The organism is Acinetobacter sp. 22512, from assembly GCF_052044755.1.
Taxonomy (GTDB): Bacteria; Pseudomonadota; Gammaproteobacteria; order Pseudomonadales; family Moraxellaceae; genus Acinetobacter; species Acinetobacter pittii.
In genome coordinates, this window is record NZ_JBQENP010000021.1 from 1 (window position 1) to 50,853 (window position 50,853).

At 37.3% G+C, this 50,853-nt stretch carries 44 protein-coding genes and 1 pseudogene; 40 read left to right on the forward strand and 5 right to left on the reverse strand.

Translation table 11 applies throughout. The annotated features are described in order from the left end of the window. Nucleotides 1-53: 53 nt before the first annotated feature. The 16 genes and pseudogenes from tssC to ACTJJG_RS16385 form a co-directional block, all read left to right on the forward strand. Nucleotides 54-1,088: pseudogene (gene tssC / locus ACTJJG_RS16310) on the forward strand (type VI secretion system contractile sheath large subunit); the annotation flags it as partial. A gap of 49 nt (nucleotides 1,089-1,137) precedes the next feature. Next, a complete protein-coding gene (locus tag ACTJJG_RS16315) occupies nucleotides 1,138-1,641 on the forward strand; it encodes an Hcp family type VI secretion system effector (protein WP_440608978.1) in 504 nt (167 codons plus the stop codon). A 78-nt stretch (nucleotides 1,642-1,719) separates the two neighbouring features. Beyond that, nucleotides 1,720-2,196: a type VI secretion system baseplate subunit TssE gene (tssE, locus tag ACTJJG_RS16320; protein ID WP_002048404.1), complete on the forward strand. Its 477-nt coding sequence runs from the start codon at nucleotides 1,720-1,722 to the stop codon at nucleotides 2,194-2,196. A gap of 16 nt (nucleotides 2,197-2,212) precedes the next feature. Next, a complete protein-coding gene (tssF, locus tag ACTJJG_RS16325) occupies nucleotides 2,213-4,024 on the forward strand; it encodes a type VI secretion system baseplate subunit TssF (protein ID WP_032063484.1) in 1,812 nt (603 codons plus the stop codon). Then, nucleotides 3,988-4,986 (forward strand): type VI secretion system baseplate subunit TssG, encoded by a 999-nt coding sequence (gene tssG, locus ACTJJG_RS16330; RefSeq protein WP_032063485.1) that lies wholly within the window; start codon nucleotides 3,988-3,990, stop codon nucleotides 4,984-4,986. Before tssF ends, tssG begins: the two co-directional genes overlap by 37 nt. Further along, complete coding sequence (locus ACTJJG_RS16335) at nucleotides 4,983-6,392, forward strand: hypothetical protein (protein WP_032063486.1); 1,410 nt, start codon at nucleotides 4,983-4,985, stop codon at nucleotides 6,390-6,392. The genes tssG and ACTJJG_RS16335 overlap by 4 nt, the downstream gene beginning before the upstream one ends. Nucleotides 6,393-6,422: 30 nt before the next feature. Further along, nucleotides 6,423-10,244: a type VI secretion system membrane subunit TssM gene (gene tssM, locus ACTJJG_RS16340; protein ID WP_233752551.1), complete on the forward strand. Its 3,822-nt coding sequence runs from the start codon at nucleotides 6,423-6,425 to the stop codon at nucleotides 10,242-10,244. 37 nt (nucleotides 10,245-10,281) lie between these two features. After that, on the forward strand, nucleotides 10,282-11,241 hold the full coding sequence (gene tagF, locus ACTJJG_RS16345) for a type VI secretion system-associated protein TagF (protein WP_017385503.1): 960 nt from the start codon (nucleotides 10,282-10,284) through the stop codon (nucleotides 11,239-11,241). A gap of 2 nt (nucleotides 11,242-11,243) precedes the next feature. Further along, nucleotides 11,244-12,011, forward strand: coding sequence for an OmpA family protein (locus ACTJJG_RS16350; protein ID WP_078220578.1), 768 nt, complete (start codon nucleotides 11,244-11,246; stop codon nucleotides 12,009-12,011). Nucleotides 12,012-12,027: 16 nt separating this feature from the next. Further along, nucleotides 12,028-12,291, forward strand: coding sequence for a PAAR domain-containing protein (locus ACTJJG_RS16355; RefSeq protein WP_108011985.1), 264 nt, complete (start codon nucleotides 12,028-12,030; stop codon nucleotides 12,289-12,291). A 148-nt stretch (nucleotides 12,292-12,439) separates the two neighbouring features. Then, on the forward strand, nucleotides 12,440-15,121 hold the full coding sequence (tssH, locus tag ACTJJG_RS16360) for a type VI secretion system ATPase TssH (protein ID WP_233752553.1): 2,682 nt from the start codon (nucleotides 12,440-12,442) through the stop codon (nucleotides 15,119-15,121). A gap of 22 nt (nucleotides 15,122-15,143) precedes the next feature. Then, nucleotides 15,144-16,238 (forward strand): type VI secretion system protein TssA, encoded by a 1,095-nt coding sequence (gene tssA / locus ACTJJG_RS16365; protein ID WP_440608979.1) that lies wholly within the window; start codon nucleotides 15,144-15,146, stop codon nucleotides 16,236-16,238. Nucleotides 16,239-16,254: 16 nt separating this feature from the next. Next, nucleotides 16,255-17,619 carry a type VI secretion system baseplate subunit TssK gene (gene tssK, locus ACTJJG_RS16370; protein WP_233752555.1) on the forward strand — a complete coding sequence of 455 codons (1,365 nt, stop codon included), beginning with the start codon at nucleotides 16,255-16,257 and terminating at the stop codon, nucleotides 17,617-17,619. 17 nt (nucleotides 17,620-17,636) lie between these two features. Further along, nucleotides 17,637-18,443 (forward strand): type IVB secretion system protein IcmH/DotU, encoded by an 807-nt coding sequence (gene icmH, locus ACTJJG_RS16375; protein ID WP_002114531.1) that lies wholly within the window; start codon nucleotides 17,637-17,639, stop codon nucleotides 18,441-18,443. 12 nt (nucleotides 18,444-18,455) lie between these two features. After that, a complete protein-coding gene (locus ACTJJG_RS16380; RefSeq protein WP_032063491.1) occupies nucleotides 18,456-19,076 on the forward strand; it encodes a hypothetical protein in 621 nt (206 codons plus the stop codon). 7 nt (nucleotides 19,077-19,083) lie between these two features. Beyond that, nucleotides 19,084-20,037, forward strand: coding sequence for a M15 family metallopeptidase (locus ACTJJG_RS16385; protein ID WP_032063492.1), 954 nt, complete (start codon nucleotides 19,084-19,086; stop codon nucleotides 20,035-20,037). Here ACTJJG_RS16385 and ACTJJG_RS16390 read toward each other — a convergent pair. Then, on the reverse strand, nucleotides 20,034-20,891 hold the full coding sequence (locus tag ACTJJG_RS16390; protein WP_032063493.1) for a LysR family transcriptional regulator: 858 nt from the start codon (nucleotides 20,889-20,891) through the stop codon (nucleotides 20,034-20,036). The genes ACTJJG_RS16385 and ACTJJG_RS16390 overlap by 4 nt on opposite strands. Nucleotides 20,892-21,038: 147 nt before the next feature. Here ACTJJG_RS16390 and ACTJJG_RS16395 point away from each other — a divergent pair, with 147 nt between their 5' ends. From ACTJJG_RS16395 to ACTJJG_RS16410, 4 genes are all read left to right on the forward strand, one after another. Then, a complete protein-coding gene (locus ACTJJG_RS16395; protein WP_032056492.1) occupies nucleotides 21,039-21,707 on the forward strand; it encodes an ankyrin repeat domain-containing protein in 669 nt (222 codons plus the stop codon). Between the two features lie 16 nt (nucleotides 21,708-21,723). Next, nucleotides 21,724-22,206, forward strand: coding sequence for a nucleoside deaminase (locus ACTJJG_RS16400; RefSeq protein WP_032056491.1), 483 nt, complete (start codon nucleotides 21,724-21,726; stop codon nucleotides 22,204-22,206). Further along, nucleotides 22,206-23,387 (forward strand): cyanate transporter, encoded by a 1,182-nt coding sequence (locus tag ACTJJG_RS16405; RefSeq protein ID WP_032063494.1) that lies wholly within the window; start codon nucleotides 22,206-22,208, stop codon nucleotides 23,385-23,387. Before ACTJJG_RS16400 ends, ACTJJG_RS16405 begins: the two co-directional genes overlap by 1 nt. Before the next feature lie 130 nt (nucleotides 23,388-23,517). Next, a complete protein-coding gene (locus tag ACTJJG_RS16410) occupies nucleotides 23,518-24,675 on the forward strand; it encodes a winged helix-turn-helix domain-containing protein (protein ID WP_032063495.1) in 1,158 nt (385 codons plus the stop codon). A 37-nt stretch (nucleotides 24,676-24,712) separates the two neighbouring features. On the opposite strand, the gene ACTJJG_RS16415 is transcribed toward ACTJJG_RS16410, so the two are convergent. Next, nucleotides 24,713-25,168 carry a GNAT family N-acetyltransferase gene (locus ACTJJG_RS16415; protein WP_032056488.1) on the reverse strand — a complete coding sequence of 152 codons (456 nt, stop codon included), beginning with the start codon at nucleotides 25,166-25,168 and terminating at the stop codon, nucleotides 24,713-24,715. 112 nt (nucleotides 25,169-25,280) lie between these two features. On the opposite strand from ACTJJG_RS16415, the gene pdxR reads away from it, so the two are divergent. Then, nucleotides 25,281-26,756, forward strand: a complete 1,476-nt coding sequence (pdxR, locus tag ACTJJG_RS16420) for a MocR-like pyridoxine biosynthesis transcription factor PdxR (RefSeq protein WP_440608980.1) — start codon at nucleotides 25,281-25,283, stop codon at nucleotides 26,754-26,756. 274 nt (nucleotides 26,757-27,030) lie between these two features. Here the strand turns inward: pdxR and ACTJJG_RS16425 are convergent, their stop codons facing one another. Further along, entirely contained in the window at nucleotides 27,031-27,690 is a 660-nt protein-coding gene (locus tag ACTJJG_RS16425; protein WP_068972723.1) for an epoxyqueuosine reductase QueH, read from the reverse strand. Nucleotides 27,691-28,144: 454 nt separating this feature from the next. Here ACTJJG_RS16425 and ACTJJG_RS16430 point away from each other — a divergent pair, with 454 nt between their 5' ends. From ACTJJG_RS16430 to ACTJJG_RS16440, 3 genes are all read left to right on the forward strand, one after another. Beyond that, nucleotides 28,145-28,438, forward strand: coding sequence for a hypothetical protein (locus ACTJJG_RS16430; protein WP_005076724.1), 294 nt, complete (start codon nucleotides 28,145-28,147; stop codon nucleotides 28,436-28,438). 203 nt (nucleotides 28,439-28,641) lie between these two features. Further along, nucleotides 28,642-29,106 (forward strand): redox-sensitive transcriptional activator SoxR, encoded by a 465-nt coding sequence (gene soxR, locus ACTJJG_RS16435; protein ID WP_440608981.1) that lies wholly within the window; start codon nucleotides 28,642-28,644, stop codon nucleotides 29,104-29,106. 163 nt (nucleotides 29,107-29,269) lie between these two features. After that, complete coding sequence (locus tag ACTJJG_RS16440) at nucleotides 29,270-29,704, forward strand: I78 family peptidase inhibitor (protein WP_069120098.1); 435 nt, start codon at nucleotides 29,270-29,272, stop codon at nucleotides 29,702-29,704. Between the two features lie 72 nt (nucleotides 29,705-29,776). On the opposite strand, the gene ACTJJG_RS16445 is transcribed toward ACTJJG_RS16440, so the two are convergent. Further along, on the reverse strand, nucleotides 29,777-30,400 hold the full coding sequence (locus ACTJJG_RS16445) for a hypothetical protein (RefSeq protein WP_002114520.1): 624 nt from the start codon (nucleotides 30,398-30,400) through the stop codon (nucleotides 29,777-29,779). A gap of 470 nt (nucleotides 30,401-30,870) precedes the next feature. On the opposite strand from ACTJJG_RS16445, the gene ACTJJG_RS16450 reads away from it, so the two are divergent. Beyond that, nucleotides 30,871-32,250, forward strand: coding sequence for an L-serine ammonia-lyase (locus tag ACTJJG_RS16450; protein ID WP_002114276.1), 1,380 nt, complete (start codon nucleotides 30,871-30,873; stop codon nucleotides 32,248-32,250). A gap of 43 nt (nucleotides 32,251-32,293) precedes the next feature. Here ACTJJG_RS16450 and paaZ read toward each other — a convergent pair whose 3' ends face one another. Then, nucleotides 32,294-34,396, reverse strand: a complete 2,103-nt coding sequence (paaZ, locus tag ACTJJG_RS16455; protein ID WP_032063498.1) for a phenylacetic acid degradation bifunctional protein PaaZ — start codon at nucleotides 34,394-34,396, stop codon at nucleotides 32,294-32,296. A gap of 265 nt (nucleotides 34,397-34,661) precedes the next feature. Here paaZ and paaA point away from each other — a divergent pair, with 265 nt between their 5' ends. From paaA to ACTJJG_RS16530, 15 genes are all read left to right on the forward strand, one after another. Then, nucleotides 34,662-35,600: a 1,2-phenylacetyl-CoA epoxidase subunit PaaA gene (paaA, locus tag ACTJJG_RS16460; protein WP_014206395.1), complete on the forward strand. Its 939-nt coding sequence runs from the start codon at nucleotides 34,662-34,664 to the stop codon at nucleotides 35,598-35,600. Between the two features lie 32 nt (nucleotides 35,601-35,632). Then, the gene (gene paaB, locus ACTJJG_RS16465) at nucleotides 35,633-35,923 is read left to right on the forward strand and encodes a 1,2-phenylacetyl-CoA epoxidase subunit PaaB (protein ID WP_032063499.1); all 291 of its coding nucleotides are present in this window, start codon (nucleotides 35,633-35,635) and stop codon (nucleotides 35,921-35,923) included. A gap of 12 nt (nucleotides 35,924-35,935) precedes the next feature. Beyond that, a complete protein-coding gene (gene paaC / locus ACTJJG_RS16470; protein WP_001016792.1) occupies nucleotides 35,936-36,691 on the forward strand; it encodes a 1,2-phenylacetyl-CoA epoxidase subunit PaaC in 756 nt (251 codons plus the stop codon). A gap of 16 nt (nucleotides 36,692-36,707) precedes the next feature. Then, nucleotides 36,708-37,208, forward strand: coding sequence for a 1,2-phenylacetyl-CoA epoxidase subunit PaaD (gene paaD, locus ACTJJG_RS16475; RefSeq protein ID WP_001177938.1), 501 nt, complete (start codon nucleotides 36,708-36,710; stop codon nucleotides 37,206-37,208). 23 nt (nucleotides 37,209-37,231) lie between these two features. Further along, nucleotides 37,232-38,293, forward strand: a complete 1,062-nt coding sequence (gene paaE / locus ACTJJG_RS16480; protein WP_032063500.1) for a 1,2-phenylacetyl-CoA epoxidase subunit PaaE — start codon at nucleotides 37,232-37,234, stop codon at nucleotides 38,291-38,293. 8 nt (nucleotides 38,294-38,301) lie between these two features. Next, the gene (locus ACTJJG_RS16485) at nucleotides 38,302-39,075 is read left to right on the forward strand and encodes an enoyl-CoA hydratase-related protein (RefSeq protein WP_032063501.1); all 774 of its coding nucleotides are present in this window, start codon (nucleotides 38,302-38,304) and stop codon (nucleotides 39,073-39,075) included. Continuing rightward, the gene (gene paaG / locus ACTJJG_RS16490) at nucleotides 39,075-39,866 is read left to right on the forward strand and encodes a 2-(1,2-epoxy-1,2-dihydrophenyl)acetyl-CoA isomerase PaaG (protein ID WP_000386291.1); all 792 of its coding nucleotides are present in this window, start codon (nucleotides 39,075-39,077) and stop codon (nucleotides 39,864-39,866) included. Before ACTJJG_RS16485 ends, paaG begins: the two co-directional genes overlap by 1 nt. A gap of 2 nt (nucleotides 39,867-39,868) precedes the next feature. Beyond that, entirely contained in the window at nucleotides 39,869-41,407 is a 1,539-nt protein-coding gene (locus ACTJJG_RS16495) for a 3-hydroxyacyl-CoA dehydrogenase (RefSeq protein WP_440608982.1), read from the forward strand. A 12-nt stretch (nucleotides 41,408-41,419) separates the two neighbouring features. Further along, complete coding sequence (gene pcaF, locus ACTJJG_RS16500; RefSeq protein WP_005303787.1) at nucleotides 41,420-42,628, forward strand: 3-oxoadipyl-CoA thiolase; 1,209 nt, start codon at nucleotides 41,420-41,422, stop codon at nucleotides 42,626-42,628. A 40-nt stretch (nucleotides 42,629-42,668) separates the two neighbouring features. Beyond that, entirely contained in the window at nucleotides 42,669-43,958 is a 1,290-nt protein-coding gene (gene paaK / locus ACTJJG_RS16505; RefSeq protein ID WP_167563799.1) for a phenylacetate--CoA ligase PaaK, read from the forward strand. Between the two features lie 53 nt (nucleotides 43,959-44,011). Then, entirely contained in the window at nucleotides 44,012-44,977 is a 966-nt protein-coding gene (paaX, locus tag ACTJJG_RS16510) for a phenylacetic acid degradation operon negative regulatory protein PaaX (protein ID WP_000062822.1), read from the forward strand. Next, nucleotides 44,964-45,569 (forward strand): DapH/DapD/GlmU-related protein, encoded by a 606-nt coding sequence (locus ACTJJG_RS16515; protein WP_440608983.1) that lies wholly within the window; start codon nucleotides 44,964-44,966, stop codon nucleotides 45,567-45,569. Before paaX ends, ACTJJG_RS16515 begins: the two co-directional genes overlap by 14 nt. 75 nt (nucleotides 45,570-45,644) lie before the next feature. After that, on the forward strand, nucleotides 45,645-46,028 hold the full coding sequence (locus ACTJJG_RS16520) for a PaaI family thioesterase (protein WP_249498109.1): 384 nt from the start codon (nucleotides 45,645-45,647) through the stop codon (nucleotides 46,026-46,028). A gap of 420 nt (nucleotides 46,029-46,448) precedes the next feature. Further along, on the forward strand, nucleotides 46,449-48,419 hold the full coding sequence (locus ACTJJG_RS16525) for an ATP-dependent nuclease (RefSeq protein ID WP_440608984.1): 1,971 nt from the start codon (nucleotides 46,449-46,451) through the stop codon (nucleotides 48,417-48,419). Next, a complete protein-coding gene (locus ACTJJG_RS16530) occupies nucleotides 48,404-50,497 on the forward strand; it encodes a UvrD-helicase domain-containing protein (RefSeq protein ID WP_440608985.1) in 2,094 nt (697 codons plus the stop codon). The genes ACTJJG_RS16525 and ACTJJG_RS16530 overlap by 16 nt, the downstream gene beginning before the upstream one ends. Nucleotides 50,498-50,853: the final 356 nt, after the last annotated feature.

Sequence of the window (50,853 nt, forward strand, 5' to 3'; positions counted from 1 at the left end):
ATGAGTGTCTATAGTTTACCAAGTTAAAACCTCCTGTTTTCTCAGCACACATCACTTTTGGTGGTGCACCATATTCAGCGCTCATTGGTGATTTTGAATTCGACCGTACGCCTTCTGATATGTATTTGCTTGAGCAAATCTCTCATGTTGCTGCAGCTGCTCATGCGCCATTTATTTCGGCCGCTAGCCCAAGCATTCTTGGTCTAGAGTCATTTACAGATATTGATCGTCCTAGAGATGTTTCAAAAATCTTTGAAACAGCTGAATATGTACAATGGCGTTCATTCCGTGACAGTGAAGATGCTCGTTATGTTGCTTTAACCTTGCCACATGTGCTTGGTCGTCTTCCTTATCATCCAAAGGAAGGAACAGCTACTGAAGGCTTCAACTTTGCTGAAGATGTTTCAGGCGCAAACCACAATGAATATTTGTGGATGAATGCTGCTTATGCTTTCGGTACTCGTTTAACAAATGCATTTGATATGCATGGTTGGTGTGCTGCAATTCGTGGTGTTGAGGGTGGTGGTTTAGTCGAAGGCTTGCCTGTACACACTTTTAAAACACAAGATGGCGAAGTGGTATTTAAATGCCCAACCGAAATTGCAATCACTGATCGCCGTGAAAAAGAATTAAGCGATTTAGGCTTTATTCCTTTAGTGCATTGTAAAAACACTGATTACGCTGCTTTCTTTGGCGCGCAATCAACTCAAAAACCTAAAAAATATGACAATGATACAGCAAATGCTAACTCTGCTTTATCGAGTCAAATTCAGTACATCATGGCCGTTTCACGCATTGCTCATTATTTAAAAGCAATGATGAGAGATAAAGTGGGTAGCTTTGCTTCTGCTGGAAATGTTGAAGCATTCTTAAATGAGTGGTTGTCACAGTATGTATTACTTGACGATGGCGCTTCTCAAGAAGCAAAAGCTCAATACCCTCTACGTGAAGCGTCTGTAAAAGTTGTAGAAGACCCTGCTCAACCAGGTCACTACAAATCTGTGGTTTTCTTGCGACCACACTTCCAGCTGGACGAGTTGTCAGTTTCTTTACGACTTGTCACTGAGTTACCTCAGTCCTCAAATTAATAAAGGTCAGCGAAAGAATAACTTTAAATTAAAAATAGGAAAGTTCTAAATGAAAGATATATACGTTGAGTTTCGCGGTAAATACAAAGTTGATGGAGAGTCTCGTGACTCTGAGCACAAAGGCTGGTTAGAAGTTAACTCTTGGTCTCATAACATTCGTCAACCTAAATCTGCTACTTCAAGTAGTGTTGGTGGTCATACTGCTGAACGTGTTGAACATTCAGACATGGTTTTTGTTAAAGATCTAGATGCAACTAGCCCGAAATTATGGGAAGCATGTTCAGCTGGTTATACATTTGATGAAGTACAAATTGACTTCTACCGTGCAAATGGTGATAAGCGCATCAAGTACTTACAAATCAAATTGAAGCATGTTCTAGTTTCTAGTGTAACTCCAACAGTTAATGAAGAAGGTGTTCCAACAGAAGCGTTAGGTTTGAAATACGCAGCTGTTGAATGGACTTACAATCAACAAGATATTAACGGTACTGCTAAAGGTGCTGTTACTAAGAAATGGTCACTTTCTAACAATACTGCTTCTTACGCAGCGTAATTGTTTAAGTGAATATTTGGTGGAGGCTGACTTAAAGTTAGCCTCTGCTGTCTTTAAGCATGCTTGTTGTGAACTCGAATGAATTTAGATCGGCTTTATCCATATGGATTTCGTTCAACTTTGTTTGACCGCTTAATTCCTGAAAGTGAAGATTATGCAAAAGGTCTTTCTATTCAGCAATTAAGAGAATCGGTAGCAAAAGATTTAGAAGACTTACTTAACAGTCGAGTCGCTAAATTGGATCATGTAGTTGATGATTACCCGCTAGTTAAAAAATCTATACTTCAGTTCGGTATTATTGATTTTGTGGGGCTATCTACAGCCAATCCGCTAGATCGTGACAAGATTTGCCAATCTATTGAACAGTCAATTGCAGCTCATGAACCTCGGTTAAGACAAATACGGGTAGAGATGTTGTTGGATGGGCACAATATGGGGGCATTGTGTTTAAGCATTCAGGCTTATCTAAATATTCATCCACTGTATGAACCTGTCGTTTTTGATGCATTGTTAAAACCGACAACGCAGCAATATGTAATTTCAGCGAGAACCTAGGCATAGTGGGTGTGTTGTGATAGAAGAGCTTTTACCTTTTTACGAAAAACAACTACAGGAATTTGGTCAGCAATCTCGTGAATTTGCTCAAAAATATCCGAAAATTGCTCAGCGTTTATCTTTAAATCAAGAGCAGATTGATGACCCGCATATCGAACGTCTTATACAGGCATTTTCATTAATTTCTGCTCGTATTGATAAGAAACTTGCTGATAGTTATGACGTATTTACACGTTCTTTATTTGAGGTGATGTTCCCTCAATACTTACGTCATTTTCCGGCTTGTTCAGTAATAAGCTTTGAAGATATAAATAAAATAAAACAGCTCACAGAAGCGCATATTGTTCCTGCACACACAGTTTTGAAGTCTCGCAGTTTTAAAGGCGTTCAGTGTGAGTTTAATACCACGCAAGAAGTCAAATTACTCCCGATAAGCTTGCAAGCGCTAGAATTCAAAAGTACACCTAGTGCCCATATGCATTTAAGTCAAAATGCGACTTTAACTTTTAAATTTGAAATTTTTAATCATGCTCATGTATGTTTAATAAATGAAAAACTACCTATTTATTTAGATGCAATTTCTAATTTTCCACTTCAAGTACTAGACAGTATTTTTAAGAAGGGAACATCTTTTGCCATTAAAGTAGGGCAGAAAATTGTTGAACTAGATAAAAATCCATTTGAGTTAACAGGTTTTTCCGAGCAAGAAAGTTTGTTGCCACTGGATCAGCATACTCATCATGCTTATCGTTTGCTGATGGAGTATTTTTGTTTTCCTGAAAAATTTAATTATCTAAAACTTGATTTAGGTTTTTTAAAGCGCTTATCTCTAGAAGATAGTAATTTTGAGCTGCTTATACATTTTAAATTAAATTTAAATGATCAAGCTGTAGTGCGAAATTATTCTGAATTAAATGTCGCTAATTTTAAATTGTTTACTACACCAGTTATTAATTTATTTGAAAAATACGCTGAACCACAAAAAATTGTACATAAGCAATTAGAATATCCGCTAATTACAGATGCTCATCATCCTGAGTTTTATCAGGTGTATTCAATTACTGAAATGAATATGGTTCGTGAAAAAACGAGTCAAGAAGAAAGCTATGTTCCGGTGCTGCCTTTTTTTGCCATGAGTCATTATCATGCTGACACAGCACGTTTTTTCTATTCTGTAAACTATCAAAACCTGCAGCCCAATTTTGTCGAAATGGGGTATTCAATTATTTCTAAAAATTTAAATCCTTCGTCAACACGTTCGGATTTTATTAGCACAAAACTATTATGCTCAAATCGTGACTTACCACATGAAGCATTAGGGCAATCTAATAATATATTAAACCTTAATGATAGTAGTTTGGCTCGCCGCGCTATTGTTTTAAAAAGACCTACGAAACCTTATCAATTTGGCCAAAGTCAGAGTGAGCAGTGGCGTGTTATTTCACACCTTTCATTAAATAGTTTAGCTTTAATGAAAGGTGATGCGGTATCTCATATTAAAGAGTTACTTGCTTTATATAATTTACCTTTATCAAAAGAAAATTATCTAATTATTGAATCAATCAAACATCTGGAATTTTCACTTACTCACAAACTTGTTGATGGAAAGCCATTTCCAATGTTTGTAAGAGGAGTAAAGGCAGAGTTACAAATTGATTCATCGGTATTTAGAGGTCATAGCCTATACATTTTTAGTCAGTTATTGAGTCGTGTTTTTAATTTAAAGGTTCAAATTAATAGTTTTGTTGATTTGGTGGTTAAGGATTATTCATCTCAGCAGGAGTTATACCAATGCAGTCAGAACGTTGGTGGCAAGACTCTTCTGTAACAGCTGAGCTCTTTACAAAGCCAAAGTCTTTTGAGTTTATCCAAGCAACACGGCTATTAAGACATGATTCAAGTCGTACAGTTAGTTCATCTTGGAGTGATCATTTTAAGTTTGAGACATCCTTTAATTTAAATTTTCCTGCTACAGAGATTGAAAATTTAGAATTAACGGACGAGCGGATTTATATTACGAATTTAATCGTTGGTCTTACGGGCATACAAGGTGCTTTACCTTATACGTATACGAATAAGATTAAGCAAGCTCCGCGTCAGCAACGAGCTGAGACTAAAGAGTTTCTAAGCTTATTTAATCATAAGCTTACTGCTCAATATGTAGATTCTAGTATTACTTATAATCTACCGATTAGATATGAGATAGAACATAAAAATGACTATTTAGATATTCTGCATGCTTTGAATGGTTATGTGCGTTCGCAGCATCAACAAGCTGATCTTGATGAATATTTTGCAGAATTTTCAGGATTAATGCAGGGGCAAAATAATACAGTTCATGCATTAAAAACGATGCTGTCGTGTATTTTTAAACATGAAATTACGATTAAAGAATTTGTACAAGAATCCTTTAAGTTAGCGAGTGATCAGTTAACAACTTTAGGTGGAAGTCAGCCGAGTCTACTTGGTGTTAATACTTTTTGTGGGGAAACCATTCAGCAGATTGATGGAAAAATTGAAATTCAAATTGGGCCATTAAAACGTCAGCAATATCTCAGTTTCTTACCAAATCAAGAGTTAAGTTTAAAGCTTAAAAAGCTCGTGGAAACTTGGTGTAGTCCAACTTTATTAATAGATTTACGGCTTATCTTGGATGAATCAGAAATACAACCCATCTGCTTAACTCTCAATAACGAGAGTGGTTTAGGGCAGGGTTCTTTTCTCATATCACGACAACCAAAAGTACATAACCATGAAACTTGCTATAGCCTTATTGGAGAGAAAATATGATTAAAAAAATATTACTCTCATTCATTGCTATTTTTTCATTGGTTAGTGGAATTATTATTTTCTACTGGCGTGATGTTCAATATAATCCCGATAAAGGAGATTTTTTTCTTTATTTCTTGCTGCTACCTGCAGTTATTACCTTGGTGATCTTATCGCCATGGTTAATTTATAGCGCTTATACAACGTATAAAGACAAAAAAGAGCAAGCTATAAATCAAGATAAAGATGATGCTAGTCAAAAACAAAACACAGTAGCTGATCAACCATTAGAACAGCTAGACTTTAATATTTACTCTGCTTTTGCTTTACATGCATTAGGTGAGAATGAAAGCATTATTGAGCAGCTACAAAACTTTAAAAGCCCAGAGCTGGATGATCAACTGTTAAATTCTTACGGATTGCCTCTTTTATCTTACCGTATTAAAGATTTGGATGAAGAGAATCGTGAGGAGAGCGAATATGCTTCTCCACGACAAGTTCGTATGATGTCATTAATAAGACAGCAACTCGAACAAAATATAGAAAATTTATATCTTCTAGCTGAGCATTTAAAGCGTTCAACATTATTTTATGAGTCGCAACAAGCCCGTGAATATCATATGCATCCAGCATGGGTAGATCCCGACTCTGAATATGACGATGTTGAAATACCGATCGTAGAAGTTTATCGCTTAAATCGCTTAAATCTTCACATCCTTCTTTCGGAGGATTTGTTACATATCTGGAATGATGACCACAGTAATGAATTAATTTTAGAGTTTTTTACTGAAATTGGTATTTCTGCTCAAAAAATCCATATTGAATATCATTTTTTTGGAGAGCAACTGGCTTACCAAGAGTTAATGCATTTATTAAAGGGTATTCATAAAAGAGAGCATGAGATGTTCTTTTTGGTCGTGGCCGATTCGGAAATTGATCAAGATCTAATTGATGAAAAATCTTGGATGATTAAAGATTATATTCCTGCTGAATTTGCAGCAAGCTGTTTACTCGCAGATCCTTTAGTAAAAATTCAAGAATTAGAACCGACTAAAGCACTGAAAGTGGTAGTAGGTCAACAAGATACAGCGAAGCTTTTTAATAATTTTGAATTTAATGATTTACCTCAGCATGAAGGTGATGAGCCTTATGTACTGATTTTGTCAGATCAGACCGATATAAAAGTTTCGAAGAAATTGCAGCAACACTTTCTTCAAACGCCTGTAGAACCGCATCACTATATTTATGTGAAATCTTCATTAGGGCATACCCAAAATTTAGCTGATATTTATGGCTTTATGCTGAGCATGCATTTCCCTGAACATATCATTCCTATTGTCTTTGGAGAAAATACGGTGTCAGCACATACGTTTGTGCAGAGTATCACTGAAAACTCAGAAGATGATGCGATGGTGTTGAATAACTAATTTAAACTTTGGACTTAGAACGAGAATAGAATGCATACAATTTTAGGCTACTTGTGGCAGTACATCACGAATCCTAAAGCAATTATCGCCTTGTCATTGTTCGTGGCATTGATGTCTTCATATACTTCAATTCCTCGTCATATATTCTGGGCTTTAGCAACTGCCTATGCTTTGGGTCTTATTGTTTATGGTATCTATTGGCTTATTCAACGAAGAAAGCATGCTGCTCAAGGTGAAGAGTTAGCTGAGGCGATCGAAAAAGATAACCAAGCTGAATATGGCAAAAATAAAGATAAAGAAGAGCTTCAGCTAGTTAGTCAACAAATGAAAGAATCAATTCAACTGATTCGTAAATCTAAGTTGGGTGATAAAAAAGGGAATGCTGCATTATATGAGCTTCCTTGGTATATGGTTATTGGTAACCCAGCCGCAGGTAAAAGTTCAGCTATTTATAACTCTGGTTTAAAGTTTCCTTTTGAAGAAACACATCAGAAAATGGTATCTGCTGGCTTAAGTGGTACTCGAAATTGTGACTGGTTCTTCTCTACAGAAGGTATTTTGCTCGATACAGCGGGCCGTTATTCTGTTTATAGCGAAGATCATTCTGAGTGGTTAGGTTTCTTAAATATTTTAAAAAAGAACCGTTCTAAAGCACCAGTTAATGGTTTGATTCTAATTGTTAGTATTGCTGAGCTAATTAGTCAAAGTCCTGAAAACTCATTAAAGCTTGCTAAAAATTTACGTGCTCGTATTCAAGATCTAACCGAACGTCTAGAAGTGGTTGTACCTGTTTATTTAGTCTTTTCAAAAATGGATTTGATTGCAGGTTTTACTGAGTTTTTTGAGTTTTATGAAGCTCAAGAATATAACCAAGCTTGGGGAGCAACGCTTCCATATGAGCAAAATTCTTCTCATAACGCAGTAGATTTGTTCGAAAAACATTACACCATTCTTTACGATGGTCTAAAAGGGGTAAGTTCGACTCATTTAAGTCGCCGTCATTCGCAAAATATCTCACCAAGCGTAATGACTTTCCCATTAGAATTTAAAACACTAAAACCAGCTTTAAAAAGCTTTATTGGTACACTTTTTGAAGATAACCCATATCAATTTCAACCTGTTTTCCGTGGGTTTTACTTCACCAGTGCTTTGCAGGAAGGTGTAATTGAAAGTCCAATGACTGAACAAATTGCACAAGAATTCCAGTTGACTCAAATTGCTCAAAATGATTTAAAAGACCACTCAAAAATTACTCCTAACCATGGCTATTTCTTAAATGGTCTATTTTCAGATGTTATTTTAAAAGATAAAGATCTTGTTAAGCAGCATGTAAATACGGGCAGAAAACGTCAACGTTATATTGCATTTATTGGTGCTTTAGCGGGTGTTTCAATTATTTTGGGTGTATGGGTTTGGTCTTATCGTAATAACCAGCAATTAATTGGTGAAGTTCAAGCAGATTTAAATAAGGTCGTTCAATTAGAAAGAGCCTCTGGTCAGCAACTGTCTACCCAATTAGAAGCTTTGCTGATTCTTCAAAGACGTCTACAGCAGTTAGATGAGTTTGATGAAAATAGACCACTTAAGTTTAGTTTTGGTTTATATCAGGGTAATGAGCTTCGTGAAAAGTTAAAAGCCGAATATTTAAAAGGTGTTAAGCAGATTGTATTAACACCGACGCAGCAAAATATTGCTCAATATTTGCAACGCGTAAAAAATAATGAAGCAACATTAAAAGCAAACCATACGAATGTTGAGATCAAGCAAACTGCTCAATCTCAACAATATCTGGAACCTTCAGATACCAATCCTCAAGATGCTTATAATGCATTAAAAGCTTATTTAATGATGAGCAATCTGCAATATATGGATGCTAGTCATCTAAGCGATCAGGTTACGCGTTTCTGGCGTTCTTGGTTAGATGCAAATAAAGGCCAAATGCCACGTGCAGATATGATTCAAGAAGCTGAACAGATCTTGTCGTATGCAATGACCTTAGCAAATGACAAACAATTCCCAGTTTTGGAAGCAGATTCGCAAATTGTTGATCAAACACGTCAAGTATTGCTCTCTGTTGTTCGAGGGATGCCCGCGCGTGATCGCGTTTATAACGAAATAAAAATGCGTGCTGCGGTGCGTTTCCCAGCGCTGACTGTAAGTCAGATTGTGGGTGAGGCAAATAAAAATATTGTATTGGGTAGTTATGCATTACCAGGCGTATTTACCCAAAAAGCTTGGAATGACTATGTAGAAAAAGCAATTGAGGAGGCTGCAGATAAGCCAACAGACAGTAAAGACTGGGTGTTAAATAGTCGTCAATCTGATGATTTAACTTTCTCAGGTAGTCCAGAGCAAATTAGAAAGCAGCTAACAGCGCTCTATAAGCAAGAATATATTGCGGAATGGAGAAAATTCTTAAGTGGTATTCATTATGCTAAAGCTGGCCAATTTGCTCAGCAAGTAAAAAATATTGATGTTTTAGGTGAACCACAAAACTCTCCAATTAGAACATTAATTGAAAGAGTTGCAGTCGAAACAAATTGGGATAATCCGGTTGTTCAAGCTGAGCTTGCAGCTCCACAAAAAGGATTTATTGCCTGGTTTAAACGTAAAGTTTTAAATCATGATGACAAGCAAGTTGCTAATCAAGTGGCAAACAATGCCCAAGGCGCTATTTCTCAAGAATATCAAATGTTCTACCAGTTGGTTCGCAAACGTGATGATCAACAAGGTAAGTCATTGCTTGATGAATATATGACAAATTTAGCACTCGTTCGTAGTAAGTTTAATGAGCTTAAAAATGCGGGCGAAATTGGGCCTAATGCGATGACATTAGTCAAACAGACCCTAAATGAGCAAACGTCTGTATTTAACCAAACTCAAAAAATTGTAGATGAAAAAATGGCGGTTGGTTTCAATGAAATTGATCAGCGTTTACTGCAAAAATTAGTAGTTAGCCCACTTACGCAAGCTTTTGAGAGTTTAATTACACCGACACAAGACGAAATTAACAAATTGTGGATAATGCAAGCCTATCAACCATTTACAGCAAATCTTGCTAAGAAATATCCATTTAACTCATCAGCTTCTTTACAAGCAACAAGTAGTGAAATTGGTCAAATCTTGGGTGAGAACGGTAGTATTTCTCGCTTTGTAAAAGAAAGTCTTGATCCATTTGTGATTCGTCGTGGCTATACGTTAACGTCTAAAACTTGGAAAGATTTAGGCATTAGTTTAAATCCTCAATTCGTTATGAATTTCCAAAGATATGTTGCACCAGCCAATGGTATGGCAACAGGTGAGTTGAATGCACAAGCGCAAGCTGTTCCAGCGACTAACCAATCTAACTTCCAGTTCTACCCAATTCCAAATCCACAATTGCTTTCATATACCGTTGATATTGATGGTCAACGTATGACTTATGAAAACGGTGTTCAGCAGTGGGTTAACTTCATTTGGCCAAACCAAGGCAGTATTCCAGGTGCTCGTATTACCGCTGTAGATTTACAAGGTCAAACGCATACGATTTTTGATGAACCAGGTGAGTACGGTATTAACCGTTTAATTGATAGTGCTCAACGTAAGGAACAAAATGGCGGATTTGAAATGCTTTGGCGTAGTAAAACTGATCCATCATTATTTGTAAAAATGAATTTCCGTCTAATTAGCAGTAATTCAGGCAGTATTGGTTCAAGCCGTGGTTATGCAGGTATGCAACTGGTTGATAAAGTCACTGCCGACAAAGCAGCTCGTGTGGTGTCCGCTCAGCAAGCGCCAGCTCAAGCTACTCCAGCAAGAACTGAAAATCCTGTTTCAGCACTTGCTCAGCCTTCTGCGGGAGTTAAACCATGACATGGAAAATAACCTCTATGCGAAAGGAGGAGCAATAATGCAAACATTAAAAACAACTCCTTTGTATTACGGCAAAAGTCCTGCACGAGGCGACTTTTTAAAAACAAAAGGTCAGAATGCTCTAATACAGTTGCTTGATCAGTGGATTACTGAAGCATTGGAATATGCAATGCAATCAGGCAGTTTTAAAGAAGCTTATAACACGTTACCTTCACTGGATTTCTTTATTGCGAATCCGAAAGAAAATATGTTTTTAGCGGCGAATCTACTCGCAAGTGAAGATAGTTCAGGCCGAGCTTTTCCAATGGTACTGAGCCATTTATTAGAAATTGATTTACCGTATGATAATTTGTTGTATGCGCCCTATAGCTATAAACATGTATTAGTTGATTTATTTCAAAACAATCGTGCTTTAAAAGGAATTAAAGACTCCGATCTGTTACTTGGAAAATTAGGTCACTTACAAAATCAAATTCAGGTTTTAACTGAACGTGAATGTGTAGGTTTCTATGAAAATCATACGATGCACTCATTTGCTCAATTAATGAAGTTAAGTATTTATGAGTTAGCGCAAAGTATGATTGGGTTGGGGTTATTACTGCAGCCAATTTTACAAAATGGAACGAGTCGATTAAATAAAGTTTTAATTTTGCCTATTAATAATCCTGCTTACAGTTATGAAATAGCAGCATTTTGGGTCAGTATTATTTGTCGCTTTTTAAAAGAACATAATACTGAGGTGCTGATAGGTTTGCTACATCGAGAGCAACCCGTATTATTCTTCGGTTTTCAAGGGGCTGATATTTTAGCTCTGAGCGATATTTTTACTCAGAATATGGATAGTAAACACTGGGTTTCTTTAATAGAAGCACAATGGATTGATACTTATTTGGAGCAGAATGCTGGTTTAGCTACACTAGAGCAATCATTATGCCAACGCCAATTAAGTTTAAATCAAGGTTTAAAACTATTTAGACAGACTTTTTTGGGTGAATAATAATGAATCAACGATATCAAAGTAAACTTTCACAGCTCATAAAAGGCTGTTGTATCTATGCAATTGCTAACTATGCTTTAGCTCAGCCCATTGTCGTAGAAGGTGTGGTTCCTAACGAAGCGAGTAAACAGGCTATCTTATTAAAAATGCAATCTGTTTATGGTGCTGATCAGGTTGTAGATAAAATACAAGTGAGACCCGTAGCTGCTCCAAATGGATGGAGTGATTCCGTGACTCGAGTGATTACTCCTGATCTTAAAAAGGTTTCACAAGGCAAGTTGAGTGTAAACGGTACACGTTTTGAGTTGAGTGGAAAAATGCTGAACCCAGCAGATATCCAGCCTACAATTCAATCTTTTCAAGGACTAGTGCAACCGCCGTATCAACTATATTCGCAATTATCAGTCAATCAGGCTGAGCAGAAAATTATTGATGATGCACTTAAAAATCGAATTATTGAGTTTGAATCTGGTAGCGCAGTTTTAACTGATGCAGGTCAAAAAATTCTTGACGAGATGGCTATTGCTTTAAACAAAGTAGGTGGTAAAAAAGTCAAAATCGTAGGACATACAGATAGTTCTGGTGATGCGACTAAAAACTTGAAACTTAGCCAAGACCGTGCATTAGCAGTTAAAAACTATTTGATTAGTAAGAGTATTCCTGCCGACCATTTATCTACTGAAGGTTTAGGTTCATCTAAGCCAGTTGCAGATAACACTTCTCCGGAAGGAAGAAAGAAAAATCGTCGGATTGAGTTTACTGTTCTATAAATATAAGGAGAAGAACATGGCTAGCCCTTACATTACGATTGGATGCCCAACAACTGGTGGAGGGCAAGTGATTTCAGGAAACAGTACATTTTTAATTGATGGAATTGCAATTGCCTGTGTAGGGGATAAGGCTACTTGTCCTGCTCATCTAACGGTATCTACGATTGTATCGGGCGATCCGAATATGCTTGTCATGGGAAAATCCGCAGCCCGTGTAAATGATTCATTATCATGTGGCTGTAAATTATTGCCAAAACAGAGTTTAGTTAATCAAGGATAAGGGTAGAGATATTTTTATATAGATATAAATATCTACTAAAACATATTAACGCTTGAAATGATGAGTAGTTTGTCTGATAAAACTGAATTTTGTTAATATACAGGCATTATGATTTTAAGCATTAAATTATTTAAAAATATTGAGAGTAATGATGAGTAATTTAAAAATTTTAATTACAAAACTTTCTACAGTTGCACGAACTGCTTTAGAAAAATCGGCTAATGCTTGTGTTATTCAACAAAATTATGAAATTGAAATTGAGCATTTATTTTTAGAATTACTTAATCAATCTTTAGAGAATGATTTAAAAATTTTATTAAAGAAATATAAAATTTCATCTGAAGCTTTAGCTGATGATTTAAAAGAAACAATTTCTCAATTACCAAAAGGTAATACCCGAACTCCTATTTTTGCTAAATCTATTGTTCGTTTGTTTGAACAAGCTTGGTTATTAGCTTCGGCTGAACAAAATCCCGTTATTCGTAGTGGTCATTTATTAGTTGCATTATTAACTGCACCTGATTTATATCAAATTGCCACTCGAGCTTCGAGTTTATTTGACCTTTTACCAATTGACTCAATGAAACACAAGTTTCTTGAAATTTGTGAGAAGAGTGTTGAACAACAAGATGAAACAAAAACATCTTCTGATCAAGCTGAACCTACAGACACAACTGTAGCAAATACCAAAGTAGCTAAAACACCTGCACTTGATCAATATACGATTAATCTCACTGAAAAAGCGAAAAAAGGTGGTATAGATCCAGTTATTGGACGTGAATATGAAATTCGCTTAATGCTCGATATTTTAATGCGTAGACGCCAAAACAATCCGATCTTAACCGGAGAGCCAGGTGTTGGTAAAACAGCTGTAGTGGAAGGTTTAGCTTTAAAAATTGCTCAAGGTTTAGTACCAAATGCCCTAAAAAATGTCCATTTACATGTGCTGGATATGGGACTTTTACAGGCAGGTGCAAGTGTTAAAGGCGAGTTTGAAAACCGTTTAAAACAGGTTATTCAAGAAGTTCAAGCTTCTACTCATCCTATTATTTTATTTATAGATGAAGCGCATACTTTAATTGGTGCAGGTGGACAAGCAGGGCAAAATGATGCTGCAAATCTTTTAAAACCCGCACTTGCACGTGGTGAGTTGCGCACAATTGCTGCGACTACTTGGGCAGAATACAAACAATATTTTGAAAAAGATGCTGCATTGAGCCGACGTTTTCAGGTAGTAAAAGTAGAAGAGCCAACCGAAGAAGTTGCAGTAGATATGTTGCGTGCGATGATTCCTGTCATGCAGCAACATTTTAAATTGCAAATTGATGATGAGGCGATCGTTACAGCAGTTCATTCTTCACATCGATATATTAGTGGTCGCCAACTTCCGGATAAAGCAATTAGTGTGCTTGATACGGCTGCAGCACGTGTTGCTTTGACTCAAAATGCTCAACCTGTAAAACTTGATCAGTTAAAGGCCCAAGAGCATAACTTAAAGCTTGAGCAGCAAATTTTAGAAAATGAACATCGTCAGATTCCAATTCATCATGAACGCTTGGAAGCTTTAAAAGCTAATTTAGAATCTTTGCAAAAAGAGATCCATGAAACCGAAGAGCAGTGGCAAAAAGAATTAGAACTTGTTCATAAAATTCAAGAGTTAGAAGCACAGAATCATGCTAATGAGTCTGAAGCTTTCGATCAGATTAATCTACTGCGTAAAGATCTTGCTGATATTCAAGGTCAGCAACCATTAGTATTTGAAAGAGTAAACTCTCAAATTATTAATGAAATTATTTCTGACTGGACTGGTATTCCTGTTGGAAAAATGGTCAATGATGAAATTAAACAGATATTAACGCTTGAAGATAAATTGGGCGAGCGTGTAATGGGGCAAGATTATGCACTCACACAATTAGTTCAAGGCATTAAAACTTCAAAAGCAAAACTTGAAGATCCTAATAAGCCACAAGGTGTATTTCTTTTGGTCGGACCGAGTGGTGTAGGTAAAACTGAAACAGCATTAACTTTGGCAAATGAGTTATATGGTGGTGAGCAGCACTTAATCACAATTAATATGTCTGAATATCAAGAAGCCCATACTGTATCTTCGTTGAAAGGTGCGCCTCCAGGATATGTCGGATATGGTCAAGGTGGTGTTTTAACAGAAGCTGTTCGCCGCAACCCATATAGTGTTGTGTTGCTTGATGAAATTGAAAAAGCTCATAGCGATGTTCAGGAACTATTCTATCAAGTATTCGATAAAGGTACTTTAGAGGATGGTGAAGGACGAGTAATTGACTTTAAAAACACTACTATTTTGTTAACTTCAAATGCTGGTTCAAGTGCCATTATGCAGGCTTGCTTAAATAGACCTGTAGAAGAGTGGCCTACAGCTGAAGAGTTGATTGAGCACTTAAAACCAAGTTTATATAAACAATTTAAGCCTGCATTTTTAGGCCGAATGAGAGTTGTACCTTATTTCCCACTGCATGATGATCTACTTGTACGAATCATTAAGCATAAGTTAGGCAAAATCACAGCAAGAATTGAGAAACAATACGGAACACAAGTCCAGTATTCTGATGATTTGGTAGAGCTCCTCTTAAGCCGTTGTACAGAAGTCGATAGTGGTGCACGTAACGTTGATAATATTTTAAATTCTACGGTGTTACCTGCATTAGCTACAGAAATTTTGGTGGCTTTAGCAGAGCAAAAACTACCAAAAGTTATCATGATTGATGCTAAAGATGACGAAATTCAATATGTACTAGACCCAGTTGTAAAAGCTGCTAAAAAAAGGACTAGTAAAAAATTGAAGTCAGAAGTTTAAAATTGAATAGAGCTAAAATTAGATGAATATTGATATTTCTGAACTACTCGAACCCATTAGTGATAGTTTGCCTTGTGGTGATGACTTTTCGTTTTCTAATGAATTTCATGAAATTAAAAAAGCGAAGACACAAGATGATCTATTACTAGATCAAGGTGATTGGGTTGCTGAGCGCAAACAAGCCGATTGGGACTTTGTAGCAAAGAACACGAGTGTTTTGCTAAAAGATAAAACGAAAGATATTCGTCTATTAACTTGGCTCTTAGAGGCTTGGACTCATCTTTATGGTTTTGAAGGTATGGCTAAAGGTTTAACTTTAAGCCATACCATGCTGAATCAATACTGGCAGGAAATTCACCCTGTTATTGAAGATGATGACTTAGATCAACGCATTGGTTTATTACAGGGTTTAATTAATCAACTTCCGATGTTGTTAAAGAAAGTTTCTTTAACCAATACAGCCCCTTATTATAATTTGCTTGATTACGATAATTTTCTATATCACGAAAATGTTCGCCGTAAACAAACTGAAGAGTATGACAGCCAGTCGGGACCATCTGAATTAGAACAATTCGACCAAGCCATTTTTAATACTTCTAAAACTTTTCAATACTCTAATTATCAAGATTTTAGTTCAGTCTTAACCGAGTGGGATGTTTTAAAACAGACTCTTGATCATTTAATGGGATTAGATTCGCCGAGTTTTGCTGCTATTGATTCGGCATTTGAGACTATTCACAGCACATTACGTAAGATTTATAAAGCAGAAGCTTTTGGTATAGGGCTTGCGCCAATCCAAGAACAAGCTACTGTTATCACGAGTTCATCTATGGAAAATCAAGTGCCTGTACAAGTTGTTTCAGATCAGCCAGCTTTTCAGCCTCAAGCACAAACGCACTTGGCTAACCGTGAACAAGCAATGAAAGTATTGCAAGAGATCGCAGATTACTTCCAAGCAAATGAACCTCATAGTCCTGTGAGCTATATGCTTCAAAAAACGATTAAATGGAGTCAAATGCCATTACACGAGTGGTTAGCGCAAGTCATTAAAGATGAGCATCCATTACAAATGGTTCAGGAAATGTTAGGTGTGCAGCCTAAAAATGAATATGAATAAAGATTGGTAAAGACATATGTTTAAAGCTGAAAAAGTCCTGTGGGGCGAAGGTTTATTTTTAAGACCTCAACATTTCCAAATTCAAGATACGTATCATGAACAACGCCTAAATCATACGGTTCGCGCAGTTGTGCCTTTTTCGTATGGTATTCAAAAGTTAAGTTTCGATGAAGCTCAGTTGAGTACGCATATCCTTGCTCTTGAGTCTGTAGAGATGATCTGGCAAGATGGTGAAATTTATCAGGCACCGGCATATGATCTATTGCCTGAACCAATTTTATTAGACGATCTTAATTTACGTGGTGAGATGCTAATCTATTTAGCATTGCCGCTTTTACAAGCAAATAAGCAAAATCTAATTGATCAAAACCAAGCGCAAAAGGGTAGATATCAATCTCACCTTGTTGAAACGCATGATCTATTTACTAATGCTACTGAAGCAGATATTAGTTTGCTACGCCGACGTGCTGTTTTTAAATTATTAGATGTACATAGTAATCCAGACCACAATCTAGATGGTTTCTTATATCTGCCGATTGGAAAGATTAAGCGACAAAGCTCTGGCGCTTTTGAAATTGATCGGAAGTTTATTCCGCCAATTTTACACGTGGATGCCTCTGAATCACTCATTTCAAACTTAAAAAGAACATTGAATGTGATTAAGGCAAAAATTAAGACGATTCAAACCAATAACCGAGAAAATGAACAGAAGTTAATTGAATTCCGTTCAGGTGATATCGTTTCATTCTGGTTAGTAAATGCCTTAAACACAGCTCATGCTGGCTTGAATCATTTCGTGCAATATCCACAAATCCATCCAGAACGTTTGTTTTTCGAATTGTTACGTTTAGCAGGTTCTTTATTAACCTTCTCGACGGCGTATGATGTTGATCATTTGCCTGCCTATAAACACCATAATTTACAAGAAAGTTTTTCGCAGTTAGACACAATTCTACGTGATTTACTCGATACGATTATTTCGAGCCGTTACATCAGTATTGCACTTAAAGAAATCCGCCCTTCATATTGGGTGGGAAGTCTTGAGACCGATAAGATTACGCGAGACACTCGACTTTATATTGCAGTATCAAGTAGCGCAATGCAGACACATGAGTTAATCCAGATAGTACCTTTACGATTCAAGATTGGTAGCACTTTAGATGTAGAGCAACGTGTAGTTGCAGCATTACCTGCAATTCCATTACATCACTTGATTCAGGTTCCAACAGCGATCCCTGTACGTTCTGGTGTGAGCTATTTTGAAGTTGAACCGCATCATGAATTATACCAGCGCATGTTAGATTCAGAGACGATTTGTATTTATGTTCCGGCTGGCTTCCAAGATATCAGTATTGAACTGATTGCGGTTATGAACGCTTAAGGGTAAAGGAGAGAAAAATGTCACAATCCACTGGTGCTCCTTCTTTATTTGACGATGGGCAAATTGGAACGGGTGGGAACAATAATAGCCAGTCTCAGGCAAAGCTACAGGCAATCAATCTTATTGATTTATTGCATGATGGCTTTTATTTGGTTTTTTTGATTCGAAATCAGTATGTGCCGGCAGACGCTCAGCAGTTTCGTGAAAAAATCTTAAATTTACTCAATCAATTTGAGCAGCAAGCTAAAAAGTTGCAATTTTCAGCTGATGATATTCATGATGCTAAATATGCATTTTGTGCTTTGATTGATGAAACTATCGTAACGCAACAAGATCCAAGCTATTTTAATTTGCAAAATGCTTGGTTAATTAGCCCATTGCAATTGAGCTTGTTTGGTTCTCAGTTAGCCGGGTATCGTTTCTTTGAAATATTGGAACAATTACGTAGTCGTGGAAAAGAACGTCTAGCAGCTTTAGAAGTATTTCATTACTGCCTTTTGCTTGGTTTTCAGGGTAAGTACCGAATTGAATCTATTGAAAGTCTCAACCACCTAGTATCAAGAGTGGGTGATGAAATTGATTATTTAAAAGGGAAAAAAGTTGCGTTTTCGCCGTTCTCGGCAATTCCCGATCAAATACGAAATATTATTCATCGCGAAGTACCTTTCTTTTGGATTTTGATCTTTTTATTGATTTTTGCATTACTTACCTTTGCGGGTTTAAGATTTATGCTTAACAATCAAAATGATAAAGCATTATCTAACTATCAAAATGTGATTTCTGCTCCTCAAGAGCAAGCACATATTACAATTTATTTACCTTGATGATGGAACGAAATGGCTCAGGAAAAACCAACTTCTATTCGAGTTTTACAATCGAATAAAAAAAAGCCGAAATCACCAGTACTTTATATTGTGATTGGTGTGATTGCAGGGGTGTTTGTCAGCATCTCGCTATTCCTGTTCTTGTCTCAACCGAATTCGCCAGAATCAGCAGCAATTGAGAGTAAATCAACGGAAGAGCAAATTTTAAATCAAGATGCTGTACATTCTTCAGATGAACAAAATCAGGTTGCTGTAAGTCAAGATAACGAGACGGACTCAATGAGTCGTGATGGCTTTGAACAGCCAAAAGATAATGAGTTAAGCAATATTTTTAAACCTGTTCCGCATAAAACTGTTGCTACGAATGAACAACGAGTTTCACCATTTGATGAACAGCTAACAGGTGAAAAGAAAGTTCAGGTTGTGCCTCAGCTACAGACGGGTGCAGCTAAAGCGGCTCAGCCCAAAATACAGCCAACTCAGCAAAAACCTGTGAGTAAGTCGCAGCAACAAGTGGTGCAGGCTAAACCCGTAGTTGAGAGTAAAGCTCCAGCCGAACCAGAACCTGAGGTTGAGCCACCTAAGGCATCGGTAGATATTAAAATTACACGAAGTCCTTTTGCCGTGAATTAATGAACTGATGATGATCTTTCTCATTTTCTTTTGCTTTACATGTTTGGCAATTGGTTTAGCGTTTTTAATGTCTTATGAACTCAGGAGTAGAAGCAAAAATTTTGTATTGTCATTACTGCCCCAAGGGCGTAAACAGCTTAATCAGGTTAAACAATTTGCTCAAACCATGAATCAGGCAGCTGCTCCTGAAAAATTACAATCTCATTGGCATTTACAGCAATGGTGGATTGTAATTGCAGGCTTTTTCTTGTTTGCCAGTATATTAGTTTTTGCTTTTACTCGTCCGATTAGTTCAACCCGAATTGAAGCTGAATATCTGAAAAAAACAGATCCTCAAATCTATGCACTTTTAAATGGTGAAATATTATCGCCACCGCCAGAAGTAGATGAAAGCCTAATTGAAGCCGCAATTGTTGAGGCGACGCAGTTAGAGCAGCAATATTCGTCTCAAAATAGTGGAGCTATTAATTCTTCACCGATTGATAACGTCAGTTTCGATGGTCGAGCTATTCTGGACACAAATTTAGTTGATCGTAAATGGGACAAAATGAACCCACGATATAAACAGCGTTTACTCATGGTCTTTAAAATCATGAAAGAACAATATGGTTATGAGTTGGTTCTATTAGAAGGCTATCGTAGCCCAGCACGTCAGAATATGTTGGCGGGCAATCCAAATACGACTAGAGCGAGGGGGTATCAAAGCTATCACCAATTTGGTTTAGCAGCTGATGTAGCATTTAAGCGAAATGGAAAAGTGGTTATTTCTGAGCGAGATCCGTGGGCAATGCAAGGCTATCGATTATATGGTCAAGTCGCCGAATCGGTTGGTTTGACTTGGGGTGGACGTTGGAAATCTATCCAAGATTATGGGCATACCGAGTTCCGTATGCCAGGCTTAAGAAAAACTCAAGAAATGGCAGAAAAACTGATTGCTGAAAGTTCGAATGATATAAGTTAAATATTTATTGAGGATTGAAAACGTTCTTGTAAAACAGTCGTCATTTTATCTACAAGCTGGGAAATTATCCCAGCTTTTTCCCATGTGTAAATTGAAACGGTCATAGGCGGCACAGCTCCTAATGCATCATATCGACGTACTCTCCGGCCATTGGTCGTAGCTACAGGCAATAAAGATAATCCTAATCCTGTTTCAACACTGACTAACACGCTTTCTAGACTACTACCCGTAAATGCAATATACCAACGTCGCCGTTCGCGCTCTAAGGTTGTGAACATTTCGTCCCGATAAAGTCCGCCTTGAGGAAAGGTCACTAAACTTATGGGATCAGACCATGCAGTTGTTGAATTCTCACTTTCAAACCATGCCATTTCTTCTGGGAATGTAGCGTGGTGATCAGCACTGGCCGCAGGTTCTTTGACAATAATAATATCGAACTCACCATTCCGATAACGTTCTGTTAAGTTGCGACTCAAGCCAGAGGTTACGTCTAAACGAATGGAACGATGCTCTTTGGCAAATATACCAAAAACTTCGGCCATTGCTTGGCTCATCATATCTTCTGGTAAACCAATACGAATGGGAATACTTCCTGCTGGATCTTTAAGTAGCGCTTCAGCTTCTTGTTGGAGAGTCAAAATCCTTTGCGCATAACCAATTAGATATTCTCCAGATGCCGTCAATTTGAAAGGTCTTGCTGTCCGATCTATAAGGGCATGACCGACAGATTCTTCAAGTCGTGCTAACTGCTGACTAACTGTTGATTGAGTCAGGTGTAATCGTTCGGCAGCTGCGGTAAAACCGCCAGTTTCAAAAATAGTGACGAAAGCACGTAAAAGGCGAGGATCAAACATATTAGGTACCGCCACACTAAAAAGCCAATAAGATAAGTATTTATAATCTTAATACTATCGATTAAATAATTTAATTTCCAAATACTTTTGGTGATCTTTATTCTATTTATAAAATGTTTAGCCAAAAATTTCTATTGGGAGGCCACCATGCGTAAGTCACTAATATGGATGAATCTGATTGTCGCATTAGGGGCGTCGGGTTTTACAAATATGACGAATGCAATGGGTGAGTATCCTTTACATCAGGCAGTGATAAATAATGACACACAATCTATCAAACGGATTTTATCTCAAAAAGCTTTAATTGATGAGCGAGATGAAACTGGTTCGACTGCTTTGATGGTCGCTACAAGAGCAAATAATGTACATGCTGCTCATATGCTGATAGAGGCTGGTGCCGATGTAAATGCAAAAGACAATATTCAAGACAGTCCATATTTATATGCTGGTGCACAGGGATATTTAAAAATTCTAAGAATGACACTCATGCATGGTGCCGATTTAAAAAGTATTAACCGTTACGGTGGAACTGCGCTAATTCCAGCAGCGGAACGAGGCAATGTTGAAACAGTCCGTACATTAATTGCGGCCGGTGTAGATGTTAATCATGTGAATAATTTGGGTTGGACAGCATTACTTGAGGCCATCATTTTGGGAAATGGAGAACCTAAATATCAACACATTGTAGAGCTTTTATTGAAAGCAGGTGCTGATCCGAACTTGGCAGATAAAGACGGGATAACTCCCTTAGAACATGCGCGGTCACGAGGATACCTCGAAATTGAAAAAAGACTTCTTGCAGCTGGTGCAAAATAGAAAGTGAGAGTATGTGATGGAAAAAGGTGAACAGTTTTTACGTAAGGCGATTGAGCTTGCCTATAACAATATCGAAAAAGGTGGCAGGCCATTTGGTGCTGTGGTTGTAAAAAATGGAGAAATTATTGCTTCAGGCGTAAATCAGATTCTGGTAACGAATGACCCAACCGCACATGCTGAATTACTGGCGATTCGTGCAGCCAGCCAAGTTTTAGGATCTGCCAATTTAGAAGGCTGCTCTGTGTATGCAAGTGGCCATCCATGCCCAATGTGTATGGCTGCGATGCGTTTAGCTGGTATAAAGTCGGTGAGCTATGCTTATTCTAATGAAGACGGAACACCATTTGGTTTGTCTACAGCTGAAATATATATTGAGCTTGCCAAGCCCTTTGCTGAGCAATCAATGAAAATTCAATATATACCGATCAGAGTTGAAAACCGCACTGATCTTTATGCGCATTGGAAGAATTATCAAGCCAATCATTCAGGCTCAAAATAATGAAGCAGTCTGGAGCTTTTTTGACCCAGCCGATGCTCATTGTAACTGTGGCTTTAGTTGGCCTTAATTTAAGACCATTTATAACGAGTATTGGACCATTGATTGCCAATATTCGAACAGCCACTGGTTTAAGCTTACAAGGGATAGCACTACTTACTTTGCTACCGATGATGCTTATGGGAGTCATTGCATTTGTTGGCCCAATATTGCAGAACTATGTCGGCGAACGAAAAGCTATTCTTGGTGCATTGCTGGCCATTTGTGGAGGATGTGCTGTCCGATTTTTATTTCCTACATCCGAAGGATTAATTCTTAGTGCAATATTAATTGGATTCGGAGTTGCGATGATACAAGCGGCTTTTCCCGGTATGATTAAACGAGAATTTAGCCAATATATTGGGCCGATGATGGGGCTTTATTCGGCTATGCTCATGGGAGGAGGAGCACTAGGTGCATGGTTAGCTCCTATAATTTCAAATATAACGGATGTCTGGTCGATTGGCCTAGCTTTTTTTACCATTCCAGCTTTATTTGCATTTATATTGGCGCTTGTCTTTTTACCTATAAAAGTTAGTTCATCCATTCATCATGCGCCTGTACGCAAGTTGTTAAATCAACCTCGAACATGGTTATTAATGATGTGCTTTGGACTTGTAAATGGTGGCTACTCGTCCGTAGTAGCGTGGTTGGCACCTTCTTTTCAAGATCAGGGTTGGAGTGCAGCACAAAGTGGAAAATTACTCGCTTTGCTGGCCTTGAGCCAAGCAGCTTCAGCGCTAATTTTGCCTGTTTTAGCTAGGAAATATAAAGACCGACGTCCATGGTTATGGTTTACGTTGGCAATGCAGCTAGTCGGTTTCTCTGGAATGGCTTTTATGCCTGATTTTGCCTCTATACTTTGGGCAATTTGTTTGGGCGTAGGTTTGGGGGGATGTTTTGCATTAATGCTTATCGTTGCATTAGACCATTTTGATGATCCGACTCATGCAGGTGCTTTATCTGCACTGATGCAGGGTGGTGGTTTTTTACTGGCAGCAATCCCGCCGTGGATTATTGCAATTTTGCATGATCTTACGGGGGTTTACAAAGCAGGATGGCTTTTCCATTTAGCCAGTGTGATATTGGTTGTTATTTTAGTGATTAGATTGGCTCCTAAAAGTTATTTTAAGATGAGTCTGTAAAATGTTGAGTTAGCCGAGATTTTTTTTATAAAGAATTACTGATGCTAAAGCACAAGCAAATTAGGAAATAGTGATAGGATAGAACTGAAATTTTTCTGCTTCTAAATGAATACAACAATATTTGATTTCTATGACTTCTTCTTTGAAACAGCTCACTTTATTTAATCAAGGTTTAGGAAAAACCAGTCGATTTACAAAAGGTGTGGATGGAACTTTACAGGCGATTGAGCATTTAGGATATGTACAGATTGATACCATATCGGTTGTAGAGCGAGCTCATCACCATATATTGTGGAGCCGAGTGCCTGACTATGAATTAAATCATTTAAATAGTTTGGTTCGTGAGCGCCAGATTTTTGAATATTGGTATCATGCCGCATCTTATCTTCCTATGAAAGATTATCGCTATGCATTGCCTGCCATGATGTCTGTCAGGAACGGAGAAAGCCGTTATTTCAATAGAGGTGATCAACACCTTATGAATGAAATTTTGGCACGTGTTCGTGCTGAAGGAAAAATTCGTCTCCGTGATATTGATAAGAATAATAAAAAGAGTTTGGGAAACTGGTGGAATACCGGACCAGGCCGCCGTGCTTTTGAGCAGTTATATATGCAGGGTGACCTGATGATCTGTGAGCGTAACGGAATGGAAAAGGTCTTTGATTTGACCGAGCGCTGCTTGCCTGAAAATATTGATTTAAGTATGCCTACACTTTATGAATATGCGCAGTATTTATTTAATAATACGCTTCGAGCACATGGTGCATTTACATGGAAACAATTAGTTCATCTAAAGAAAAATGATTTAAAAGAAACTATGCGTGTCGTTCTGAAAGAACATATTGATGCAGGTGTTGTATCAGCAATTAAACTTGAGAATGGTCAAACTTTATATGTTGATGTTGCTGCAATGGAACAAAAGGTTAGTACTGATTTTGGTTTAAAAATACTATCGCCTTTTGATAATTCTCTTATTCATCGTGACCGTCTAGCTTCCTTATTTGAATTTGATTACCGCATTGAATGCTATGTACCAGCGGCTAAACGAGTATATGGTTATTTTTGCTTGCCGATCATATATCAAGACGAGTTAGTAGGCCGAGTAGATTGTAAAGCGCATCGTTCTATCAAAGAATTAGAAGTGATTAGCCTACATCTGGAAAAAACAGTAAAAAATAAGGAGCTCTTCTTCTTCGAACTGGAACAAGAGCTCAAGCGTTTTGCTGCGTTTAATCAATGCTCAACTATTAATGACAAAGTGATTAAGCGTATTCGTACTAAAATTTAGACACCCAAAGCACTCCAGCTTTTGGTGTTTTCACTTTTTAGTTTAAAGGCATACGATATTCAATAATTCCTGGTTTTTGTGCAATCCAGTCATAAAGCTTTTGCGCTGTTAGATTGGTTTTTTGAGTATGCCAATATAAACGGTCACAGTTGTGTTTGATTGCTTGCTTCTGCACATATTCAATGAGTTGCTTACCAATGTGTTGCCCACGAACTTCAGGTGAAACATACAGGTCTTCTAGATAACAGTAATTATTTTCTGCCCATGTTGAACGATGAATAACATAGTGCACAATTCCTAAAACCTGCTCACCTTGTTTAGCAACGGCACAGTACACAGGTTCATTTTCATCGAAGAAACGTTCCCATGTTACTTTTGTGACATGAAGGGGTAAATTCACTTGATAAAAATTTTGGTAAGCAAGCCAATATTTTTCCCATTGTGAATAATCTTGCTGCTGAACAGGAACGATTTGAAGACCTTGATTTTGCATAATAATTACACTCTGTTTTAAAGTAATAAAAAATCGACAACTAGAGTGTAGTTTTGATAGTGGTATTTTTATAAGATACACTTTTGATATTTTTCACAGTACCAGTTTTAATATGGCAGCTCCGATTTCTGCATCTTTTCCACATTTAATTTTGCCAAAAGGCCAGATTAAAGATGGACTATATACGGCTTTGCGTGATGCCATTTTAGATGGAAGACTGACTGCCGGAATAAAATTACCCTCAAGTCGTGCTTTGGCAGAGATGATGTCAATTTCAAGAAATTCTGTATTGGCGGCTCTTGAACGATTACTGGATGAGGGATATTTATTTACCAAACCAAGTTCGGGTACCTATGTTGCTGAGGTTGTGCCAGATCAGTTAATACATGTTCAAAAAAATTCAAAAGAAACGTCTAAAAATACTCATCGTTCCTTAAATATTAATCCAAATCTTGAAACTTTATTGGATTCATGGCGCAAGCAGTCATGGTTAAGTAAAAAGAAAAAGATGTTTCATGTAGGGGTAGGTTGTATTGATTTATTTCCTCATCAACTGTGGGGCAAGCTATTAACACAAGCTTGGCGGCAGTCGTATTATCAGCTTGGTCAATTTTACGACCCACGTGGCTATCTACCTTTGCGTCAGGCAATTTGTGAATATGTTCGCTCCACCCGAGGGCTGAACTGCAACGAAGAGCAAATTATTATCGTAAACGGAACGCAGCAAGCTATTCATTTAACAGCCTATGCATTACTTCAAGCAAATGATGAAGTGTGTTTGGATGAGCCGGGATATGATGCAGCTTTTAAGATTTTTCGAAGTTTTGGTGCACAGGTAAATTTGATCGAGAGTGATGAGGAGGGAATGCAAATCTCTGACATTACAAATCATTACTTCAAAAGCAAACTGGTATATACAGCACCTTCACATCAATTTCCTTTAGGAGGAACTTTAAGTTTAGCTCGCCGTTTTGCTTTATTAGATTGGGCAAACAAAGAAGAAAAATGGATTTTTGAAGACGATTATAATAGTGAGTTTCGCTATGGCACTCACCCAATTCAAGCTCTACAAGGTTTAGATCAGCAGCAAAGAGTCATTTATTCTGGCACTTTTACCAAGATGATTTTTCCAGAGTTTCGTTTAGGGTTCATGGTTGTACCTGAAGCATTAATTGAAACCTTTAGTGCAGCTAAATATTATACTGACGTGCGAAGTTCATATTTAGAGCAGGTCGCTTTAGCTCTATTCATTCAACAAGGCCACTATGCTCGACATGTACGTAAAGTTCGAAAAGCATGCTATGAGCGTCAACAAGTATTGATTAACGCTATTAATGAATACCTTTCAGATGTACTCGATGTTCAGCCAACAGATTCAGGCATTCATCTTATATGTTGGTTAAAAGCATCATGGACTGAGCAGGAGTTTATTTCTCATTGCTCGGCATTGGATTTGGAGATTCAACCTCTATCAAGATATTGTCAACTTGAGTCGAAAAAAGCAGCAGTTCTGTTGGGCTATGCTGCACATCAACCTGAGGAAATGGTGGAAAATATCAAGAGACTAGCCATCAGTATCAAAAAGTAAAATAGCTAAACTTTTCAAAATTATATCAGGATTTTAGAGTGATTTTATTTTTAATGAGAAGGGCAAAATATTTATTCGATTTTAATATTTTGATGAAATTTTAAAAAATTTAAATTTAAAAGATTTATTAATCTTATTTTAAGCTAACTTCATTATTTTAATAATATCAAAGCTCAGTACAGTACACCTTTTGGCCACATTCTCCAGATGTGGCCTTTTTTTATTAGGAATAAATACAGCTTAGAATGAATTAATTTTTTAAGGAGAATAGGATTTAATCTTCTTCCATGGCATTACTATAAAACTTAACACCTAGTTTAATTCGGTCTCGACCATTACTCATACGCCAACGGTTGGTGTCACGTAAAGAATATACACAACCGCAATATTCCTGTTGGTAAAATTCCTCTCGCTTACTGATTTCAATCATTCGACTAGAGCCACCATTTTTTCGCCAGTTATAATCCCAATATTGAATATCTGGATAATTGGATGCTGCTCGAATTCCGCAATCATTAATTTGAGCCATATTTTTCCAACGAGAAATTCCTAACGAACTACTGATGAGACTAAAGCCGTGTTCATGTGCATAAAGGGCAGTTCGTTCAAAACGCATATCGAAACACATGGTACAACGAATACCGCGTTCTGGTTCATCTTCCATACCTTTAGCTCGAGCAAACCAATTATCCGTATCATAATCTGCATCGATAAATGGAATATTATGCTTTTCTGCAAAACGAATATTTTCTTCCTTACGGATGAGATATTCTTTTACCGGATGAATATTAGGATTATAAAAAAATATCGAAAATTTAATTCTAGAATCAATTAATGCTTCCATAACTTCTCCTGAACAAGGAGCACAGCAAGAATGAAGTAATAATTGATCATGTCCAGATGGGAGTTCTAATTTTAAACGTTGGGTTGACATAATAAAAAAATAAATTGCAATTCTAATAATTATATATTTTTATTTTGTATAATGTGAACTGAATTATTTTCAATTAAACATGAAATTTATTTAATATTTTAAAATTTATTTATTACTTTATTTGTGGTTTAGTTGAATATAATGAAATAATTAGATTATTAAATATTAAAATTATTTATATCGGCGCTTTTAAATTTATTAACCGAAATACTATATAGTAATATAAAATATAGATAAATTTAATATTTTTTAAAATAATAATATTGAAAGATAGCTAGGTAAGTGATTGATGTTTCTAAATATAATTTGAAATTTTTTATGTTTTTATTGTGATGTGTGTCACAGATAAACCTTATTTTTTCAATTAAAATATTTCTTTAGATTTGTAGCTTTAATAAATCTATACTATAAAACTTGATGTGTTTTTAAATTTAAGTATGTGATTATTTGAGATATGAAAGATTGGCAATGTAAGTATTGTAATGGTTACATTATGGTTAATCATTCAAAGATCAGCGTAGGAGAAAAAGTTTACTTTTTGGTATATAAATTTGATGCAAAGAATGAACGGAAAAAATTATATAAAAAGGGAATTGTAGTTGCTCGCTACGATAATATACTTCACATTGAGTCACGAAAAAAAACTTATAAGATCGAACAAGCTAAGGTCTATCCATTAGGAGCACCAATGCCTTTCGTTTACAACATGTTTTGGGTTTGCGGGTGCCCATGTACCCTAAAAAATTAATTTCTTAAATTTAAATGTCAGCAGCTCATTTTATAAATTTAATTGAATTAGTAATCGTATCAAATTTATTTTCTCAGCTTTTATAGAAAAGTTAAGAGCAATAAACTCAGAAAAATGGCTTTTAGCAGTCAGGTTGGTTGGCTTATTTATTTGACAAAACACAGAGGCTCTCTTATAAACCTCGAGTAAAGTTGAGGTCAATTATGATAAATGAAAATAAAAAAGCTGAACCTAGTCGAGTTTTGACAGTGGGTGAGGTTGCAAAAAGGAGCGGGGTTCCTGTCTCAACGCTGCATTTTTATGAGGCGAAAGGGCTCATAAAAAGTCTAAGAACTAACGGTAATCAACGCCGTTTCCCATTAATCGTTTTAAGATATATTGCGATTATTAAAGTTGCTCAAAGAGTGGGAGTTCCTTTAAATGAAATTAAAGAGGCTCTTAGTGCATATCCTATGGGGAGCAAATTAACAGCTAAACAGTGGAAAGAGTTATCAAGCCATTGGCGAAAAGATCTCGATGATCGTATTCAAAAATTAACGAGGTTACGGGATGAAATGGACTGGTGTATTGGTTGTGGTTGCTTATCACTAGAGCAATGTCCGTTAAGAAATCCAGAAGATGTTTTAGGGCAAGAGGGATCTGGAGCACGAATTTTGGAAAGGCCATGATCGCAATATTTTGATAATTATTTTTAGAAAGGAAAATCTTAAATTCCAATCAATTAAAGAAATGGTGAGTAGAACTCCCAAGAGAGTTTTTTATTGTAAACAAGACACATGAAACATGAATTTTTTTGATATCTTTAATTTTTTTATTAAGAAGCAAAAATTTATGAAAAAAATTATCTTTCTTGGTTTAGCGCTTGTTTCGTTAACGGCTTGTTCATCTGTACAACATAAAGATCCAACTCCACCAAAAATTGGTTCACCAAACCCAGCTAGTCAATATTGTGTTGAACAAGGCGGGAAATTAGAAATTAGAAATGAAGCAAATGGTCAGGTTGGGTATTGTCACTTACCAAATGGCCAAGTCGTGGAAGAATGGAAATTATTCCGTGATAACCAAGCGAACTGTGTAGCAGAAGAAGCTCAAAAATTAGTGGGTCAATCTGGCCTTACTGATGATCAAATTAAACAAAAAACTAAATCAGAAATTGTGCGCAAAGTGGCTCCAGGTCAACCAATGACTATGGATTATCGTATAAACCGAGTTACAGTTACTATTGATCCTGCTTCTAAGAAAATTACTCAGGCAACCTGTGGTTAATATGTTTAATTAAAGTTTGCTAAATCAAATTTTAAAGAAAAGAGCCTGCTGAAAATGCAGGCTTTTTTTACTTTAATTTTCGGAATAATGGATAAGGGGATACTCTTTTTGTTGTGGCAGCTTCTGTAAAGCCTGATTAATTTTGATGAGAAAAATATCCACTTTGTATTGGCTTGGATTGTTGGTGTTGTATGAAGCTCTTTCTTGATAGTTAATTCCGCATCCAATAATTTTCATATTTGCAGGGTTAAAGCTCCAGTCATTTTTATTTTTGATCGAGATATCTAAATCACTATCACATTCTTTCCAGAGTTTTAAAAATTGATTGGAATATACAGCTGGAGCTTCTTGTGCTCGGTAGGCTGTAAATCCTTGCATTTCAGGATTAGCAAACTGAAGGAGATGATTGGTAGGCATTCCTCCCCAAAGTATAGCCGTATCTTTCGGTAGCTTTATCCACGTTATATTCTCTTCTTTAAGAGGCGCAGTTTGCTCATTTTTCTGTTTTGACTTTTGAGATTTGTAAACCAGTTTTGTTCCAACAGGAACCGTTACACCTTTGACTTGAGTGATTTGTGTTGTATAGAAATAAGGCGAATCATCACGGTTACAGCCTGTTGGGTTATAACAACCAATACAACCACTTAATAATAAAATAGGGCAACTTAAAACACTTAATTTGAAAACTCGATCCATTTTTCTTGTCTTTAATTATGTCTAGAAATTTAATATATCAGCTTTTAAATCAATAATAAAAAAAGCCCCTAGCGGACTAGAGGCAGAAAAACATCAGATGCAAGAACAGGTGAATTATGCATCTGAGTTAAGTAGGTTGTATCAAACCATGTAAAGCACTTTACCAGCAAAAATGAATAAAAATAGGGAGGTGCGACTAATGGCTAATATTTGTAGTTTTTTATTTGTACAACTTCCTGTACTTGTTTTAAGGAAGGGGGCGCTAATACATTTATATTTGTTAATAAAAACTACAAAAGTTATGGCTGTGAACAAAGTTATTTATAGTGATTGTTCAACCGTTGTCTTTTTGTGCTACTGCCGAAGAGTTATTCGTGATTTGTACTTGGCTTAATGATAATTTTAGAGCTATCCGAAAGGACAAAATAATGACGAACATACGAATAATAATGAATCGAAGGTAGGACCACGTGTTTATTAGTGTATTTGATCTTTTTAAAATTGGCATCGGCCCATCTAGCTCCCATACAGTTGGACCAATGCGTGCGGCATACAGTTTTGTGGAAGATTTATTGAAGCAAAACGATTTACAAGCCACGGTTAGAGTTCAGGTGAAGTTATACGGTTCGCTGTCGGCAACTGGTGTTGGTCATGCGACAGATAAGGCTGTTCTGTTAGGTTTAATGGGTTTTGACCCTGAACATATTGATACTCAAGTAAGTACAAGCTTGATTGAAGATGTTCTTGAAAATAAAGCCATCCAGCTTAATCAGCAAAAGAGTATTTCTTTTGACTATAAGCATGATGTGCTTTTTTTAGATGAATCTTTGCCTTATCACCCCAATGCAATGGAACTGATTGCGTATAACGGGGCTCAAGAAATTTTATATACAGAAACTTACTATTCGGTTGGTGGTGGCTTTATTGTCAGTGAAAGACAATTAACACATACCCAAACTGAAACCAACGACGTTAAAGTTCCATATCCATTTCACAGTGCGGCTGAACTTTTAAGCTTATGTAGAACTCATCATTTATCAGTGAGCGAGTTAATGCTTGAAAATGAAAAAAGCTGGCGGAGTGAAGCTGAGATTCGTAGCAAGATTATGGAAATCTGGAAAGTGATGCAGCAATGTATTCACAACGGATTAATTAATGAAGGCATATTACCTGGCGGATTAAACGTAAAACGTCGGGCTAAAAAAATTCACGATAAGTTATTAAATAAGAAAAACTCAAACTTGATTGTGACGACTTTTCATGCGATGGAATGGGTCAATTTATTTGCCTTAGCGGTAAATGAAGAAAATGCTGCTGGCGGTCGAGTAGTGACGGCACCTACAAATGGGGCCGCAGGAATTATTCCGGCAGTTTTATATTACTACGTGACTTTCTCTAAAGACTTTTCCGAAGATAAAGTGGTTCGTTTCTTTTTAAGTGCGGCAGCCGTTGGCATTTTATGTAAACTCAATGCTTCTATTTCTGGTGCAGAAGTAGGGTGTCAGGGAGAAGTCGGCTCGGCATGTGCAATGGCTTCGGCAGGTTTAGCCGAAATCTTAGGTGCCTCACCTGAGCAAGTGGAGCATGCGGCTGAAATTGGGCTTGAACATAATTTAGGGTTAACGTGTGACCCGATTGGTGGTTTGGTTCAGGTGCCTTGCATTGAGCGAAATGCAATTGCAGCCGTAAAAGCCATTAACGCAGCTCAAATGGCGCTTCATGATGACGATGAACACTTTGTCACCCTAGATAAAGTGATCCAGACTATGAAAGAAACAGGCAAAGATATGTCTGAGAAATATAAAGAGACTTCAAAAGGTGGTCTCGCTGTTAACGCCATTGAGTGCTAAAAAAATGAGATGGGGACGAGGTGACCCCATCTCAATTTAAACATTAAGCCTCGCGAGCAACTAAAGTTAAAATGTCGTAAGTTGCGACCAGTTCACTACGTTGGTTTTTGACTTTGATATCCCACACTACAACGCCATGCGCAGGTTGAGACGGGTCTTTTTGTGGTTTAGGTGTTTTCTGTTTACAGGTGAGTTCAACCTGAATCGAGTCACCAATTTTAACCGGTTCAACAAAGCGTAAGTTGTCCATACCGTAATTGGCAATCACAGGGCCTTGTGCTGCATCTACAAATAGACCTGCTGCGGCAGACACAATGAAGTAGCCGTGTGCCACACGTTCACCAAAGAAAGACTCGGCCGCTGCGATTTTGTCAGTATGTGCATAGAAGTAGTCACCGCTTAAACACGCGAAATTGACAATATCAGCTTCAGTGACTGTACGGCGTGCTGTTAATAGTCGTTCACCAATCACTAACTCATCAAAAGACTTTTTAAATGGATGTACGCGGTCTTCGTTAACTTTCGAGCCAGCAGTCCATGAGTGGGTAATTTGCGTTAAACTGTTTGGAGAACCTTGAATTGCAGTGCGTTGCATATAATGTTTAACTGCACGAATACCACCTAACTCTTCACCGCCACCTGCACGACCAGGGCCGCCGTGTACTAAATGTGGAAGTGGTGAACCATGTCCTGTACTTTCTTTTGCTGACTCTGCATCAAGTACATGCACACGGCCATGCCAAGGCGCAATTTTTTGAATAATTTGTTCAATATTCTCATCATTATTTTTAACGACAGAAGCCACTAGGCTACCTTCACCACGTGAAACAAGATCAGCTAGTTCTTCAATATTTTGATATGGCATGAGTGTACATACCGGACCGAAAGCTTCTGTGGTATGAACATTCGTCGCTTGTAAAGGTTGTTCGCACACCAATAAAGTTGGAGCGAAAAAAGCACCTTTTTCAGGATGGTCTGCATTAAATGTAAAGCTATCATTGCCACCAAAAACAATTTTTGCGTCTTTGCTGAGTTCGGCAACCTTTTCTGCAACGTCATGTTTTTGTTTAATACTGGCTAAAGCGCCCATGGTGGTTTCTTCTTTTTGAGGGTCACCCACCACAACTTTAGCAAGTTTGGCAGTTAGCTTCTCTTGCACAGTCGCTAACAAATTTTCAGGAACGAAAGCGCGACGAATCGCAGTACATTTTTGACCTGCTTTTGTAGTCATTTCACGGAAGACTTCACGCACAAATAAATCGACAGTTTCTTCATTTGCATCAGGGCTTAAAATTGCGCTGTTTACCGAGTCGGCTTCCATGCTAAATGGAATCGAATATTTATTGAGGTGAGGGTGGTTACGTAGTTTTTGGCCTGTGTAGGCAGAACCTGTAAAAGTCACGCAGTCTTGTGGGCCTAAGTGGTCGAACAAGTCATAAGTCTGACCACAAATGAGTTGTAGCGAGCCTTTTGGTAATACATGTGCTTCTTCAATGGCTTTTACAACAGCTTGAGTTAATTGAGAGCCATCGGTTGCAGGTTTTACAATACATGGCACACCTGCAAGTAGCGTCGGTGCAATTTTTTCAAGCATTCCCCAAATTGGGAAGTTAAATGCGTTGATGTGAACGGCAACACCTGCTTTTGGGCTTAAAATGTGTTTAGCGCCGAAAGTTCCATTTTTAGATAATTGAATCCAGTTGTCTTCGGTAATAATTTTTTCGTCATTGAGTTCACGACGAACCAGACTCGAATAAGCAAATAATGTCTGGATGCCACCTTCAATATCAATCCATGCATCTTTACGAGTCGCACCTGTTGCATAAGCAAGTTTGTAGAAGTCTTCCTTACGCTCAAGTAAATGTTGGGCAATTTGTTTTAACGCATTGGCACGTTGGTGAAACGTCCAGTTAGCCAGTTCTGAACCATTTTGTTTCGCATATTGAACAACACGTTTCATATCTATGCCATGACTACTTACGGCATAAATCGCTTCACCTGTAATGGCATTGTAAACAGGGCGTAGTTCTTCACCCGTCGAATGCCATGTTCCATAGACATAAGAAGCAAGATGAGGCAGTTGATGCTCAGACTGCTGAAAATCTGTGTCAGTTGAGGTTCCTTCTAGGTGTGCTTGTTCAAGCATGACCAAACTCCTTTTTTATGTGATACATCAATTATAAAAATCGTGAAAATATGATTCATAATTTCAGATTAATTTGTCTAAAAGTCAACTTTATTTTGATTTGTAAACGTAAAAAGATTTTTTGTTTTTAATTAATATTTATTAATTTCAAATATTTAATTCTTATTTGTTAGCTGGATTTAATTTGATACTAAAAAAGTGATTGACTTTGTTTTTAGTGTATCGAAAAATAGATTCAAGGGTGATACCTACAGGGAATGAAAGAATGGAAAACAATTACCAGAAATTTGAACAAAATATTGCCAATGAAATTACGATCGAGGCTAAGGATCAAATGCCCGATGCCTACCGCAAAACATTAATTCGTCAAATTGGACAACATGGCCATTCTGAAATTGTAGGTATGTTGCCTGAAGGAAACTGGATTACTCGTGCGCCGACTTTAAAACGTAAAGCGGTTTTGCTTGCGAAAGTACAAGATGAAGCGGGTCATGGTTTGTATTTATATAGCGCGGCAGAAACTTTAGGTGCTGACCGTGATGACATGATGGAAAAATTAATTGATGGGAAAATGAAATACTCATCAATCTTTAACTATCCAACTTTGACTTGGGCAGATGTCGCTGCAATTGGCTGGCTTGTCGATGGGGCAGCCATTGTGAACCAAGTTGCGCTTTGCCGTACTTCATATGGGCCATATGCACGTGCGATGGTACGCATTTGTAAAGAAGAAAGTTTCCACCAACGCCAAGGTTTTGAAGCCATGATGGCTTTGGCAAACGGTACGCCAGAACAAAAACAGATGGCACAAGATGCGGTAAATCGCTATTGGTGGCCAGCACTGATGATGTTTGGTCCAAGTGATGAGCATTCTCCAAACAGCGCACAAAGCATGGCGTGGAAAATCAAACGCTTTAGTAACGATGAATTACGTCAAAAGTTTGTTGATAACACCGTACCACAAGTGTTGCAACTTGGCTTGGAAGTACCAGACCCAGATTTAAAGTTTAATGAAGAAACAGGCCACTATGAGTTTGGCGAGATTGACTGGCACGAATTTAATGAAGTGATTGCCGGACGTGGACCATGTAATCACGAGCGTATCGAAGCACGCCGTAAAGCATGGGAAAACGGCAAATGGGTTCGTGATGCAGCAGTGGTCTACGCGAAAAAACAGCAGCTTGAAGCGAACAAAGTGGCTTAACAAGATTTATGGAAAAATTTGAGGAAATCAAAATGGAAGATAAAAACAACTGGTCGCTCTACGAAGTATTTGTACGTAGTAAACAAGGCTTAAGCCACCGTCATGTAGGCAGCTTAAGAGCACCTGATGATGAAATCGCATTGCAACATGCTCGTGATGTTTATACGCGCCGTAATGAAGGAATTAGCATTTGGGTGGTTCGTTCAGAACTGATTAAGTCATCACAACCAGATGAAAAAGCTGAATTTTTCGATCCTTCTCTAGACAAGATTTATCGTCATCCGACTTTTTACCATATCCCAGATGGCATTGAGCACATGTAAGGGGAATGGCAAATGAATCATTCAGTTTTATCTAAATTCTTATTACATATTGGCGACAGCCAACTGGTTTTATCTCAGCGTTTGGCTGAATGGTGCGGGCATGCACCTGAGCTAGAAATTGATATTGCCTTAGCAAATATCGGCTTGGACTTGTTAGGTCAAGCAAGAAACTTTCTGACTTTGGCTGGTCAATATGATGAAGCTAAGCGTGATGAAGACCAACTTGCGTATTTCCGTACAGAACGTGAGTTTTTAAACCTATTGTTGTGTGAACAACCCAATGGTGACTTTGCACAAACGATTGTACGCCAGTGGTTGATGGACCATTACCATCTTCATTTATTTACGGCTTTAGCGCAAAGCTCACTTCCCGAATTAAGCGCCCTTGCTGTGAAATCTTTAAAAGAAGTGAAGTATCACATCCGCTTTTCGACAAGCTGGATGGAACGTTTAAGTTTAAGCACAGATGAAGCACATCAACGTGTACAAGATGGATTAAATAATTTATGGCGCTTTACCGCTGAATTATTTGAATTGAGTGCAGACGAAAAAGCATTAGTTGCAGAAGGCGTGATTCCAGATTTTTCAAATGAAAAAGAACAATGGAACCAAACCATTGCAGATGAGCTTAAGCGTTTTGAATTAAATGTTGCTGTAAACGGTGCTTATCGCCGTGGTGCGAAACAAGGATTACATACCGAGCATTTAGGTTATTTGTTGGCTGAAATGCAATGTATTCAAAGAACTTATCCGGGAATGACCTGGTAAGACAAGGAGGTGAGCCATGCAAATGATTCGTCATTGCATCGACCAATGTTGGGATGTTCTACAAACGGTAAGTGACCCTGAAATTCCGGTTTTATCGGTTGTCGATTTAGGCATGATCCGCGGTGTAGAGATTAACGATCAACAAGAAATTATTGTTCGTCTAACTCCGACATATAGCGGATGCCCAGCAACAGATATGCTCAAAGCACAAATTGTTGAGGCATTTACCGCAGAAGCTTTGACACCGGTCAAAGTCATGGTCGATTTGTCAGAAGCATGGACCACGGACTGGATGTCTGAAGCAGGGAAAAAGAAACTACAAGTTTATGGCATTGCACCACCTGAAGGGTTGGCGCATCAGTGCGGAACTCACGTTCATTTAAATGATGGTGTCGAGTGCCCACGTTGTAAAAGCCGACATACCCGACTGTTAACAGAGTTTAGTTCTACCGCCTGTAAAGCACTTTATAAATGTCAGGACTGTCTTGAGCCTTTTGATTACTTCAAATGTATTTAAGTCTTTAGATAAGGAAATCAGCCATGAGCCAATTTGTACCATTAAAAGTAAAAAGTATTACGCCTCAAACCGATCAGGCAATTTGTATTGCATTTGACGTTGTACCTGAACAACAAGAACAATTTCAATTTCAACCAGGTCAACACTTAACCATTCGCCATTTAACCGAAGCTGGTGAAATCCGCCGTTGTTATTCAATTTGTAGTTATGCGGGCAAAGAAGACATCAGCATTGCGGTTAAAAAAATTGATCAAGGGCAATTTTCAAACTGGGCAAATGACCATTTGAAAGTGGGCGATGTACTTGAAGTCATGCCACCACAAGGTGTGTTTTTTCAAAAAGCAGCCAAGATCGGCGGACAAAACTACTTGGGTGTTGCTGCAGGGAGTGGCATTACCCCAATTTTATCGATTGTTAAGCAAGTCTTGTTTGAACAACCTGAAGCTAAATTTACCTTGCTCTATGGCAATCGCTCTTGGAAACAAACCATGTTTGCCGAGCAAATTATGGATTTGAAAGATCAGTTTAAAGAACGATTTCAACTCATCAATATCTTTTCTCGTGAGTTCAATGATAGCGAACTCATGAACGGTCGTATTGATGCAGAAAAGTTAAAACAGCTTTTTGATTTTGAAGTGCTTGAAACAAACTTTGACCATGTTTTTGCCTGCGGCCCAGACGAAATGATGAATGCTGTAGAAAGCACTTTGCCGAACTTTGGTATTGCCAAAGAGCGCATTCACACTGAACGTTTCCATACAGGACAAGCGCGTAAACGTAGTGTCGAAGCGGACGCAAATCGTAAAGAAGAAAAAGTAAACATCATTTTAGATGGTCGTGAGTTGATTGTTTCTGTGGCTCAAGATGATGAAAGTATTCTTGATGCGGCTTTACGTGCTGGTGCCGACTTACCGTATGCATGTAAAGGTGGGGTGTGTGCGACCTGTCGTTGTAAGGTGCTTTCTGGCGAAGTCGATATGTTCCTTAACTATAGTCTTGAAGAAGATGAAGTTGAAAAGGGCTATGTGCTGAGCTGTCAAACCTTGCCGAAAGGCCCAAATGTTCGCTTGAGTTTTGATGAATAGAGGCTGTCATGCAAGAGTTGATCAAAGCCAGTACAGCTGCTGACGGTGTTTTGTTATTAACCTTAAACCGTCCAGAAAAAAGAAATGCCTTAAACAATGCAACATTGCAGTGTTTGTGCGAGTTGCTCGAAGAAGCTGAACATAATGCTCAAGTCAAAGCAGTGGTTTTAACAGGTAACTCACAATGTTTTGCTGCTGGAGCAGATCTTAGCGAGCTGGCTGCAATGGACGCCGTGACTTTACAACTCGATATTCGTCCGAAGCTTTGGCAAAAAATTGATGCGTTTAGTAAGCCACTGATTAGTGCAGTCAATGGTTATGCCTTAGGCGCTGGGTTCGAGTTGGTTTTGCATTCAGATATGGTGATTTGCGGTGAAAATGCCCGTTTTGCATTACCTGAAATTGGCCTTGGCATGTTGCCGGGTGCAGGCGGAACACAGCGTTTAGCACGCTTGGTTGGGCAACAACTCACCATGCGCTGGGCCATGACAGGTGAGATGATTTCGGCAAAACAGGCAGAGCAACACGGCATTTGCAGCCAAGTGGTGCCGGCTGAATTAACCGTCGAATATGCGGTTCAACTGGCAGCCAAAATTGCCAAACAAGCACCTCTAGCGATTCGCGTGATTAAACAATCAATTAAAAGTATTCATGAAACAACGTTAAGTCAGGGACTCAAGTTTGAACGTCAAAACTTTGTCTGGCTGGCGGCTACAAAAGATCGAAACGAAGGGATTAATGCTTTCTTTGAGAAAAGAAAGCCAGTGTTTAGAGGTGAGTGATGGACTATCAAAATATTATTGCTGAAGAAAAAAATGGTGTTGGCTACCTGACATTTAACCGCCCAAAAGCACTGAATAGCTTTAACGTTGATATGCACCGTGAAGTGGCTGAGGTTTTAAACCTGTGGACCAAAAATCCGGATGTTCGCTGCGTCGTAATTAGTGGTGAAGGCCGCGGCTTCTGTGCAGGACAAGATTTAGGTGATCGTGTAGTAGACCCAAATGCTGAAGCTCCAGATTTAGGATATTCCATTGAAACTTACTATAACCCGCTCATTAAAACGATTGTAAATATGCCAAAGCCTGTGATTTGCGCGGTAAATGGTGTGGCAGCAGGTGCAGGGGCAAATATTGCACTGGCGTGTGACTTGGTGATTGCAGCTAAATCGGCAAACTTTGTACAAGCCTTTTGCCGCTTAGGTTTGGTTCCAGACTCTGCGGGTACATGGTTTTTACCACGTGCTGTAGGCCATGCGCGTGCTATGGGATTGGCTTTGTTAGGTGACAAGCTCCCAGCAGAAACCGCAAAAGAATGGGGCATGATTTGGGATGTTGTAGAAGACGCCGAGCTTAAAACAAAAGTGACTGAACTCGCTGAACGTTTAGCGAAACAGCCTACATTTGGTCTGTCTCTCATTAAAAAAGCCATTCATCAATCAAGCAACAACACCTTTGATGAGCAAATGCTGTTAGAGCGAGATTTACAACGTATTGCGGGTCGTTCCGAAGATTATCGTGAAGGGGTACAAGCCTTTATGAATAAACGTGAACCAAATTTTAAAGGGCGTTAAGCATGACAGATTTAGACTTATCTCGTGCCCGAATTGCCGTTATTGGTTCTGGCACCATGGGCATCGGTATTGCCCAGTTAGCGATCGTTAATGGGCACTCGACCGTTTTATATGATCTGGACGCTCAAAAAGCGCAACAAGCCGTTCAGGGCTTAGGGCAGACATTTAAAAAGTTGGTTGAAAAGAGCAAGCTCACACAACAGCAAGCTGATGAAGCTTTAGCGCGTTTAACTGTGGTGAATCAAATTGAAGCGCTGCGTGATGCTGACTTAGTCATTGAAGCAGTCGTTGAGAAAAAAGAAGTTAAACAGTCTTTATTTAAGCAACTTGCTGAAATTTGTAGTGCGCAAACCATTTTTGCAAGTAACACATCTTCAATTTCAGTGACTGCAATTTCGGCGGGTATTGCTCACCCTGAGCGCGTGGTAGGTTTACACTTTTTTAACCCTGCGCCAGTCATGAAACTGGTTGAAATTGTACAAGGCTTAAAAACACCAAACAGCTTATGTTTGGCTCTAAAAAATTTGATGTTGAATTGGAAAAAAATTCCAGTACTCACCAAGTCGACTCCCGGTTTTATTGTTAACAGAATTGCACGGCCGTTTTATGCAGAAGGCTTTAGAGCACTGCAAGAACAAGTCACCAGCTATGACCAGCTAGATTATGCCTTAAAGCAATGTGGCGGTTTTGCGATGGGGCCTTGTGAACTCACCGACCTCATTGGGCAAGATGTTAACTTTTCGGTAACCCAAAGCGTTTACCAAGAGTTTTTTTACGAACCACGCTACCGTCCAAGCCTCATTCAAAAAGAATTGGTCGATGCAGGTGCTTGGGGGCGTAAGTCAAAACAGGGTTTCTATAGTTATAACGAAAAAAATCAGTACGAGACATTTCAGCCTCAAGCTGTGGTTGCCAAGCCTGTCGATGCCCATATTCAGCTAAAAGGGACTTGGTCTCAGCTACCTGCTTTTTTAACGCGTTTAGGTTTAAAAGGCGGATCGGCGAGCGACGACAATATCCTTCAAATTGATGATATCGACTTACGTTTAAGCCAAGGTGAGTCAGCCAATATTCATTACCTGAGCCGTAAAGTGGTTTTAATGGATTGGCATCATGATTTTGAGCACGCAGAGGCTTTAGTACTCAGTCATAACGAACTTTGTGAAGCAAGTGATCTGGCTAAAGTTGAAGCTTACTTTGCGCAATTTGGCATGAACGTCATGTGGATTAAGGACCATCCAGCACTGTTAACCTTACGCACCATTGCTTTACTCATTAATGAAGCCTGCGAAGCAAGCTTACATGGTGTTGCGAGTCTGGAAGATATTGATAATGCCATGAAATATGGAGTGAATTATCCTAAGGGTCCTTACCAATGGTTGACACAAATGGGCGGCGCTTATGTGCTCCAAACTTTAAATAACTTATATGCACTGTATGGAGAGGAAAAATATCGCGCGAGTATCTACCTCAAGCAATATGTAGCGAAAACTCAAAACATTGCTACTCAATATTCACGTGATATGACCGAATTTGCATAATCAGGAGTCAACATGGAAGACGTTTTAATTTGCGATTTTATTCGTACCCCAATTGGACGATATGCAGGTGCCCTAAGTGCTGTGCGTGCAGATGATTTAGCTGCATTGCCCATCAAATATTTAAAAGATAAACACCCGAACTTACCGTGGAATACGGTAGACGAAGTGTTTTTAGGATGTGCTAACCAAGCAGGTGAAGATAACCGTAACGTTGCACGTATGGCAACACTCTTGGCGGGCTTACCTGATACAGTACCTGCTATGACTGTTAATCGCTTGTGTGCATCAGGTTTAGATGCGGTAGGACTTGCGGCACGCTCAATTAAAGCAGGTGAAGCGCAGTTCGTGTTGGCAGGTGGTGTAGAGTCGATGAGCCGTGCGCCATTTGTACAAGCTAAACCGACCGAAGCGTTTAGCCGTACACCTGAAATTTATGACACCACCATTGGCTGGCGCTTTGTAAATAAGCAACTTAAAGCGCAATACGGCACCGACAGCATGCCGGAAACTGCGGAAAATGTAGCTGAAAAATATCAGATTAGTCGTGAAGACCAAGATGCGTTTGCCTTGCGTAGCCAACAAAAAACCGCTGCGGCACAACAAAACGGTTTCTTTAACGATGAGATTTTGCCTGTCGAGATTGTAGACCGTAAGAAAAATGTGAATGTGGTGAATCGCGATGAACATCCGCGTGAAACGACACTTGAAGCACTCGCAAAACTAAAAGCGCCATTTAAAAAAGAAGGCGGTTCGGTGACTGCTGGAAATGCCTCTGGTGTAAATGATGGTGCCGCGTGTGTATTAATTACCAATCGTGAATTTGCAGATACACATGGTTTAAAACCATTAGCACGCGTGATTGGTATTGCAAGTGCAGGGGTTGAACCCAAATATATGGGTATAGGTCCTGTTCCGGCTGTGCAGAAAATTTTAAAGCAAACAGGTTTAACGCTAGATCAGATGGATGTGATTGAGTTGAATGAAGCATTCGCGGCCCAATCTTTGGCTTGTATGCGTGAACTTGGTCTAAAAGATGACGATGAACGTGTTAACCCAAATGGTGGTGCTATTGCGTTAGGCCATCCGCTCGGTATGAGTGGTACACGTTTAGTGATTACGGCAACACGTGAGCTAAAAAAACGAGGTGGGCGTTATGCACTTTGCACAATGTGTGTAGGTGTTGGACAAGGCGTCGCACTGATTTTGGAAAACTTAAATTAATTCAGACGGTTTTTAAAATTACATAATGAGGAGAGAGGCGATGGACAGCCTTACAATGGATAATGTTGAGCAATTAACACTTGCAGAGCTTCGAGAGCTGCAAACTAAACGGTTAAAGCAAACCCTGACTTTTGTATATGAAAATAGTCCGGTCTATAAGAAAAAGTTCGATGATGCAGGTGTGCATCCTGATGACTTCGTGACTTTAGACGATTTGGCAAAGTTTCCATTTACCACCAAACAGGATTTAAGAGACAACTATCCGTTTGGAATGTTTGCCGTACCGCAAGAGCAAATTGTGCGTTTACATGCATCATCGGGCACAACGGGTAAACCGACCGTGGTGGGTTATACCCAAAAAGATATTAATACTTGGTCGGACATTGTTGCGCGTTGCTTACGCATGGCAGGTTTAACCGCTAAAGATATGGTTCAGGTGGCTTATGGCTATGGACTATTTACAGGTGGTTTAGGTGCACATTATGGCGCTGAGCGCTTAGGTGCAACGGTTATTCCGATGTCTGGCGGCCAAACTGAAAAGCAAGTTCAGCTCATTCAGGACTTTAAACCTACTGCAATTATGGTTACGCCATCCTATTGCGTGAGCATTATTGAAAAGCTCGAGCAACAATTTGGTACTGCACGTAATACGTCTTTAAAAGTCGGTATTTTTGGTGCCGAGCCTTGGACCAATGAACTTCGCCGTGAAATTGAAGAACGCCTCAATATTAAAGCACTCGATATTTATGGGTTGTCTGAGGTGATGGGTCCGGGCGTTGCCATGCAATGTCTAGGTGAGGGCGAGGGATTAACCATTTGGGAAGATCATTTCTACCCTGAAATTATTAACCCTGAAACAGGTGAAGTCTGTAAAGATGGTGAACTTGGCGAGCTAGTCTTTACGACTATTACTAAAGAAGGCTTACCGATTATTCGTTACCGTACCCGTGATTTGACCCGTTTACTGGCGGGAGAAAATCTGGCAATGCGCAAAATGGATAAAATTGTGGGCCGCAGTGACGACATGCTAATTATTCGCGGCGTAAACGTTTTCCCGACTCAAATTGAAGAGCAAATTTTGCAAGTTCCGCATTTAGTTCCAAATTATGAAATTTTGGTGACTAAAAAAGGCCATATGGATACTTTGCATATTCGTACAGAGATGTGTCATAACTGTACTATACAGGCCAATCAACTTGCTCAGGAGTTGATGAAACGCATTAAAACCATGATTGGGATTAGCGTTACTGTAGAAGTTGTGACAGAAGCAACCTTACCTCGTTCGGAAGGTAAGGCAAAGCGGGTAATCGATATGCGTCAGATTGCTTAACATCAAGATCATTCAGGGTATAGAATCTATACCCTGAAACTAAACGCCAAGACATGAGTATGAGTGCAAAAATACAGCAAATAATTGATTCTGTTGTAAAGAATGAAACCTTAAGTGGAACTTCGCTTATTTCGACAATTTTTGGAGATTCAGTACTTCATCGGGGTGGAAACATTAGTCTTGCAAGCCTGATTCAGTTATTAGAGCTATTTGGTTTTAATGACCGCGCTGTAAGAACCTCTGTTTTTCGTTTAGTTAAAAATGATTGGTTATGTTCAGACAAAATTGGCAGAACCAGTTTTTATCGCATTACCGATTCAAGCCGTTCGACTTATTTGCAGGCCGAGCAACGTATTTATAACGACCAGATGAAAGAGTGGGACCATTATTGGGATCTTATTCTGATGTCTAGCCTCGACACTGAAAATAAAGCGTTGTTAAAGAAAGAACTCGAATGGTTAGGGTTTGCCAATATTTCGACAAACTTAATGGCTTATCCGGGTTGTAACCGTATTGAACTGCAACGCTTATTGGTTGACTTAAATATGAGTGAGCAAGTGGTGGTGTTTAAAGCCGAAACATTGCAGCTCTTTAATAATTCGGTCGATACCATTGGCCGTATGCTCAGAACCAACTGGCCCATCGATGAATTACGCCAAAGATATTTACAGTTTCTCGATATTTTTAGAGAAATTGGCGTGTTGCTGATGCAGGAAAACGAACAACTCGAACCAGTTCAGGCCTTTCAAATTCGAACTTTGCTGATTCATTATTATCGACGGATTTTGTTGAAAGACCCAGCACTACCGCTTGAATTGTTGCCAACTGACTGGCCCGCGATTAGTGCACGAACGTTATCAATGAATATTTATAAAAAAGTATTTGAACCTGCCGATGAATACTTCTTGTCTGTTGCCGCAACAGCAGAAGGACCAATGCCAAATGCCACAGCACATTATTGGCGCCGTTTCGGAGGTTTGGTGGCGACAAATGAGAGGTTAAATCATGCCTTGTTATAGTATTGACGGTGTTATTCCAGTCGTTAGCCCAGAGGCTTTTGTACACCCAACGGCTGTTTTAATTGGTGATGTGATTATTGAAGCGGGCGTATATGTAGGGCCATTTGCTTCATTGCGTGCCGATTTTGGCCGTATTCATATTAAGCAAAATGCCAATATACAAGATAGCTGCACCATACATGGTTTTCCGCAAAGCGTGACTTTAGTTGAGGAAATGGGCCACATTGGGCATGGGGCAATTTTGCACGGTTGCCGCATTGGAAAAAATGTTTTGGTTGGCATGAACAGCGTGATTTTGGACTATGCCGAAATTGGTGAAAACACTATTATTGGTGCAAATAGTCTGGTTAAAACCAAAGACATTATTCCGGCAAATGTATTGGCAATGGGTAGTCCTGCCAAGGTAGCACGTGATTTATCAGAACAAGAAAAAAAGTGGAAAACCCGTGGTACGCAAGAATACATTGAACTTGCACAGCGATGCTTAAACTCAATGCAAGAAGTTCAGCCTTTAAGCTCAGAGTTGGATGACCGCCTGACCTATAAGGACTTTAGTTCTTCAAACTATCAGATTAAACAAGATAGCGTTTAAAGGCTATTCATAAGCCGATTTCAATACATATAGGTTTAATACTTAAGGAATACTCGCACGAGTAGGGAGACGTTTGTGCAAAAAATGGAAACTACTGCGGTTGATCAATTTGCAGAACTATTGGGTGTGCAAGTGCTGCATCGCAGTTTTGATGAAGCGCGTTGTCAGCTTAATGTAAAAGATGAACACATGAATGCCTTGGGCGGCGTGCATGGTGGTGTCATATTTTCTTTAGCCGATATTGCGTTTGCGATGGCTTGTAATGCAGGGGATGCGCCATATACTGGCCTACAGGCGGATATTCGCTATATGAGCGGGGCGAAAGATAGGCTGCTATTTGCAATGGCAACCAAAGTCAGTAGTAGTAAAAAATTCGCCCATTATGAAGTAGTGATAACAGACGGTTTGAATAATAGAGTCGCGTTATTTACATCTACGTGTTATAGGCTTGCGCCGTGATAGGTGGTTAGTTTTGAATAGAGTGCTTGGGGGTATGCCATTTTTACTTAAAGTAATTGAAACATGTAAAAGGAACTTTCCTTATTTTTATATTTGTTTCTTTCCATAACTTTAAATATTATATAGAAGACTGGCTAGAGTTAGCATAGCAATTGTTAAATACAAACTAGATAGCCAAATTGGAAAGTTTTATCATTAAGCTGCTTTGATTTAAGCTACTTTCTAACAAAATGTAAAATGATACTAAAAAAGTAAAGAATAATTTTATACTTGACAGTAAGCAATATTTTATTAAAAAACTTAATAATTTAGAGTAGTTGCTTGAAATAATTTATATAATATTATAATTTAATTAATGTTAATTCTTGTAAAGAAATAAAACAATCAGTACTAACTTAAAAGGCTTCAACGGTAGATGTAATGCATATAAGTTCAATAAAAGTAAAAAATTTTAGAGCAATTAAAGATGCTGAATTAAAACTAGATCCTAATCAGAAACAGGATTTAACTTTAATTGTGGGAAAGAATAATAGTGGAAAAACCTCATTTATTATGGTTTTTGATAAATTCTTTAAGAAGGAGGATAATTTTAATTTTCACGACTTTTCAACGCATCTTAGAGAAAAAATTTATAAAATTGAGAGCGAGACTATTGAAGAGGCTATAATTGGTCTATTTTTGGAAATATCATATTCTAAAGATGATAATCTTGAATATTTGTCTGAATTTATTATAGATCTAAATTCTAAAAATAATACTGTAAAGTTATATTTTGAATGTTTAATTGATGAGGAAAGATTGCGAAATGATCTTATCAATATTGATAAGAAGCATAAAAAAAAGTTTATTGAAAAAAATATTACTTCTTACTTAATAAAAAATTTATATATATATGAGAAAGATGAGGATATCGAAAATAATAAACAAAAATTAATAAAAAAAGAAGTTTCAGCAATTAACAGTTTGATTAATTATCAAGTAATTCATGCCAAAAGAAACTTGGCAAGTTCTGAGACAAAGGAAAAATCTAGTCTTCCATTATCAAAATTAAGTACTGAATATTTTAATAAAGAAAATATGTTCAGTGAAAAAGATTTTATTAAGATTAATAATGCCATATTAGAAATGGATGAAAATTTAAATAATTTATATGATACTCATTTTGAAGGTTTTTTTGAAAATGTTAGGGATTTTTTAGGAAGTACGGCTTTAAAAGTATTATCAAATTTAGAGTCTAGACAAATAATGTCTAATAGTTCAAAAGTAGTGCAAATAGATAGTGAAGAAAATTTTTTACCTGAATCATTAAATGGTTTAGGAAATTTAAATATTTTATATCTATTATTGCAAATTGATTTAAAAAAACGCTTTTTTATCCAGGAAGACAGAAGTATTAATTTACTTTTTATTGAAGAGCCAGAAGCCCATACACACCCACAAATGCAATATATATTTTCAAAAAAAATTAAAAAAATAATTGAAAATATCCCTAATTTACAAACCTTTATTTCAACTCATTCATCACATATTGTGTCACAGTGTAATTTTGAGGATATAAGATATTTTCATAATCATAATGGAAATGTGAAAATAAAAAACTTCTATCTAGAATTAGAAGAAAAATATAAGTTGCAAACAGAATTGTTTAAGTTTTTGAAACAATATATTACTCTTTATTCAGCAGAGTTGTTTTTTGCTGAAAAAGTTATATTTATTGAGGGAGTCTCAGAAAAAATACTACTTCCATATTTTATAAAGAATTTTGATGAGAAAAATAAAGGAAAACATGACTATATTCCAATCAGTTCTCAAAATATTACTTATATTGAAGCTGGAGCGAATGCTAAAGCCTTTCAACATCTATTAAATTTCTTCGAAGTTAAATCACTTATTATCACTGATATTGATTCTGTTGAACCAGTAGAAAAAGATGGAAAAATAAATAATGAAGCTTGTGAAGTTAAGAATGGGGTTAGTAGTAGTAATGCAACAATTAATCATTATTTAAATTATAATGAAAATGATCCGGATTGGTTTAATCTTTTGAAAAAAAGAGGTATTAAAATTACTGATAAAAATATTAATCTATTCTACCAAACAGAAGAGAATGGATATCACGCCAGAAGTTTTGAGGATTCATTTATAAGTGTCAATTATGAACTTATAAAAAAACATAAAAAAGATATTTTTGGTTTGAAAAATAAATACAAAATTAATGATAATCCTGAAAATTTTTATGACCTTACAGAGAGTATTATAAAAAGTAAATCAGAATTTGCTTCTTCGCTTTTGTTTTTAGCTCTGGTTAATGGCGACAAAGAAGGTGATGAAAAAATTGAATGGAAAACTCCTAAATATATTTATGAGGCATTAGAATGGATCAATCAATAAAAGCAATTGAAAGCGTTAAAGAGATTATTATAAATAATCAATTTCATAAAGACGGTTTTAGAAATTTTGTATTGCAAGGTGGGGCAGGTAGCGGTAAGACAGAGTCACTTAAGGAAGTTATTGAATTTATTTCTAATAGTTATCCAAATCAAAAGATTGCTTGTATTACACATACAAACATTGCTGTCGATGAGATTAGATCACGTATTAAGAATACTAATCTTTGGGTTTCTACAATTCACTCTTTTTTAAATGAACAAACCAAAAATTTTCAAAAGAATTTACAAGAGGTTTTACCTTATATTTTTTATATAGATAATAGTGATATTAATGATTACGAAGATTATAAAAAAAGATATGAAAAATTATCTAAACTAAGTTATAAGCTTAATAATAGAAGAATGGATAAAGTTGTAGGTAAGAGAGATTATAATGCAGATATAATCAATTACAATAATATTTTACTTGGTGAGATAAAATCCATAAATAGCATGATTCTTGAGGTAATTTCCTCAAAAGATTTTAGAGATATAAAATATAATGAAACTGTATTTGATTCAATAAGTGATGGAACTTTTTCTCACGATTCTCTTATAAAAGTTTCATATTTTCTTGCAGAAAAATATAGCTTATTTTCTAAAATTATAAGTGATAAATTTGACTATATTTTTATTGATGAATACCAAGATACTGATAAAGTTTTAGTTGATTTATTGTTGAAAAAAATTGCAATAAATAAGAAAACTACTATTGGTTTTTTTGGCGACTCAATGCAAGGTATTTATGATGGTATAGGTAGCCTTGATGATTATATTAGAGATTTTAATCTGATTTATATACCTAAAGATGATAATTATAGATGTTCACAGCAAGTAATTGATTTTTTGAATATAATTAGGAATGATGATATTAAACAAAAAGTTGCACTTAAAAAAGGTGAGAGTTTAGATTCACGACAAGGATCGGTTAAGATATATATTAATAAAATTCAAAAAGTTAAGTCTAATGGTCATCAAGAAGATAAAGAAAAATATATTGCTTTAATAAATGACGCAATAAAAAAAGTAAAGGAAAAGAGTGATATTTTAAATCTTAATATCTTGCAGTTAACAAATAAATCTATAGCATCTGAGTTAAAATTTTCAAAATTATTTAAAGTGTTTGAAGATAGATATCTTAACTTGGAGCAGACTCAGATAGAATCTAACTTGAAGAAAATACAAGTTAAAGATGTAGTTGACTTAATTTTTCTATATAAAAACAATAGACATAATGATTTAATATTAAAGCTTAAGAAAAATAATTTAAAAATTAAAAAATTAGATGATAAAATTAATATTATTTCTCGATTAAGTTATATTTGTGATAATGATTTAGGCTTAAATGAAGCTCTTGATTATTGTTATGAAAATAAATTACTTATAAAGTCCCCACAAAGAATCGACTTTGAAAGTCAATCAAAGCGTCATTTTGAGCAATGTGATTCTGATCCTGTATTCAAAGACTTAAAAACTCTTTTAGAAAGAGATAATCTAAATACTTACAATAGAGCTAAGCAACATTGCACATATGATATCGATCAATATGATTATGATGATTTTATGAGTTCTTATAGAAAGATTAAATTTAGTGATTCACTGTTATCAAATAACTTACTTCTGAGTGAGGTTTTAAATTATTTTAATTATATTGAGGAAAATTCAAATTCAGACGAAAAATATTTAACAATGCATAAAACAAAAGGGACAGGTATTGAAAACGTTTTTGTTGTATTAGAAGAATTTTTCTGGAGTAATTATTCATTCAGAAGTATATATGACTCTAGTTACTCTAATTTTAAAGTTAAAGAAAAATCTGAGAAGTTATTTTATGTTGCATGTTCTCGTACCATAAAAAATCTAATGATTTTAATAAACTATGAAACGAATGATGAGCTGGAATTGATACGAGAGAAATTTAGTGGTTTTGAAATTATTGAATTAAATAGCAGTGATACTAATTTATTGATTACTAATCCAGATGTTGAAAACTTTACTTTACCTGCTGCTATAGAAAGTAATATACAAGTAAGTATTTAATAAGAACCCTATTAATTTATAGATTAATAGGGCATATTTTATAGATATTATGTTTTTAACTTCCATTTTGGCTATTTCCTTTATAGCCCCACTTAACAATAACTCCCTCATTATTTAGCCTTACTTTTCTAATGATTTAATTTAAAACAAATGGCATTTTGCGTGCTTGACTGAAATAGGACAGGGCACTATTCTTTGCCTGCTGGCCTACATTGCCAGACGGTCGTCGCGGACCGATTACAACAGCATCAGAATTATTCCTTTCTGAGGGATAATTTTGTGTGAGCATCTCCTCGTCTCCTCCCGTAGCGGTAGGATGATCTGACCCCATAAAGTTGGACAGTTAGTTAAGCAGT

Excerpts from the sequence above, each read along its gene's own strand:
- tssM (WP_233752551.1), top strand. The coding sequence starts at position 6,423 with ATGCATACAATTTTAGGCTACTTGTGGCAGTACATCACGAATCCTAAA.
- ACTJJG_RS16485 (WP_032063501.1), top strand. The coding sequence starts at position 38,302 with ATGCAAGAGTTGATCAAAGCCAGTACAGCTGCTGACGGTGTTTTGTTA.
- ACTJJG_RS16385 (WP_032063492.1), top strand. The coding sequence starts at position 19,084 with ATGATGATCTTTCTCATTTTCTTTTGCTTTACATGTTTGGCAATTGGT.
- tssH (WP_233752553.1), top strand. The coding sequence starts at position 12,440 with ATGATGAGTAATTTAAAAATTTTAATTACAAAACTTTCTACAGTTGCA.
- paaX (WP_000062822.1), top strand. The coding sequence starts at position 44,012 with ATGAGTATGAGTGCAAAAATACAGCAAATAATTGATTCTGTTGTAAAG.
- soxR (WP_440608981.1), top strand. The coding sequence starts at position 28,642 with ATGATAAATGAAAATAAAAAAGCTGAACCTAGTCGAGTTTTGACAGTG.
- paaA (WP_014206395.1), top strand. The coding sequence starts at position 34,662 with ATGGAAAACAATTACCAGAAATTTGAACAAAATATTGCCAATGAAATT.
- tssK (WP_233752555.1), top strand. The coding sequence starts at position 16,255 with ATGTTTAAAGCTGAAAAAGTCCTGTGGGGCGAAGGTTTATTTTTAAGA.
- tagF (WP_017385503.1), top strand. The coding sequence starts at position 10,282 with ATGCAAACATTAAAAACAACTCCTTTGTATTACGGCAAAAGTCCTGCA.
- paaG (WP_000386291.1), top strand. The coding sequence starts at position 39,075 with ATGGACTATCAAAATATTATTGCTGAAGAAAAAAATGGTGTTGGCTAC.
- ACTJJG_RS16315 (WP_440608978.1), top strand. The coding sequence starts at position 1,138 with ATGAAAGATATATACGTTGAGTTTCGCGGTAAATACAAAGTTGATGGA.
- paaB (WP_032063499.1), top strand. The coding sequence starts at position 35,633 with ATGGAAGATAAAAACAACTGGTCGCTCTACGAAGTATTTGTACGTAGT.
- tssE (WP_002048404.1), top strand. The coding sequence starts at position 1,720 with ATGAATTTAGATCGGCTTTATCCATATGGATTTCGTTCAACTTTGTTT.
- ACTJJG_RS16525 (WP_440608984.1), top strand. The coding sequence starts at position 46,449 with ATGCATATAAGTTCAATAAAAGTAAAAAATTTTAGAGCAATTAAAGAT.
- paaK (WP_167563799.1), top strand. The coding sequence starts at position 42,669 with ATGGACAGCCTTACAATGGATAATGTTGAGCAATTAACACTTGCAGAG.
- ACTJJG_RS16440 (WP_069120098.1), top strand. The coding sequence starts at position 29,270 with ATGAAAAAAATTATCTTTCTTGGTTTAGCGCTTGTTTCGTTAACGGCT.
- ACTJJG_RS16530 (WP_440608985.1), top strand. The coding sequence starts at position 48,404 with ATGGATCAATCAATAAAAGCAATTGAAAGCGTTAAAGAGATTATTATA.
- ACTJJG_RS16380 (WP_032063491.1), top strand. The coding sequence starts at position 18,456 with ATGGCTCAGGAAAAACCAACTTCTATTCGAGTTTTACAATCGAATAAA.
- paaE (WP_032063500.1), top strand. The coding sequence starts at position 37,232 with ATGAGCCAATTTGTACCATTAAAAGTAAAAAGTATTACGCCTCAAACC.
- pdxR (WP_440608980.1), top strand. The coding sequence starts at position 25,281 with ATGGCAGCTCCGATTTCTGCATCTTTTCCACATTTAATTTTGCCAAAA.
- ACTJJG_RS16400 (WP_032056491.1), top strand. The coding sequence starts at position 21,724 with ATGGAAAAAGGTGAACAGTTTTTACGTAAGGCGATTGAGCTTGCCTAT.
- ACTJJG_RS16430 (WP_005076724.1), top strand. The coding sequence starts at position 28,145 with ATGAAAGATTGGCAATGTAAGTATTGTAATGGTTACATTATGGTTAAT.
- tssA (WP_440608979.1), top strand. The coding sequence starts at position 15,144 with ATGAATATTGATATTTCTGAACTACTCGAACCCATTAGTGATAGTTTG.
- ACTJJG_RS16410 (WP_032063495.1), top strand. The coding sequence starts at position 23,518 with ATGACTTCTTCTTTGAAACAGCTCACTTTATTTAATCAAGGTTTAGGA.
- paaD (WP_001177938.1), top strand. The coding sequence starts at position 36,708 with ATGCAAATGATTCGTCATTGCATCGACCAATGTTGGGATGTTCTACAA.
- icmH (WP_002114531.1), top strand. The coding sequence starts at position 17,637 with ATGTCACAATCCACTGGTGCTCCTTCTTTATTTGACGATGGGCAAATT.
- ACTJJG_RS16425 (WP_068972723.1), bottom strand. The coding sequence starts at position 27,690 with ATGTCAACCCAACGTTTAAAATTAGAACTCCCATCTGGACATGATCAA.
- ACTJJG_RS16495 (WP_440608982.1), top strand. The coding sequence starts at position 39,869 with ATGACAGATTTAGACTTATCTCGTGCCCGAATTGCCGTTATTGGTTCT.
- ACTJJG_RS16390 (WP_032063493.1), bottom strand. The coding sequence starts at position 20,891 with ATGTTTGATCCTCGCCTTTTACGTGCTTTCGTCACTATTTTTGAAACT.
- paaZ (WP_032063498.1), bottom strand. The coding sequence starts at position 34,396 with ATGCTTGAACAAGCACACCTAGAAGGAACCTCAACTGACACAGATTTT.
- ACTJJG_RS16355 (WP_108011985.1), top strand. The coding sequence starts at position 12,028 with ATGGCTAGCCCTTACATTACGATTGGATGCCCAACAACTGGTGGAGGG.
- ACTJJG_RS16395 (WP_032056492.1), top strand. The coding sequence starts at position 21,039 with ATGCGTAAGTCACTAATATGGATGAATCTGATTGTCGCATTAGGGGCG.
- ACTJJG_RS16350 (WP_078220578.1), top strand. The coding sequence starts at position 11,244 with ATGAATCAACGATATCAAAGTAAACTTTCACAGCTCATAAAAGGCTGT.
- ACTJJG_RS16445 (WP_002114520.1), bottom strand. The coding sequence starts at position 30,400 with ATGGATCGAGTTTTCAAATTAAGTGTTTTAAGTTGCCCTATTTTATTA.
- pcaF (WP_005303787.1), top strand. The coding sequence starts at position 41,420 with ATGGAAGACGTTTTAATTTGCGATTTTATTCGTACCCCAATTGGACGA.
- ACTJJG_RS16405 (WP_032063494.1), top strand. The coding sequence starts at position 22,206 with ATGAAGCAGTCTGGAGCTTTTTTGACCCAGCCGATGCTCATTGTAACT.
- ACTJJG_RS16415 (WP_032056488.1), bottom strand. The coding sequence starts at position 25,168 with ATGCAAAATCAAGGTCTTCAAATCGTTCCTGTTCAGCAGCAAGATTAT.
- tssG (WP_032063485.1), top strand. The coding sequence starts at position 3,988 with ATGCAGTCAGAACGTTGGTGGCAAGACTCTTCTGTAACAGCTGAGCTC.
- paaC (WP_001016792.1), top strand. The coding sequence starts at position 35,936 with ATGAATCATTCAGTTTTATCTAAATTCTTATTACATATTGGCGACAGC.
- ACTJJG_RS16515 (WP_440608983.1), top strand. The coding sequence starts at position 44,964 with ATGCCTTGTTATAGTATTGACGGTGTTATTCCAGTCGTTAGCCCAGAG.
- ACTJJG_RS16335 (WP_032063486.1), top strand. The coding sequence starts at position 4,983 with ATGATTAAAAAAATATTACTCTCATTCATTGCTATTTTTTCATTGGTT.